Origin of the sequence: Rhizobium phaseoli, from assembly GCF_003985125.1 — a bacterium.
GTDB lineage: Bacteria > Pseudomonadota > Alphaproteobacteria > Rhizobiales > Rhizobiaceae > Rhizobium > Rhizobium phaseoli.
The window spans coordinates 56,497-112,234 of the sequence record NZ_ML133567.1 but is presented as its reverse complement, the minus strand read 5'-3'; the positions used below and the strand labels follow the sequence as shown (position 1 = coordinate 112,234).

Genomic DNA, 55,738 nt, shown 5'->3' with positions numbered 1-55,738 from the left:
TTGCTCAGACGTGGTTGCGTCGACAAAAAAACCGCCCTTGCGGGCGGTTTTCACGATCCGAAGCATTGGGCCGATTTACGCCGCCAGTTCGTCCGTCTCATTTTCCTTGAACATCTTGGAGAGGTTCAGGAAGCAGATCATGCCGTTTTCCGACGCGATGATGCCTTCGCAATAAGCGCGGTCGAAGGAGGCGGTCACTTCAGGCACCGGCTGGACCTGGCCGGACGAAATGGTCAGAATATCCGAGACGCGGTCGACGAGCATGCCAATGACCATGCTGTGAACTTCGGCGACGACGATGGCGCTGCGTTCGTTGGCGACGGTGCTCTTCATGCCGAGCTTGTAAGCAAGGTCGATGATCGGGATCACCGAGCCGCGCAGGTTCATGACGCCGATGACATCGGCCGGCGCGTGCGGGATCGGCGTGGACGGCGCCCAGCCACGGATTTCGCGGATGGTCGTGGTCTTGACGCAGAATTCCTGATCATGCAGGCGGAAGGCAATGATCTCGAGCGTGTCGCCGCTGAAGCTAGTGGAATTGATCGTGGCCATTAGAATTCTTCCCAAATGTCATAAGCCAAAGCAGAAGCGAGTGCGCCCCCATTGGCGCTGACGCGCTTTGCCTTCACCCCACGCGATGGCTTTGCGTTCGGCGAAGCATCGTTACGGTTACGACGACATTAGCGAAAGAGTGTTGCCCAAATCTAAATCGGAAACCGGGTTGACCAGGTTTTCAGTCTCGATTTGCGATCACCCGATCGTCTTTTCGATCTGCGAGACCGCCCAGTCGACCTGTTCTCTTGAGATGATCAATGGCGGGGCGAGGCGGATCGTATGGTCGTGAGTGTCCTTGGCGAGAAGACCGCGCTCCTTCAGCGCATGGCAATATTGGCGTGCCCCGCCGGCTTCGGGCTCCAGCTCGACGGCCATCATCAGGCCGCGGCCGCGCACATCGCGGACGATGTTCGAGCGCATCGACTTCAGGCCTTCGAGGAAATAGTCGCCCATCGCGGCGGCGTTTTCGATCATGCCCTCTTCCGTCAACACCTTCAGCGCGGTGCGCGCCACGGCGCAGGCGAGTGGGTTGCCGCCGAAGGTCGAGCCGTGCTGGCCGGGTTTCAGCACCCCCAGCACCTCGGAATTCGAAAGGACCGCAGATACCGGATAGAAGCCGCCGGAGAGCGCCTTGCCGATCAGCGTCACGTCGGCCTCGATGCCTTCATGTTCCTCGGCCAGCAGCTTGCCGGTGCGGCCGAGGCCGGTCTGGATTTCGTCGAGAATGAGGGTGACGTTGTTTGTCGTGCAGAGCTCGCGGATGCGGGTGAAATAACCGGCCGGCGGAATGATGACGCCTGCTTCCCCCTGGATCGGCTCGATCAGCGCCGCCACCGTATTGACGTTGATGGCGGCGGCGAAAGCCTCGGCATCGCCGAAGGGAATGATGCGGAAGCCCGGCGTGTAGGGGCCGAAGCCGGTGCGGGCGTCGGGATCGGTGGAGAAGCTGATGATGCTCAGCGTCCGCCCATGGAAATTGTCGGCGCAGACGATGATCTCCGCCTGGCCCTCCGGCACACCCTTGACCTCGTATCCCCATTTGCGCACCGCCTTGATGGCGGTCTCCACGGCTTCAGCGCCGGAATTCATCGGCAGGATCTTGTGCGAGCCGGTGAGAGCGGCGAGCTCTTCGTAGAGATAGGCGAGCTGGTCGTTGCGGAAGGCGCGGGAGGTGAGGGTGAGCCGGCCCGCCTGCTCGATCATGGCGGCGAGGATCTTCGGATGGCAATGGCCCTGGTTGACCGCGGAATAGGCCGAGAGGCAATCAAGATAGCGGTTGCCGTCGGTATCCCAGACATAAACACCTTCGCCGCGCGTCAGCACAACGTCGAGCGGCTTGTAATTGTTGGCGCCGAGCCGCTGTTCCGTGGCGATCAATTTTTCCGAAGTGGTCATGGCGCTTTTCCCTCTGAGCCTTGTTTACGGCGCGTGCCTTCTATGCGGCACGGGTTGGACGATCGAAAATGCGGCGGCCGAAGAGACTTGCCGTCAGTTCCACCAATATCCGGGCGCTCTTGCCACGATCGTCGAGAAACGGATTGAGCTCGACGAGATCGAGCGAGGACACGAGACCGCTGTCGGACAGCATTTCCATGACCAGATGGGCCTCGCGGAAGGTCGCGCCACCGGGCACCGTCGTGCCGACGCCGGGGGCAATATCGGGATCGAGGAAATCCAGATCGAGGCTGACATGCAGCAGGCCGTTAGCCTTGGCGACGACATCGAGAATATACCGCATGATGGCGGCGATGCCCTGTTCGTCGATCGCGCGCATATCGAAGACGTTGACACCGTGTTCGTGGATTTCTTCGCGCTCGCGCGCATCGACCGAGCGGATGCCGACCTGGAAGACATGTTTCGGATCGACGAAGGGACGGTCCTTCGGCAGGATCTCGGCGAACTCCGCCTCGCCGCAGAAGAAGGCGACGGGCATGCCGTGAATATTGCCGGAGGGGGAGGTGGCCGGAGAATTGAAATCGGCATGGGCATCGAGCCAGAGCACGAAGAGCGGGCGACCCTTGTCGGCGGCATAACGGGCCATGCCGGAGACGCTGCCCATGGAAAGGCTGTGGTCGCCGCCGAGAATGAGCGGAAAGCGGCCGGAGGCGGCGACATCATAGACGCTGCTTTCGAGAGCGCGAGTGAAAGCGCCAACGGTTCTCAGATTATGGGCCTTGGGATGATTCGGCAGGTCCATCGCCGGTACGATCCTGAGATCGCCGTTATCCGCGACATCGTGGCCGAGATCGATCAGCGTCTGGTCGACGCCGGCGATGCGCAGCGCCGCGGGGCCCATGGCAGCACCTCTACGGCCGGAGCCCTCCTCCAATGGTGCGCCGATGAGGGTGACAGATCGCGATTGGATATTCATGCGAGGGCTCCGTGTTGAGGCCTGTTTCGGCCGATAGTGGGATAAAGGGCTGCCGGCAAAAAGGTGGAAAAGTGGCAGAAATGGATTATGATTGCGCAAATTGATAAAGCTATTTTGACAAAGTGATCAGCGTGGACGATCTCGACACCGAACTTCTGAGCGCCCTTCGCCACAATGCCCGGATTTCCGTTTCCTCGCTTGCGGCGATGACCGGCGCATCGCGGGCAACGGTGGCCGCCCGCATCGACCGGCTAGTCGCCAGCGGCACCATTGTCGGCTTCACCATTCGCACCAGCCATGAGACGCGCTCCGCCGGCGTACGCGCCATCGTCATGATCGAGGTGCTTGGCAAACTGGCCGACAGGGTGGCCGATCAATTGCGGGGGCTGCCGCAGGTCCGCGCCCTCCACAGCACCAATGGCAAATGGGACTTCGTCGCCGAACTCGAAGATCGCGACCTTGCCTCCTTCGACGAGACGCTGCGCCGCATTCGGCTGATCAACGGTATCAACTCGACCGAGACCAATATTCTTCTCAAGACGAGCAAGACCGGCTTCTAGAGCTTCCCAGGAAAAGTGCGAAGCGGTTTTCCGTTCCTGGATAGCAAGGGTTAAGCCGGCTCAGTACTCCCGCTCATAAACGATGCCGGCTTCGCCGGCGCCGTTGCCGCCGGCGGCGCCGCGCAGTTTGACGCCGCGGCCGACATCGAGATTGATGATCGCTTTGGCGCCGGCCGCGCCGCCCTGCTGCAGTTCGAAATAGGTGCGGTCGTTGAGGTAGCGGCCGACGCTGACGCTGGTCTGGCCCTTGGCGTCGGTGCTGACGTCGAAGTCGTCGACGCCGAGCTGGTTGCGCAGGCCTTCGAAAAGCGAGGTGGAGCGGTTGCCGGCGAGCTGGCTGACGGCATCGGCGAGCTGGGCGATCTGCACCGGCGACAGCTTCGACATCGACTGGCCGAAGATCAGCTGCGCCAGCACCTCGTCCTGCGGCAGCTGCGGCGAGGAGGAAAAGGTGATCGAAGGATCGGTGGCGAGGCCGGCCACATCGACCGTCAGGGTCGTCGTGCCGGAGGTGGAGGTGGCTTCCATATCGAGCGCCGGCGTCAGATCGCCGGCAAAGGTGATCCTGCTCTTGTCGGAGAAATCCAGACGGCGGTTGAGAATGGTCAGCCGGCCGCGGCGCATGGTGAAGCCGCCGGTGACGACGGGTACCGCGGCCGTGCCGCGGATGGTCACGCGGCCGCCGAGCTCGGCATCGATGCCGCGACCGCGCACGAAAATATGCGAGGGCGCGTCGATGTCGAGATCGAGGGTGATGACGGAGGATTTCTCACCGGTTTTCCGCTCGCCTTCATCCCTGAGCTGCGCGAGCACCGCGCGAGGCGCGTTCTTATGCCGTATGTCGATTTCGCGGAGCGAGGTCGGCAATTTTTCCGGGACGGTGATCGAGGTCTTGTCCAACCGCAATTTGCCGCTCAGCGTCGCGCTCATGATCGGCCCGCGCAAGCCCACTGTGCCGTTGACGGTCGAGACGACCAGGGTTCCGTCGACATAGACCGCCTTGTCGAGCTTGATCGAAATGTCGGCGGGAAAGCCGCCGGCCGGTTGAATGCCGATGGTGCCGCTCGCCGAAATCGTGCCGCCGCCGCCGAGATTGCCGCTGAGGCGCGATATCACCGCCTGGGTGCCGTTGAAGGTCACGGTGGCTGCGAGATTGTTGACGGCAAGATTGCGTCTGACGTCGACGAGCTTGGCACCATTGGTCGAGACCGTACCGTTGATGACGGGTGCTGCCGCCGTTCCGCCGATCGCGAGATTAACGTTTGCGATCCCGTCGGCGACCAGGCCCTGCTGCGCAAGCGGGGTGCCGAGCACCGCGAAAGGAACATTGCCGTTGAAGTGCAAGTCGAGAGCTCGATTGCCTGATATCACGACACTGCCGCCGCCCTTGAGCGACATGCCGGCGTCGCCGGCAAGACTGGTGTCGACGGTCAGCTTGCTGCCGGCCAGCTTTCCGGATGCCCCGATGCTGAGCGGCGACAGACCGGCGCCTTTCGTCTGGCTCGTCGCGGCGTTCTTCCAATCGATCTTGAAATCGACAGCGGGCGAGGACAGCGTACCGGCCGCCTTGGCGGTCGCCGAGATCGTGCCGTCGGCGCCGATTCCAGGAACAAAGCCGTTGGCGATGGCAGCCGGAACATTGGCAGCGTTTGCCGTGACGTCAATCGATCGGATCGATGTGCCCGCGATGGAAAGATTGCCGGCGGCTTTCAGCGCAATGCCGCCGCTGCCGCTGAGGTTGGCATCGAAGTCCAGCCGGTCACCGGCGTATTTTCCCGTTGCGGCCAGCGCAAGACGGGAGAGGCCGGCAGCCTTGGTATGGCTGGTCGCGGCATCCTTCCAGTCAAGCTTGAAATCGACGACCGGATTGGCCGGCGTTCCCGATGTCACGGCGCTTGCGGAAAGCATGCCTTCGGCCCCGAGACCGGGAACAAAGGCATTGGCGATATTTGCCGGCAGGGCGGGAATATCGGCATTGACCGAAAGGTCACGGATGGCCGTTCCGGCAATCGTGACGCCGCCGGTCGCCTTGGCCAGCACGCCGTCCTTGCCGGCGAGGTTGGCATCGAAATCGACCCTGTCATTGGCGAATTTGCCGGATGCCGCGGCGCTGAGACCGGAAAGACCGCTGCTTCTGGTCTGGGCGGTGGCGGCGTTCTTCCAGTCCAGCCTGAAGTCGACGGCGGGCTTGGGAAGTGCGCCCGAGGCGGATGCCGTTCCCGACACCGTGCCCTCCGCCGCAAGGCCGGGAACGAAGCCGTTGGCAAGGCCGGCGGGCAGATTGGCGAGATCGGCCTTGACGTCAAGGTTGCGGACCGAGGCGCCCGATATCGCGACACTGCCCGCAGCCTTCAGCGAGAGGCCGTCCTTGCCGCCGAGATCGGCGTTGAAATCAAGCTTGTTGTCGGCGAGGTGCCCCGATGCCGCAAGCGCGAGACCGGAAAGATGGGCCGTCCTGGTGTGGCTGGTTGCGGCATCCGTCCAGTCGAGCTTGAAATCGGCCTTCGGTGCGGCGGGTGTGCCGGCCGCGGACACGGTGCCGGATATCGTGCCGCCGGCCGCCAGTTCGGGAACGAAGGCATTGGCGAGAGCAGCGGGGACCTTGGCGATCTCGGCATCGACCTTCACGCTGTCGATTGCCGTGCCAGCGAGGGCGACATTGCCCACGGCCTTCAGTGAGAGGCCTTGATCGCCGAGGGCGGCTGCGTTGAAATCCAGTTTATTCTCGGCAAATTTTCCCGAAGTGGTAATCCCCAAAGCGGCAAGCCCGGCACGCTTGGTATGGCTCGTTGCAGCGTCTTTCCAGTTGAGGTCAAAATTGGCGGTTGGCGCCGATAGTGAGCCTGCCGCCGAGATCTTTCCCGAGACGGAGCCTTCGGCAGCGAGATCGGCGACGAAGCTGTTTGCAATGCCGGCCGGGATATTTGCCAGCGTCGCATCGACCTTGGCGGCGCCGACCGTCTTGCCGGTGACGGCGACATTGCCATTTGCCTTGAGCGAGAGGCCGCCGGCGCCGCTGACCGCAGCGTCGAAATCGAGATTATTGTCGGCGAATTTGCCGGATGCCGTCACGCCGAGACCGGCAAGGCCGGCGCGTTTCGTGTGGCTCGTGGCGGCATTTTGCCAATGCAGATCGAAATCGGCGGTCGGGGCGGCAAGCGATCCGCTCGCCGAGACCGTTCCGGAGACAAGGCCTGCCGCTGCGAGATCTGGGACGAATCCGTTTGCAACAGCTGCAGGGATATTGGCCAGTGTTGCGTCGATCCTGACGCCACTGATCGTCGCCCCTGTCATGCCGACATTGCCGTTCGCCTTAAGGGATAGGCGGTCGGCGCCGCTGACCGCGGCAGCGAAATCGAGCGCGTTGTCGGCGAATTTGCCGGACGCGGTCACATCAAGACCGGCAAGGCCACCGCGCCTGGTGTGGCTCGTCGCCGCACTCTTCCAGGCGAGAGCGAAATTGGCGGTCGGAGTCTTGAGGGAGCCGGCAGCGCTTAGCTTTCCCGAGATCGCGCCTTCGGCGGCGAGATCGGGAACAAACCCATTGGCGACACGGGCGGGCAGGTTGAGGAGATCAGCGTCGATATCGAGCACCGGCGCCGCCGGATCGGCGAGGCCGATATTGCCGGCAGCCTTGAGCGAGAGGCCGTCGGCGCTGCCGATCGTCATGTCGAAATCGAGCTTCTTGTCGGCAAATTTGCCGCCGGCGGTGATGCCGAAGGGCGCCAGCCCGGCCCCCTTGGTTGGGCCCGTCGTCGCATCCTTCCAGTCAAGCTTGAAGTCGGCGATGGGCGCGGCCGGTGTTCCCGTCACGGCGATTGTCCCGGAGATCGTGCCGCCAGCCGAAAGGTTGGGCACGAAACGGTTGGCGAGTGCTGCCGGCAGCTCCTTGATGACGGCATCGAGCTTCAGCGTCTCGCCGGCGGACCCGGTGACACTCACCGAGCCGGTGCCGGTTTTCAGCGTCAGTCCGTTCAGACTGGCGGCGCCACCGGCGATTTTGACCTGCGTCGCTGCGTCAAGTTCGATCGGGATGTTACGAGGGCTTGCCGAGAAACGATCGAGGTTCACGTCGATTGTGCCATCCGCGGTCTGGATATTGCCAGCCGCCAGCACCGGGTTGCCATCATAGGCGGCGTTGAGATCGAAGTCGGTCTGATTCTGCTGCTTGGCGAAAGCCAGCAACAGGCCGGAAAGCCTGTTTGCGCCGGCATTCACCCCCTCGGCCCGGACTGTGCCGTTGGCCGCAAGGGCGCCGAGATCGCTGACCGTGACGTCGATCTCGGGTTTGACGATGGCGAAGGTGTCGCGGCGAAGCGAAGCGCCGGTCGCCTGCAGCGTCAGGGCAATCCTGTCGCCGTCGCTTGTGATGCCGAGCGATCCCTTGAGATCGCCTTCGGCTTTCTGTCCGCCGAGGGCGGCCAACAGGCCGATATTGGGAAAATCGAAAGTGAATGCGCCCGAGGGCGTCAGGGCGGGCGAAAATTCGAGATTGCCGGTCAGCCGGTTGCCGCCGATGTCGGCGGTCAGTGCCGGAACGATCATCCTGCCGTTCTCCGAGCGGATATCGCCGTTGACGCCGATCGGCTGGCCGTCGATCGTGCCAGTCGCGGCAATCCTGCCCTGCGGCGCCTTGGGATCGGCGACGCCGGTGAGATCGACATTGAGGTTGGCGAGCATGCGATCGGCCATTTGCAGGCTGGCAGCCTTGATATTGGCTGACACGGAGAGGGCCGGCAGTTCGCCCCCGACTCTCAACGCGTAAGCTGCGCCGCCGCTGGCACCCGCCATGAGCTTGCCGACATCGGGCAGCAGGCCCGAGAGATCGGCGTTCAAAGTCGAGCCGTCGAGCGCGACGTTGCCGGCGGCTTCGAGCGTTCCGGATTTGACGACGAGGTTGGTCAGCGCCAATTTCGACGGGACGGTGCCCGCCACCTGGCTTTCGAGCGAGATTGGTCCGTCAAACCTGCTCGTTGCCGCAGCCGGCAAGGCCGCCGGTTCGACGGTCAGCTTGACATTGCCGGTCAGAGCGCGGTCTGTCAGCCGGTAGGAGCCGTTGAGGCTGCCGTTGATATTGGCGCTTTCGACGGTGGTGCCATTGAAACCAATGCTGCCGGCCGCCATCTGCAGCGGCGCGGCGATGGTAACAGGACCTTTGACCGCACGGTTGAGGTTCGGCTCGGCAAAAGTCGCGTCGCCGGCGACCAGGCGCAGCTGGATGCTGCCGGAGCGGGCGGCAAGATTGAAGGCGTCGCTCTTTGCCGTCAGCTTGACGTTGCCGATATTGGCCTGCGGCAGGGTCGCGCTGTCGAGCGAACCGCTGACGCTCAGTCGCGCCGCCTGCGCGTCGCCGGTCAGCGCCAGATTGAGGCCGGATATCTGGAAGCGAGCTTCGCCTTCGGCGAGCGGCCAGCGGAAATCGACAGGCCCGGAGGGGCCGAGCAGGTTGGCATTGAGGCTGTTGTTGCCGGCCGGATCAAGTGTGCCCGATGCGGCAATGACGACGCTGCCAGTGGCGACATTGCCCGTCTGGATATCGATCTTGCCATGATCGTTGAAGGTTGCAGCAAGATCGATATTGGTCTGGCCGGCGAAAAGCGGCCGGAATGCTGACGGCAGCAGCGAGCTCAGGTCACCGCCGCCCTTGAGGTCGAGATGGTGCAGCCCGTCGGCGGTGATCGCATGCCGGCCTTCGATTGAGGCCCGCTGTTGTCCGTCGAGCGCCGCCTGCAATTTGCCTTTCCAGTCGGATATCGGTCCTTGGCCGTCGAGGTCGATATTGACGGCAGGACTATCCGGCAGACCGAGGAAGCCTGCCAGCAGCCCGCCCTTCGGCTCGGCAAGCTGTGCCTTCAGTCGCAGCCGGTTTTCGGCCGGCGCATAAGAGATATCGGCGGTAAGCCGCGCATCCGGGACCGCGTGGCGGCTGACATTGACGATCGCTTCCCCGCCGTCGCCATTTGCGGAGAGGCTGCCTTCGGCGGCGAGCGCAAAGGCGCGCCCGGCAAAGGCTTCGGCAAGCTTGATATTGGGCAGCGTAACCTGGTCGACGTCGATCTTGATCGGCAGAGAGAAGCCGCCGGAATTTTCGGCGCCGGGCCGGGAGGGCAGAGTGCGCACCGGCTTGCGCAGCACGTCGATCGCTTCGATCTCGAAGCGCTTGGCGTGGAAGGTTCCGGTCAGCAGCGCCAGCGGATTCCAGTCGATGGCCACGCCGTGGATCTCAGCAAAAACGCCCCGCGTGTCGGACAGGGAGATTTCGGCGGCGCGAAGCCCGCCGGTCAACAGCCCTTCCGGTTCGCGCACCTCGATCGTCATGTCGCGATTGGAAAGCGTGGAGGCAATTTTTTCGGTGACGATGCGGGCGCCAAAGGAGGTGAAGCCGAAGATCGCAAGCGCTGCGACAGCGAGAATCAAGCTGGCGCCCACGACATAGCCGGTGAGCCGTATGATCCAGTTGACGATTTTTGCCAGCGTTTGCATCGGCGCGGACACTACCCCCGTTTTCATGACGGCTCACGGACCGGACATAACAGCGGAATCGCAGTCCTAAAAGGACTGACCGATGCCGGCGTAAATTCCATAATCTGTGCCATCTTCGTACTTGTTCAGTGGCACGGCAAAATCAAGCCGCAGCGGGCCGAAAGGTGTGGCATATCGTATCCCGGCGCCGGCGCCGGCGCGGATATCGGAAAAACCAGGGAAGGTGCTGTCCGATACCGTGCCGACATCGACGAAGGGAACGAAGCCGATCGTATCGGTAATTTTGATGCGGGCTTCCAGCGATGCCGTGACATAGGAGCGGCCGCCGGTGGGGTCGCCATTGTCGTTGTAAGGCGAGATTTCCTGAAAGCTGTATCCGCGCACCGAACCGCCGCCACCGGCAAAGAAGCGTTGCGTGGCGGGAATGTCCTCGATCCCGCCGCCGCCGATCAGCACGCCGGCGGCGAGCTTGCCGGCCATAACCAGGCGGTCCTCGGCGCCGAACGGCAGATAGCCGGAGATCGAGCCCTCGAATGCCGCATAGGGCGTGGCGTTGAAGATCTCGTAACCGGGCTTTGCCGAAACTGTCGCGCGATAGCCTTCCGTCGGGTTGAACTTGTCGTCGCGGGCGTCGCGATCATATTGGATCGGCAAGGTGAAGGTCAGATAGTCATTCGTGCCGAAGGCGTCGTCGTCGCGTTCCCAGCTGACTTCGCCGCTGGCCGAGATCGTGTCCTTGTCGGTCAATTCATAGGAAAGGCCGAGCGAGGCGGTGACGAGCGTCGCGTTGTAAGCGTCCGGATTCTGGGTCTTGGCGACGATGCCGGCCTTCAGGGTGGCGGCCGGGAAGAAGGCACCTGGCTTGGTGAAGAGGATGCCGGCAGAATAGTCGAGGTCGCCGACATCGGTGGTCTCGCCGAGCCGCGAGACCGATCCCTCGATCCTCAGCGTCTCGGCTTCGCCGAACAGGTTGCGGTGGCCCCAATAGCCCTGGATGCCGAGGCCGTCGGTGGTAGAATATTGCGCTCCGACGCCGAAATAGCGCCGCTTGCCTTCGGAAACCTCGATCGTCATCGGCAAGGTGCCGTCCGGCGCCAGGGCATCGCCTTCGTGAATGGTGACGCTTGAAAAAACCCCGAGGGCGCGCAGGCGTTCGCCGGCTTTCTTCAGCGCTTCCGGGGAATAGGCCTCGCCTTTGTTCAGTCGGGAGTAACGCTGGATGAAATCCGGCTTGACGGTTTTCTCACCGGTGACGCCGACATCGCCGATCGGGGCGACAGGCCCGCCCTCGGCGGAAAGCACGATGTCGACCGTATCGCTTCTGTGGTCGGCGACGACCTTGCGTTCGGTCAATTTGGCGAAGGGGCGGCCTTCGCTTTTCAACTGCTCGACGATCTTGTCGCCGGCCTTGATGATGGCGAGCGAACCGGCCTCAGCCCCCGGGGCGAGGTCGTAATCGGCGGGATTGCGGTCTGCAGCGTCGCCGCCGAATTGCACTTCCCTGACCCTGAAGACGGGGCCCGGGGTTATATCGACGGTGACGGGAATCGGCCCGGAGCGGTCGAAGGTCGGATTGGGCGGCAGATCGTCGATGTTCTGGCCGTCGATGGTAATCGTCACCACGCCGCCGTAGCGGGCCTTTTCATACAAGGCGGCAATCAGTCGCTCACGGTCGTCACGTGCCTTGACGACGACGCCGAGGTCGCCCGAAACGGGCTGCTTCTGGTCGCTGACGAGGCGGGAGCTGTTCTCCAGTGCTTCCCTGAGATCCGGATCGGCGGTGTCGGCCTTCAGTTCGACCTGATAGCGCACAGGATCGGGCACCTGTTCGCCTTCGTCTTCCTCCTTGCCGAAGATGGTGATGCCGAAAAGCTTGAAGGCGTAAGCGTCGCCGATCAGGACCGGTGAGAAAGCAGCTGCCGCTGCGACCACCATCATGGTGCCTGTTCGCCGATACGCAGTACCTGTTTTCGGGCCTGTCCCTCTGATTCGCATCCGCTGCTTTTGGTTAGGTCTTCAATGAAGCTTCGTTGCCCAGCCGTGAACAGCTTAGCGGCAAAATCGCGCGGGGTGTACCATTTTAAATTGCCAACGCGCTAATTTAGCACAAAAAATCCCGGAACTGTGTCCGGGATTTCCTGATTTGGCCGGTGTGCAAGCACCCTCAGCGCGGGCAGGCGTCGATGTAGCGGCGGCCGTAGCGGTCGCGATAGTAGCACTGGCCGGGCTGTTCGGCGACGCTGCCGATGAGGGCGCCGGACACGCCGCCGATAGCGGCGCCGACCGCCGCGCCACGAACGTTGCCGGTGACCGCACCGCCAATGACGGCACCGGATGCAGCGCCGATGCCGGCACCCTGCTGGGTCGGCGTACAGCTTGCGATCGACAGGCCGATCAATGCGAGTATGACAGCTTTCTTCATCACTTTTCTCCTGGGTTGTCGCCCAATGGGCATAGGCCGTCCCTAGTCTTTTTTTGCCACGCTAGTCCGAAAACTATGTCGGAAGAAAGGGTTGTCCACTCTAGTCCCGATTTTTTTGCAATATGGACGTTGTCGCCGGCGGCGGTTTTCGCGAATTCCATGGTGTCTGTGCGGCATCAATTCATTGCTTCGCGCTTGCGTATTTTTTTATCTGGAATCATTCAAAAAACTGGGCCTTTTGCCGCAGTTGATGGTAAAGCAAAGGGTAAGCATTGACGCGCGGACGTCCGGTCGGCAAGAACGGCCGCGTGATACTGGAGCATATGATGGATTTCGAAGCGTTTTTCAAAAACGAGCTGGACGGGCTTCATGCCGAGGGCCGTTACCGCGTTTTTGCCGATCTCGAGCGTCAGCGCGGCCACTTTCCGCGCGCCACGCGCCATACGGCCGATGGCGAAAAGGACGTCACGGTCTGGTGCTCCAACGACTATCTCGGCATGGGCCAGAACCCGAAGGTGATCGCGGCGATGAAGGCCGCCATCGACCACTGTGGCGCGGGTGCGGGAGGCACCCGGAATATTTCTGGCACCAACCACTACCACGTCCTGCTCGAGCGTGAGCTCGCCGACCTGCACGGCAAGGAATCGGCACTGATCTTCACCTCCGGCTATGTCTCCAACTGGGCAGCGCTCGGCACGCTCGGCGCCAAGATCCCCGGCCTGATCATCTTCTCCGATGCGCTCAACCATGCCTCGATGATCGAGGGCATCCGTTATGCCAAGTGCGACAAGGTGATCTGGAAACACAATGACATCGCCGATCTCGAAGCCAAGCTGAATGCCGCCGATCCGAAGGCGCCGAAGCTGATCGCCTTCGAAAGCGTCTATTCGATGGATGGCGATATCGCCCCGATCAAGGAGATCTGCGACCTCGCCGACCAATACGGGGCGATGACCTATCTCGACGAAGTGCATGGCGTCGGCATGTACGGCCCGCGCGGCGGCGGCATTGCCGAGCGCGAGGGGCTGATGGAGCGGCTGACGGTCATCGAGGGCACACTCGGCAAGGCCTTCGGGGTGATGGGCGGCTATATCACCGCATCGGCCGCCCTTTGCGACTTCATCCGCTCGTTTGCCTCCGGCTTCATCTTCACCACGGCGCTGCCGCCGGCGCTGGCCGCCGGTGCGGTCGCCTCGATCCAGCATCTGAAGGTCAGCCAGTTCGAGCGCGCCCGCCATCAGGACCGGGTGCGCAAGCTCCGGGCCATGCTCGACCAGCGCGGCATTCCGCATATGCACAATCCCAGCCATATCGTGCCGGTGATGGTCGGCGATGCCGCCAAGTGCAAATGGATCTCCGACCTGCTGCTCGACAATTGCGGCGTCTACGTCCAGCCGATCAACTATCCCACCGTGCCGAAGAAGACCGAGCGGCTGCGCATCACCCCGACGCCGCTGCATTCCGACGCCGATATCGCCCATCTTGTCGACGCCCTGCATTCGCTCTGGTCGCGCTGCGCGCTGGCCCGGCACGTCGCCTGATTTTTCGATGATCGCTTCGGTTCAAACTGCCAATCAGGATCTCCGCCGGAGGTTCTGATTGCGCGGTTTTGCGCGCGCACGTTCCCGTCACAATTCCGCTATCGTCCGACAAAAGCATCGGGCACCGTCGCTTTGAGAGGCCGCGCCGGTCCGGGCGATCGATCCACGTGGCACCCGGTTCGGGCGCATCGATTTTTTTCTGTGCCTTCCCCGCAGTAACCCGCCTCTCCTCCGCTGCCTCGCGAATTGTATGAGAAAACCTTTTCCCACTTGACAGTGGAGGTGGTAAAAGCTTTTCTCAAGTCACTTCAAAAGGAGGAAGCTCTGAATCTAACGGGAGGAAAAAGAGGCAGGATCACCATCCATGAGGTGGCGTCGGCGGCCGGGGTGAGCATTTCGACCGCCTCGAAGGCGCTCAACGACACCGGCCGGATGGGAGCGGAAACGCGCGAGCGGATAAAGCGGATCGCCGGCGAAATAGGATATCGGCCGAATGCGCTGGCGCGAGGTCTGCTCAGCAAGCGCAGCTTCACCGTCGGGCTGCTGACGAACGACACGTATGGCCGTTTTACGCTGCCCGTCATGGCGGGTATTTCGGACGCGCTGGTCGATCATGGCGTTTCGGTATTTCTATGCGCCATAGAGGACGATCCGGCACTCGCCCAGACCCATGTCGATGCGATGCTGGACAAGCAGGTCGACGGCATCATTGCGACCGGCAAGCGGCTGGACCGGCGCCTGCCCGTCGATCTGTCGAATTTGCATGTGCCTGTCGTCTACGCCTTCACGGAGGGAACGCAGGACAGCGTTACGTTTCGTTCGGATGATGAACAGGGTGCGAGACTGGCGGTCGAATGGCTTCTCAAGGCCGGGCGGCGGCGGATCGCGCATATCACCGGACCGGAGGAGTTTTTTTCGGTGCGGGAGCGTGCCGGCGCCTATCACCAGGTGGCGGGCCATCGCGAGCCGGTGCTTTACGGGGTCTGGTCGGAAAGCTGGGGCCATGAGGCGATCGGGCAGCTTTGGAAGCGGTCCGGGGAAAAACCGGATGCGCTTTTCTGCGGCAACGACCAGATCGCTCGCGGTGCGGTCGATGCGTTGCGCGAGCGCGGCATCAAGGTGCCGCAGGACGTCTCGGTCATTGGCTTCGACAATTGGGAGATTGTCGCGGCCCAGACGCGGCCGCCGCTGACAACGGTGGACATGGAACTGAAGGAGCTCGGGCGGCAGGCCGGATTGACGGTGCTGGCGCTTGCGGAAGGACGGCCCGTCGAGCCGGGTGTCCGGAAATTGCCGTGCCGGCTGATCGTCCGGCAATCATGCGGGGGTAATGCCCCCAAGGAATGAGAATCAGGAAATGAGCAAAGGCGCAGGGAGATGCGCCATATCGGGAGGAGTATCATGATCAAGCGTCTATTGGCGGCGACCAGCATCGCTACCTTGTGCCTATTTTCGGCCGCGTCGGCCGCCGAGAATGTCGAAATGTGGGTTCGCACGGGGATCGGCGACTCCTTCAAAAAGGTGGTCGAAGCCTATAATGCCGGCCACGACACCAAGGTCGTGGTGACCGAGGTGCCGTTCTCCGAGCTCGTGCAGAAATATGCGACGGCAATTGCCGGCGGGCAGGCGCCGGACGCCCTGTCGATGGACTTGATCTACAACCCCGCCTTTGCCGCGGCCGGCCAGCTGGAGGACCTGACGGACTGGGCGAAGTCGCTGCCCTATTTCAACTCGCTTTCGCCGTCGCATGTGCGCCTCGGCACTTATCAGGACCGGGTCTACGGTCTGCCGCTTTCGGTCGAAACCTCGGTCTTCGCCTGGAACAAGGATCTCTACAAGAAAGCCGGTCTCGATCCCGAGAAGGCGCCGGCGAGCTGGGACGAAATTACCGCCAATGCGGAGAAGATCCGCGCATTGGGTGACGACACCTACGGTTTCTATTTCTCGGGCGGCGGCTGCGGCGGCTGCATGATCTTCACCTTCACGCCGCTCGTCTGGGGTGCCGGCGCCGATATCCTGTCGGCCGACAGCAAGAAAGCGACGCTCGATACGCCTCAAATGCGCAAGGCCGTCGATATCTACCGCAACATGGTCAAGAAGGACCTGGTGCCGGCGGGTGCGGCCAGCGACAACGGCGCCAACTTCCTGACGTTTACCAACGGCAAGATCGGCCAGCAGAGCCTCGGCGCCTTTGCGATCGGCACGCTGGTGACCCAGCATCCCGACATCAACTTCGGCGTCACCCTCATTCCCGGCGTCGACGGCAAGCCGTCGTCCTTTGCTGGCGGCGACAATTTCGTCATCACCAAGGGCACCAAGAAGATCGACGCGGTGAAGGAGTTCCTCGAATATATCTATTCGATGGACGGCCAGAAGATCATGGCGAAATATGGCAGCCTGCCGACCCGCGGCGATATCGCCGACAAGGTGCTGGAAGGCCTCGATCCGCGCATGCAGGTCGGTCTCAAGGCGATCAGCGTGGCCAAGACGCCCTATACGCTGCAGTTCAACGACCTGATCAACAGCGCCAACGGCCCGTGGGCAACGTTTACCAACGCCGCGATCTTCGGCGACGATGTCGACGGTGCGTTCTCCAGCGCCCAGTCGGAAATGCAATCGATCATCGATAGCGGCCAATAACTCTCCCAAGGCCGCGGCCGGGGAGCGGTGGCAGCTTCCCGGCCAATTTCAATTGACAGATGCGGAGCGTTTGATGACCGGTTCCGGTTCAGAGACCCTATTGCCTAGGCGCAGGCGACGGCGCAGATCGAACTGGCGCGGCCTTGCCTATATCGCGCCGGCGATGGCGCTGGTCATCGTTTTCTTCGTCATGCCGGTTGTCTTCACCGGATGGATGAGCCTGCACAACTGGCCGCTGATGGGGGCGTCGCGCTGGATCGGCTTCAACAATTATTATCGCATGGTCAACGACACCCGTTTCATGACGGCGCTGAGTTTCACGGCCTATTATACCGTGATCGTCACCATCGCGATTTTCGCCGTCGCCTTCCCGCTGGCGATCTTCGTCGAAAAGGAACGGCAGTTCGTCAGCGCCTACCGCACGATTATCTTCCTGCCTGTCGTCGTCGGCCTTGCCACAGCCTCGCTGCTTTGGGTCTGGCTTGCCAATGTCGACAGCGGCTTCATCGGCCCGGCCCTGAAGGCGCTCGGTGTCGTCGAAAAGAGCCCCAATCTGCTTGCGACCTTCGACACCGCCTTCCTGACCGTGGTGGTGATGGTCGTCTGGAAGATCGCCGGCTTCACCATGATCATTCTTTTGACCGGGCTGCAGGCCATTCCATCCGAGCTGACGGAGGCGGCGCGCATCGACGGCGCCGGCCGCTGGCAGCGTTTCCGGCATCTGACGCTGCCGCTGATGCGCAAGACGATTGCGCTGGCGCTCATCGTCTCGGTCACCGGCTCGATCCTCGCCTTCGACCAGTTCTATATCATGACGGCGGGCGGACCGCAGAACAAGATGATCTCGGTGGTCTATTACATCTTCAACCAGTCCTTCGTGTCGTTCAATCTCGGTTATGGCGCGGCACTGTCGATCGTGCTTCTCGCCATCCTGATGGCCATCAGCATCGTGCAGCTCTGGCTGCTGCGCGTCGGGGAGGAGCGCCCATGAGCACCTCAAGGCAACGCCGCGCCCGCAAGGCGCTCCGCGTGAAGTCGGCCTATCATCTCACCGGCATCGCCATCTCGATCTTCTTTCTCGCGCCCTTCGCGATCACGCTGCTCGCCTCCTTCCGGCCGGGTGCGGAGGCCAGCCTGCCGCCTCTGCCGCCATGGCCGAGCTCTGGCGTCAGCTTCGATGCCTATGCGCTGCTCGATACGTTCGGCGCCGGCATCTGGCGGCACATGATCAATTCGCTGTTCGTTTCGGTCGCTACCGTGGTGCTGACCGTTACCGTCAGCCTGCTCGCCGGCTACGGCTTCTCGCGCTACCGCTTCCCGATGAAGAATGCGCTCTTCGTACTGATCATCGCCACGCTGATGATCCCGTTCCAGTCGATCCTGACGCCGCTCTTCATCATCCTGGCAAAACTCGGCCTCAACAATTCGCTCATCGGGCTGACGCTCGTCTATGTGACGCTGCAACTGCCCTTCTCGGTCTTCATGATGCGCAACGCCTTCGATGCGGTGCCGAAGGAGATCGAGGAAGCCGCGCGCATCGACGGCGCGCGCGACCTCAAGCTGCTCGCGCGCGTTCTGCTGCCGCTGGTGCTTCCGGGCGTGGCGACGGTGGCGATCTTTGCCTTCCTCAATGCCTGGAACGAGTTTCTGGCCGCCCTCGTGCTGCTCTCCAGCAACGAGAAATACACTTTGCCGGTGCTGATGACGGCGGTTCGCGCCGGACGGCTCGGCGCCATCAACTGGGGAGCGGTGCAGGCCGGTGTCGTCGTCATGACGATCCCCTGCCTGATCGTCTTCCTGCTCCTGCAACGCTACTACATGCGCGGGCTGATGGCCGGCGCGGTGAAATGATCCCAAGAACAGGATGATTTTAGGCCGTCGGCCTAAAATCTGAATCCTGTTCTAAATTAAAGAGTTAGAGCATGATGTCGTCCGAAAAACGCTCACACTTTTCGGCATCATGCTCAAGGTAGAGCCCATGACCAAATCAAGCAACGACCGCCAGTTTCGTCCCGTCGCCGTTCCCGATGTCGAGCTCGGCGGCTTCTGGGGCAAATGGCAGGACGCCGTCTGCAATTCCACCGCCGAAACCCTGCTCGACCGCTGCGTCGAGGCCGGCATGCTGAAGGCGATCGATGTCGACCAGCCGAGCCCCGGCGTCGTCATTCCCATCCAGCCCTGGGGCGGCACGACGCAGATGTTCTGGGATTCCGACCTCGGCAAGTCGATCGAGACCATCGCCTATTCGCTCTATCGCCGGCCGAACCCGAAGCTGGAGGCACGTGCCGACGAAATCATCGACATGTACGAGAAGCTGCAGGATAAGGACGGTTATCTCAATGCCTGGTTCCAGCGCGTCGAGCCAAGCCGCCGCTGGACCAACCTGCGCGATCATCATGAACTCTATTGCGCCGGCCATCTGATGGAGGCTGCGGTCGCCTATTACCAGGCGACCGGCAAGCGCAAGCTGCTCGATATCATGTGCCGCTTTGCCGATTACATGATCAAGATCTTCGGCCATGGCGAAGGCCAGATACCCGGCTATTGCGGCCATGAGGAAATCGAGCTGGCGCTGGTCAAGCTCGCCCGCGTCACCGGCGAGAAGAAATATCTCGATCTGTCGAAATACTTCATCGACGAGCGCGGCACCGAGCCGCACTTCTTCACGGCGGAAGCCGCTCGCGACGGCCGGAGCGCTGCCGACTTCCATCAGAAGACCTATGAATATGGCCAGGCGCACCAGCCGGTGCGCGAGCAGACGAAGGTCGTCGGCCACGCGGTGCGGGCCATGTACCTCTATTCCGGCATGGCCGATATCGCCACCGAGTATAAGGACGACAGCCTGACGGCGGCGCTGGAAACACTCTGGGATGATCTGACGACCAAACAGATGTATATCACCGGCGGCATCGGCCCGGCGGCGTCCAACGAAGGTTTCACCGACTATTACGATCTGCCCAATGATACGGCCTATGCGGAAACCTGCGCCTCCGTCGGCCTGGTCTTCTGGGCAAGCCGCATGCTCGGGCGCGGGCCTGACCGGCGCTACGCCGACATCATGGAGCAGGCGCTCTATAACGGCGCGCTGCCCGGCCTTTCCACCGACGGCAAGACCTTCTTCTACGACAATCCGCTCGAAAGTGCCGGCAAGCACCACCGCTGGAAATGGCATCATTGCCCCTGCTGCCCGCCCAATATCGCCCGGCTGGTGACCTCGATCGGCTCCTATATGTATGCCGTTGCCGACGACGAAATCGCCGTGCATCTCTATGGCGAGAGCACGACACGGCTGAAGCTTGCCAACGGCGCTGCGGTCGAACTCCAGCAGGCGACCAACTATCCGTGGGAAGGTGCGGTTGCCTTCACCACCAGGCTGGAGAAGCCGGCAAAATTCGCCCTGTCGCTGCGCATTCCCGATTGGGCGGATGGCGCCACCCTCAGCGTCAATGGAGAAAAGCTCGATCTCGGCGCCGCTACCCGTGACGGATATGCCAGGATCGATCGGCAATGGGTCGACGGCGATCGTGTCGATCTTTTCCTGCCGCTTTCGCTTCGCCCGCAATATGCCAATCCGAAGGTGCGCCAGGATGCCGGCCGCGTCGCCTTGATGAGGGGCCCGCTGGTCTATTGCGTCGAGACGACGGACAATGGCCAGGATCTCAACGCCATCGTCCTGCCGCGCGAACTGTCGGCTGCCGAAACCGTCGTGCTGAAGGATCTCAACGATGCCGTCGCCCTCGATCTCAAGGTCGAGCGCGAGGAAACGTCGAACTGGGGAGCGCCGCTCTACCGCAGGGCGCCGGCCGAAAGGCGGGTCGTCACGGCGCGTTTCGTGCCCTATCATCTCTGGGATAACCGCGCGCCCGGAGAGATGCTCGTCTGGGTCCAGTCGGACAAGTAGGTCGTTTGGGGATGACGAACGGTATGGCTAACAAGAGCGTCGTGCTCCAGGACGTGCGAAAAAGCTATGGTAATCTGCAGGTGGTCCACGGCATCGACCTGACGATCGAAGAAGGGGAATTCGTCGTCTTCGTCGGCCCGTCCGGCTGCGGAAAATCGACGCTGCTTCGTATGATCGCTGGCCTCGAGGACATCACCGACGGCGAGATCGAGATCAAGGGACGTGTTGTCACCGATCTCGATCCATCCGAGCGCGGCATTGCGATGGTCTTTCAGTCCTACGCGCTCTACCCGCATATGAGCGTGCGGGACAATCTCGCCTTCGGCTTGAAGATGGCGCGCACGAGCGCGCCCGAGATCGAGATGCGCGTCAAGGCCGCTTCTGCGATCCTGAAGATCGACCACCTTCTCGACCGGCGGCCCGGACAGCTTTCCGGCGGCCAGCGCCAGCGCGTGGCGATCGGCAGGGCGATCGTGCGCAAGCCCGATGTCTTCCTGTTCGACGAACCGCTGTCCAATCTCGATGCCGAGCTGCGCATTTCCATGCGCATCGAGATCGCTCGCCTGCACCGCGAACTCGGCAACACGATGATTTATGTCACCCACGATCAGACCGAGGCGATGACGCTTGCCGACAAGATCGTCGTGCTGCGCGACGGCCAGGTCGAGCAGGCCGGAACGCCGCGGCAGATCTACGAAGATCCTGCCAATACCTTCGTGGCGGGCTTCATCGGTTCGCCGAGGATGAACCTGCTGAACGCCCGCTCTGCCGAGCAGGGTCTGGTCGAGGTGGCCGGCGTCCGCATCGAAACCGCCTTGTCCTGCACCGGCCGGCCAGCCGGCGGCGCCGTGACGCTCGGTCTGCGGCCGGAGCATCTGAAGGTGGCGCCCGATCGGTCGGGCAGGCTGGTCGCCACCGTCGATTTCTCGGAATATCTCGGGGGAACGCAATATCTCTACTGTCAGCTCGGCGATGGCCAATCGCTGACCGTCGAGCATCGTTCGCCGGTCAGCATCGCGGCCGGCGACGAGATCGGCCTGCTTTTTGAGCCGGCCGATTGCCGGCTGTTCGACGAGGGCGGCAACCGGCTGCGGTAATTGCAGCCGCTATAGCGCTCAAGGAATTATGCAGTAGGTCTCAGCCGACGAGATCCAGTTTCATCAATTGCGAAGCCCGCTGCCGGGCTTGGCTGTCGGCGCTGAAAACATCATCCATCTCGGCAGCCGGCGGCAGGTGGGCCAGATCGTCCATGACCCTCTCGGTGATGTCGGCCATGGCGAGGAAGGACAGGCGCCCTGCGATGAAGGCTTCCAGCGCCACTTCCTTGGCGCCGTTCAGCACAGCGCCCTGGACACCGCCGCGGGTCATCGCAAGACGCGCCAGCCGCAACGCCGGGAACCGCACCTCATCGGGCGCCTCGAAATCGAGCCTCGCGAGCCTGGCGAAATCCAAGCGCTCGATCGGCAGGTTCGGCCGGCGCGGAAAGGACAGGGCATAACCGATGGCGGTGCGCATATCGGGCGCGCCGAGCTGGGCCAGCACAGAGCCATCTGTATAGCCGACCATCGAATGAATGATCGATTGCGGGTGGAGGATGACCTCGATCTGATCGGGTGTCAGGCCGAACAAGTGCCGGGCTTCGATCATCTCAAGCGCCTTGTTGAACATCGAAGCACTATCGATCGAAATCTTCAGGCCCATCGACCAGTTCGGATGGGCGCGGGCGGTTTCCACCGTCACATCGGCCATTTCCTTGAGCGAGGCGGTGCGGAAGGGGCCGCCCGAGGCCGTCAGGACGACACGTTCGACCGCGTGGCGCTGGTTTTCTTCCAGCACCTGGAAAATCGCATTGTGCTCGCTGTCGACGGGAAGCAGCCTGCCGCCGCCTTCACGGATCGATGTGAGGAAGAGATCGCCGGCCGAGACCAGGCATTCCTTGTTGGCAAGGGCGATATCGGCGCCGCGGCGTGCGGCGGCCAGTGTCGGCGCGAGACCCGCCGTGCCGACGATTGCCGCCATCACCCAGTCGGCTTCGCAAGCGGCGGCTTCCATAAGGCCCGATTTTCCCGACGCGACCGCGATGCCGCTGCCGGAAAGCGCGCTCTTCAGCGAATCGTAATGCCGGTCGCTCGCCGTCACCGCCAGTCGCGCGCCCGATGCTTTTGCCTGCCGGGCCAGCAATTCGACATTGCCGTTGCCCGTCAGCACGGAAATTTCGAAGTTGTCCCGTCCGCCCAGGTGTTCGACGACATTGAGCGTGTTGCGGCCGATCGAGCCGGTCGAACCGAAGATGCTGAGGCGCCGCGGCGCGGTTTTGCCGGTCGTCATGTGGAATTTCGCGAAAATTTATCTCGTAGGGTCAGGCTCTACTAGGGTTTGGAGGGTGCGGCAAGTGTGCGGTGCAGCAGATTTCGGCCCTAAAGGGGTTTACAGAGCGGCGGCGAGATGTGAGTCTGGCGACATTCCTGCGGGAATCGTGAATCCCAGGCAGCCGCTGATGGCCGCCCGGATATCCAAGGGCGCTGCGGCGTCCATTGAACAGGCACTTGGCTGCCACCGGCCGTTTCGGCCACACATTGAGATCGAGGATGACGTTGGGATGGACGGCTTTGCCGCGCTGCTCCCTTGCGGGTTCGCTGTGCGCATTTTGCCGCGGCATCCCTCCTTGAAAGACGAATTGGTCACATGACGATAGTCAGAATAGCCTGCATTCTTTTCACCGTGCTGCCTTCTCTCACCGCGGCTGCAAAAGCGGACGACCTGCTGATCTGGTCGCCCGCCAAGCTTTCGGAGCGGTCGTACAAGGCGACGATGGGCTTTCGTCTGCCGGCGGAATGGGAAACGAGCGCCGGCGCCGACATAGCACTGGCGGCGACGAAAAGCGGCGCGCCGCTGCCCGATTCCGAACAGGCGATGCTCTGGGGCAGAATCGTGAGAACGAACGTCACTCCGGCCGGCCAGTCACAGCGGGGTGTGAAGGTGAGCGTCGATACGCTGCGCGGCAGCGGCGCGCTGACGCTCAGCCGTTCGCGCAGCTGGATCCTGTCGGATTCGCTCGACATGCAATCGAGCCGCTCCGTCAGCGTCGGCTACGATCCGATCGATGCCCGGCAGGCCTCAGTCACGGCGTCGCAGGCGCTGAAACTCATCCATCCCTGGACGGGAACCTCGCTCTCGGCCGGCGCCGGCCTCAGCAATGTCAGCGGCGACTTCTCCAGTTCGGTGGCCGTCAGTCAAACGATCCTGCCGAACCTCAATCTCGATGCGTCGATGACCAACCCGTTTTCGGAGGACGAGGCCGGCAGCGTCAATCTGCGCTATCGCCTCAACTGGTAACAGGTTGAAACCAAAACCAACCGGCAGGCGTTTCCTTTCAAGATTTAACAGAGGAACAGGTCATGGTTTTCAAGGAGCAGACATTTCACGGGCTCGAGCCTGAAATGGAAGCGGAAATCGCCAATCGTGCGTCGGTCGAGGCGGCCGTCGCCAATGCGCTGGCGATTGCCGGCGGCATCGATGCGTCCGATGTCGAGGTGACGATGGAAAAAGACGAGATCGTGCTCAGCGGCACGGTCGGCACAGTCGGGGAGATCGAACGGGCGACCGCGGTCGCCAGGGCGGTTGAGGGCGTGCAGAGCGTTCAGAACCGGATCCTCCTTGGCGGATTCTCCCTGGACGGCACGCATTGATGGTCAGGGGGCTCCATCGCATCGGCAGGAGCGCAGGCAGATATGTTGTGCTGCCGTGGCTCGATGGCGAGCCGCGCTGACTTATTTGCCGGCCTTTCTGGGGCCGGCGTTCAGCTGATCAACCGGCGAAACGCTCGACGAGAAAAGACGAGCCGGCCGGCCGATCGGTCTTCGCCGTGGTCACCGGTCCCTGCAATTGATAGGCGATGGTGAGAAGCAGAGCGCAGACCGCCACATAGGCGATTGCCAGAACAGTCATCTTGATAAGCATGGCGAATACTCCCATTTCGCCCTAAACGCGGCGGGATTTGCGAAGTTCCTTGCCGGGGAGACCAGATGAAAAGCCCGGCCGAAAGAATCGGCCGGGCTTTGCCTTATCGGCAGATTCGGGTTTCCTTGATGACCGTATGACCGTGGCGGCGGATCCTTTCCGTCTTGGTGAAGCAGTCGCTGGAAACGTAACGCCGCCGCATATCGTAGCGATAATAGGGACTGTGGTGGCGGTAATAGGGGCGTTCCGAATCACGGTAATAATGGGGGCGCGCATCGTCCGTGGAGATGGTCACACTTGCCGCCTGGGACGGCACGGCGGATAAAACGGACGCTGCGGCGAGCGTGCAGGCGAGGATGAACTGTTTCATGACGAGCCTCTCTTTCTCAGTTGCTCACGGCGAGCAACTCGGTTGTCATGGGGTCAACTCGCCGGAAGTGTCGTCGGTTCAATCACATAGCGTTACCGATTGTGTCGAAGGCAGAAACCTTAGCGGCCGCGGATCGTTAGCGTAGGGAACAGCCGGAGGCCTCGATCATGGGACCGATTGCAAGGATCATCGCCATCGTCGCCGGGCTTGCCGGCGGCACGGTGTTTTCGCAGGCGCCGGAATTTGCCCAACAGTACCGCCAGCGGATTGGCGGAGCGATCGACGAATTGCGGGTCATCGTCGAGGATTTCAACAGGCAGGCGGCCGAGCACCACCTCGATCGCCAGCAGGCGCTGAATACCTATGCGCAATCTTCCGACGATTTCCTGCGCGACCGCGGCGTCTCGATGCAAAGCACGATCGCACGCTACGAGACGCTGCAGTCGCAGCAGCTGAAACTCGGCACCGCCGCCCCGGTCGCCAAGCCGTTCGTGCTCATCGGGGAGCCGGATGATGTCGTTTTCGCAAATACCTGGCGGGATTTCGTACCCGGCGTGCCGGTCAGCTTCGCAGGCCTTGTCTGGGGTGCGATTGGTTTTGTCAGTGCTTGGGTCGTTGCGGCGCTGCTCGGATTTGGCGTGCGGCGGGTTGTGCGCGGCCGGCGAGCCTCTCCCCAGATGCGATGAATCGATATGGGAAGCAATGCGGTCGGCGCTGATTTGCAAGACGAGATCGATCAGTCTAACTAACCCCGCAGCACGCAAGGAAGGCCAAAGAGAATGCAGACCATCTGGAAGAAGCCGGTGACGATCGCCCTTGAAGGTCCGGATCAATGGGTGGTGATACAAACCACGCAGGCTGCGACATGGGCGCTGATCGAAGACTGGCCGACAGACGAGGGCCCCGCCTTGGATCGGGCCTGTGCCGTATGCGCCGATGTCATCTCCGGAAAGCGAAGCCGGGAGGAGGCGCGACAGGCTTTCATCGAGGCCGCGATCGAGGCAGGGATTCCGATCAAGGTGTGAGGCGATGCGCTATCTGGTGCAGCGCTTCAAGAATGGTGATCCCGGCGCGATTCGACCGCGCGCCCCCAGATTAGGAAACTGTTGCTATAGCAAGACACGGGATGTCAGTGCCCGACGTGCCTGAGCCCAACCAGTTGTTTTTCCAATCATAATGGAGCATTGTCTGCTTTCAGCTGCTACTGACATTGATATTAGCTGCCAATGTTTTTTATTAACCTAGCATTACCCCAATGGCCAAATCGCTCACAGTCAAGCAGATCGAAGCTTTGAAAATCCCGCCTAAGCGTCTCGAGATGCCGATGGCATCACGGTTGAGTGATATCTCATGGTTCAGCCTACGATGCAGGAACGATGAGGCCTGTGTCCAACGAGTCACAATCCGCTAGGACCTGTTGCAGCCGCTGACGCAGTGACACCTGCCGCCCAAAAAACAAGATCAACTATGACAACAGAGGTTCTAATGAAAAAAGCATTTATTCTGCCGGTAGCCGCGATGTGGGTCGGTGCAGTTTTAGCTGGTTGCACGACCACTGGTCCCGATGGCTTGAAGCGATATCAAAAAAACATCACCGTGGCGAGCGGCGAGCGCACCAGACTGGGTGCCGCCTTCAGCCTCAATCCAGATTGCAGCGCCAAAGCAGTACCAGAGGTCCGCATTCGCGAGGCCCCGAAGCATGGCAAGGTGGAAAGCCTGCGCGAGCTGACGTTCCCCAATAGTAAGGGCGAATATAAGAAGTGCACCAGCACAAAAGTACCCGCCACGGTAGGGTACTACACGCCTGACAAGGGCTTTGTCGGCAAGGACAGAGTTGTTGTTCGCACGTCTTATAAAAACGGCGTTGTCGATGAAGGTGTCATCAATATTACCGTTGTCGAATAGTCCGCTGCGATGGCGGCCAGCATCGCGATCTTCCGATGCCGCCTGCCCAAGCCCTACTCAATACCATGAGAATCCCTATGAATATGCGATACCGACTTCTTTATTCGGCGGTCCTTCTTCTCGCTAGTGAACATGCCCAAGCTCAGGAGATCACAAAGGAGAGTACTTCTGCTACGGTCATCTCAGGCGGTCGAACCGTCATTTATCAATCGTCGTTTGTCCGCCCTGATTGCACCGCGGCTGCCGTGCCGCGTCTAAAGATTCTCGACGGCGGCAAACATGGAAAGGTTGAAATCGTTCGCGAAAAGGTGTTTCCGAACTTTGAGCGAAGCAATCCCCGCTTCAAATGCAATGGCCGCAAGGTCGATGGAGCCGTTGTCTACTATACGGCCGGCGCCAAGTTCACCGGATCCGACAAAGTAAGGCTGCGAGAGTCGAGCGAGTCCGAGGCCGGCGTTTGGGAGATCACAGCCCGCATAACGGTCGTTGACTAATGGAGCTTGGCGAGCTTTGTCAGGCGGGGGGCCTTATCCTTCGGTGACCGCCGTCGAAAAACGGTTCGGCCCGATGATCCGATCCGAGGCCACTGGCGCCTTCCATATCGCAAGCGCTAATTTCCCGATGCGTGGCGAGAGTGCGCCGATGCTGCTGACGTTCCGAAGTCGGTCTGGAACGGTGACAGCCGCGCCGGCAGCATCACCGAAGGCTCAGATGCCAGCGCAGATCTCGAACATCTGAGGTATTACGCCAACCACAAAAACGCGGCAACGAACCAACGCTATAACCGCAGACGCTCGAAAAAGCGCAAAAGGTGGCGCATGCGGGTCGTTCACCGAAGCGCCGGGAACGCACCGGAAGCCGACGCGTAGGAACGTTGTCGGAATGTTAAGCAGCAGGCCGATAGACTAACAGATTGTAATCATTGGTGGATTTTTGGTGATCCCGGCGCGATTCGAACGCGCGACCCCCAGATTAGGAATCTGGTGCTCTATCCTGCTGAGCTACGGGACCACTTGCACGCCATGCATACAAAAGGCTTGGCGTGAAGCCAAGCCTTAATTCTTGTCAAAGACCCAGGCGCTGTTCGGCGAGGCGGACCCAATAGGAGATGCCGTGGGCGATGGCTTCGTCGTTGAAGTCGTAGGCCGGGTTGTGCAGGCCGGCGCTGTCGCCGTTGCCGATGAAGATGAAGGCGCCGGGGCGGGCGTTCAGCATGTAGGAAAAATCCTCGCCGCCCATCATCGGATCGATTTCGGCGTTAACGTTGCCCTCGCCGGCAATGGCGCTGGCGGTGGCAACCGCATGCTCGGTCTCATCAGGATGATTGACGGTGACGGGATAGTTGCGGTTGAAGCTGATCTCGGCTTCGGCACCGTGGGCAGCAACCACACCCTCGACGATCTGCCGGAAGCGCGTCTCGGCGAGCGTGCGCACGTCCGGGTCGAGGGTGCGCACCGTCCCGGCGAACGTCGCATCGTTCGGGATGACGTTATGGGCAAAACCGGCATTGAATTTGGTGACCGAAACGACGACCGAGCTGATCGGATCGGCGGTGCGCGAAGCAATCATCTGCAGGTTGGTGACGATCTGCGCGCCGATAGCGATCGGATCGATCGTCCGGTGCGGCTGGGCGGCGTGGCCGCCGCGGCCCTTGATGGTGACGGTGAATTCGTCGGTCGCCGCCATGATCGCGCCCTTGCGGGTGGCGAACTGGCCGACGGGCAGGCCCGGCAGATTGTGCATGCCGTAGACCTCTTCGATCTCGAAGCGCTCCATCATGCCGTCCTTGACCATCAGGTTGCCGCCGCCGCCGCCTTCTTCGGCGGGCTGGAAGATGACGGCGACATTGCCGTTGAAATTGCGGGTCTCGGCCAGATATTTCGCGGCGCCGAGCAACATGGCGGTATGGCCGTCATGGCCGCAGGCATGCATCTTGCCCGGCGTCTTCGAGGCCCAGGGTTTTCCCGTGATCTCCGTCAGCGGCAGGGCGTCCATGTCGGCGCGTAGGCCGATGGTGCGGCGGCCCTCGCCCTTGCCTTTGATCAGCCCGACGACGCCGGTGCGGCCGATGCCGGTGACGATCTCGTCGACACCGAATTCCTTGAGTTTTTCGGCGACGAAGGCGGCCGTGTTTTCCACCGCAAAGAGCAACTCGGGCCGGGCATGAATGTGGCGGCGCCATCCGGCGACTTCGTCCTGCAATTCGGCGGCTCTGTTCAAAATCGGCATGTTGGCGTTCCTGTTATCAATCCCGGCAGTCGTTCTTCGCTTCACAAGGGTGTGAGGCTTTGCAAATTACTTCGTCAATGACCTTTGCCATGTCATAGCCATATAGGCTAGATAGATGAAGGTTTCGAGATTTCCTGATATCTGAAGGATGAGCCGTGTCGACGAGCCACTTCCGTTTGTTTGCCGCCATGCGGCCGTTGCGTTTCACAGTCGCCGCGACTGCCGCTTTTCTCGCCTCCGTTTCGCTCGCCCAGGCCAATCCGCATATTCTCGTCGATGTCCAGACCGGCCGCGTGCTCGAGCACGAGGAAGCCTTCCGCAAGTGGTATCCAGCCTCGCTTACCAAGCTGATGACGGTCTATACCGTGTTCGATGCGATCCGCGCCGGCCAGATCAGCCTTGATACGCCCATTGTCATGAGCAAGCGCGCCGCCGCGCAGCCGGCCGCCAAGATGTATTTCAAGCCGGGCCAGAAGCTGACGCTCGACAGCGCGCTAAAGATTCTGATGGTGAAATCGGCCAACGACATCGCCGTCGCTGTCGCCGAAGCCGTCGGCGGTACGCAGGAAGGCTTTGTGACGCGAATGAACGGCGAGGCGCTGAAGCTCGGCATGACGGACTCGCATTTCGTCAATCCGAACGGCCTGCCGGGCAAAGGACAATATACGACGGCGCGCGACCTGGCGGTGCTGACGGTGGCGCTTCGCCGCGACTTTCCGCAATATGCCGGATATTTCTCGCTGGAGGGTTTTACCAACGGCCAGCAGAACGTGCCGAACCTCAACATGCTGATCGGCCGCTTTGCCGGCGCGGACGGCATGAAGACCGGTTTCATCTGCGCCTCGGGCTTCAACCAGATCGGTTCAGCGACACGCAACGGCCGCACCCTCGTCTCGGTCGTGCTCGGCACCGACAGTCTGGCGGCGCGTGCCGATGCGACGGCGAACCTTCTGCAGAAGGGCTTCACCACGCAATTTCCCGGCAACGACACGCTCGGTTCGCTGAAGCCTTACGGTCAGGGGCAGGACCAGGTGACCGATATCACCGCCGATATCTGCAGCGCCAAGGGCGCCAAGATACGCAGCGAAACGCGCGACGAGGTCGGCCGGATGAAGGTGCACTCGCCCTATATTCTGGAAATGGACCACGACCCGCAATTCGTCTTTGCCGGCCTCATTCCGGGGCAGGATCCGCAGCCGGCGCAGCAGCCGGAAAAGGTCGCGACCGGCGACACGGCGGGAGGCATCGCCAACGTGCCGGTGCCCATGCCGCGTCCGACCTCGTTCTAAGATTAGATCGTTTTCAAGGTAAAATGAGATGAGCGCGCTCAACGACAGGATTCCGGTCACCATCCTGACCGGCTTTCTCGGCGCCGGCAAATCGACGCTGCTCAACCGCATCCTCAAAGACCCTGCGATGAAGGATGCGGCCGTCATCATCAACGAGTTCGGCGATGTCGGCATCGATCATCTGCTGGTCGAAAGCTCCGGCGATTCGATCATCGAGCTCTCCGACGGCTGCCTGTGCTGCACCGTGCGCGGCGAGCTTGTCGATACGCTGGCGAATCTGATGGATGCCGTGCAGACCGGCCGCGTCAAGCCGGTGAAACGCGTCGTCATCGAAACGACCGGCCTTGCCGATCCGGCGCCGGTCATGCAGGCGATCATGGGCAATCCTGTCATTGCCGCGAATTTCGAGCTCGACGGCGTCGTGACCGTCGTCGATGCGGTCAACGGGCTGCAGACGCTCGACAATCACGAGGAAGCGCGCAAACAGGCGGCCGTCGCCGACCGGTTGATCATCTCAAAGACATCGATGGCCGGCGCAACGGCCGGGCTGGAATTGCGCCTACGGGCACTCAATCCGCGCGCGGCGATGGTGGATGCCGACAGCGCTGACGCCGGCAGCGCCGCGGTGCTGGTGAACGGGCTCTACGATCCGGCGACGAAGATTGCCGATGTCGGCCGCTGGCTGCGGGATGAGGATGCGCACGAGGCGCATCACAGCCACGACCACACCCATGATGACGATCACCATCATGATCACGATCATCATCACGATGGCGGTCACCACGACCATAACCATCGTCATCACACGAACCAGCACGCCCACGACGTCAATCGGCACGATGCCTCGATCCGGTCCTTCTCGATCGTCGAGGAAAAGCCGATCGATCCGATGGCGCTCGAGATGTTCATCGATCTCCTGCGCTCGGCGCATGGCGAGAAGCTGCTGCGGATGAAGGCGATCGTTTCGGTCTCCGACCGGCCGGAACGGCCGTTGGTGCTGCACGGCGTCCAGAGCATCTTCCATCCGCCGCTGCGGCTTGCCGCCTGGCCGGATCCCAGCGACCGGCGCACGCGCATGGTGCTGATCACCAGGGATTTGCCGGAAGCCTTCGTCAAGGATCTGTTCGACGCCTTCCTCGGCAAGCCGCGCATCGACACGCCGGATCGCACCGCGCTGTCCGACAATCCGCTCGCCATTCCGGGTTTAAGAATTTGAAGCATGTCGCGCCAAGTGTGCAGCGGTTTTCCCAGGCAAAGAGCGAAGCGCTTTTGCCGCAACGACATGCGTGAGAACAAAAACCTAAGGCGCCAGGAGCGAATCTGAAAGATCGCGACGCGCTTTAGCGCCTGCGGATCAGGAAGCGGTGGCCGGTTTCGGTCTTTTCCGTTTCGACCAGTTCGTGACCGTCCTCATTGCAGAAATGCGGCATGTCGATCACCGCCAGCGGATCGCTGGTATCGACAAGGATCAGCGCGCCGCTGGCCATGGCGGCGAGCTTCCTGCGTGTCTTCATCACCGGGAGTGGGCATTTCAGGCCGCGAAGATCGTAGAGAACGGGGTTCAAGCCGTTCAGTTCCGCGCCCAGAATTTCCAGAACGGCTTCTTTGCCGCGGCTTCCGCCGTCTCCTGCGGTTCGGGCGCCGTAAAGGCCAGCGGGTTCTGCGTCGGCACCGGCACGACCGCCGGGGTGGCGGCAGCGACGGCCACTGCCTGCGGCTGGGTAGGGGCTGCGGGGATCGCGCCTGTGGCGGTTTGAGTGGTCACGCTCTGGGCGGTGCGCTTGGCCATCAGGTCTTCGAGTTCGGCGACCTTGACCATGCGGCCGGCTTCCAGCGAGGTGCCGGTCGGGGCGAAGGCCAGCTCGCGGCCCTTGCGCAGCTTGGCGACCACCGCCTTGCGCTCGGCCTCCGACGGGTCGTACCAGGCCATGCCGTCATATTTGCTCATCGCCTTGGCATAGTCGGCATCATAGGTCTTGCCGTAGGACGCAAGCGCGGCCGCCAGCGCCGGCGGCGTCGACATGGCAGGGCATTTGCCAGCGGCATTGAAAGCGCCGCCATCGGTTACCTGCTGGTTGAAGACATATTTCTTCTCGCAGACGGCCACCTCGGGCGGGCGCTTCGTCACTTCGAAATTGTCGTAGCCGACCTTCAGCATTTTCCAGAAGTCGTAATTGCTGTCGAGGCGATGCTTGACCATGTTTTCCGCCGTCATGCGGAAGGGGAAGGCCTGCAGCTGCACGGTCGCCTGGCCGCCCTTGAAGGCGTCGCGGGCGAAGGCATAGATCTCCAGCACCTGCTGGTCGGTCATCGAATAGCAGCCGGAGGACGAGCAGGCGCCATGGATCATCAAATCGGAGCCGGTGCGGCCGTTCGCCGCGTCGTAGCGGTTCGGGAAGCCGGTGTTGATCGCCAGATAATATTTCGAGTTGGGGTTCAGGTTGGCGCGCGTCAGGTCGTAGAAACCTTCCGGCGCCTGCCGGTCGCCGGTCTTTACCTTCGGGCCGAGGCGGCCCGACCACGCGCAGATCTTGTAGTCGGCAATCTTGTCGAAGCGGTTGTCGGTCTTCGCCTTCCAGATCTCCATGGCACCTTCTTCCTTGAAGATGCGGATCATGATCGGCGAATTGCGGTCCATGCCCTTGGCGGACATGGCGGCGAGGATATGCGGAGGAAGCGGCTGCTCGACCTTGTTCTTGACCTTGGAAAGATCGACCTGCGCGGTTTCCAACGCGTCATTGCAGCCGGTCAGAGCCAGCGCGATGAGGGAAACATAGGCAAAATGACGTATGCGCATCCAAACTAGCCCATAAAGAAGTGCGACCCGGTCGCCTAAGGAGTCCTGGCACGAGGCAGAATCATAAGCGGCTTATACTTCACAAATCCTTACCAGCCTATGACGTGTGAGGAACGCCCCCGCAAGCGCAAATGTTAGAGATAACATCAATGTGGCCAAGGTTTGGCCTCAATCCGCAAGGAACGGCAGTAGAGCTTACAGATTCCGCCCCATGTTGAGGAATTTCTGGCGCCGTTCGTTGCGCAATTGTTCGCCGGAGCGGGACGACATTTCGGCCAGCGCATTGGCGATCACGTCGCCGGTTGCGGCAATGACGCTGTCGGGATCGCGGTGGGCGCCGCCGAGCGGCTCGGAAATGATACCATCGATGACGCCGAGCGCTTTCAGGTCTTCGGCGGTGATCTTCATGTTGGTCGCCGCTTCGCGGGCGCGGGTCGAATCGCGCCAGAGAATGGATGCAGCGCCCTCCGGCGAGATGACGCTGTAGATCGAGTGCTCGAGCATGTAGACCCGGTTGCCGGTGGCGATCGCGATCGCGCCGCCCGAGCCGCCTTCACCGATGACGACGGAAACGAGGGGAACCTTGACGCCGAGGCACATTTCCGTCGAGCGGGCGATCGCCTCGGCCTGGCCGCGCTCTTCGGCGCCGACGCCGGGATAGGCGCCAGCCGTATCCACCAGCGAAATCACCGGCAGGCCGAAACGATCGGCCATTTCAAGGATGCGGATCGCCTTGCGGTAGCCTTCCGGGCGGGGGCTGCCGAAATTGTGTTTCAGGCGGGACTTGGTGTCGTTGCCCTTTTCCTGGCCGATGACGGCGACGGGCTGGCCGCGGAAGCGGGCAAGACCGGCCTGGATCGCGGCATCCTCGGAAAACTTGCGGTCGCCGGCCAGCGGCGTGAATTCCTGGAACAGCGTCTTGGCGTAATCGACGAAATGCGGGCGCTGCGGGTGGCGGGCGACCTGCGTCTTCTGCCAGGCGTTGAGCTTGGAGTAGATTTCGAGGATTGCCTCACGGACGCGAACCTCCAGCCGGCCGATTTCATCGGTGGTGTCGATGCTCTCGTCTTCCGTAGCGAGCTTCTTCAGCTCGATGATCTTGCCTTCGAGGTCGGAGATCGGCTTTTCGAAGTCGAGATAATTGTGCATGAGGTGCGTTTCCGTTCCTTGTGCCCGGGGCGTTTTCCTGGCTCCGCCCCTTGTCGCCGGTCCTATTCGTGCTTTTTCGCCTGTTTGGCAAGGGGGTGATGCGTCTGGACGAGCTGCTGCAGCCTCTCTTCGAGCACATGTGTGTAGATCTGTGTGGTCGAAATGTCCGAATGACCGAGGAGTTCCTGCACGACGCGCAGATCGGCGCCGTTGGCGAGCAGGTGGCTGGCAAAGGCGTGGCGCATGACGTGCGGCGAGATCAGTGACGGCGTCAGGCCGGCGCGGATCGCGAGGTTCTTCAGGTCTCGCGCAAAAACCTGGCGCGGCAGGTAGCCCTCCTTGGAGGCGGCCGGAAACAGAAAGGGGCTTTCCTGCGGCTCCTTCGCCGCGGCATTTTCGGCCGCCAGCAGCCGCCCATAGGATTTCAGGGCCTTGATCGCCGATTGCGACAACGGCACCAGCCGCTCCTTGTTGCCCTTGCCGCGGATCATCAGGAAGCGGCCCTCCTGGTCGAGGACGCGGGCGGGAAGCGAGACGAGTTCGCTGACGCGCATGCCGGTGGCATAAAGCAGCTCCAAGAGCGCCAGCATGCGCAGGCGCTGCAACTGGCCCGGAGCCGGATCGTCGGCCTCGGTCTGCGCCTGCGACAGCAGCCTGCCGACCTCCTCGACCCCCATCGTCTTCGGCAGCGGCCGGCCTTTCTTCGGCGCGTCGAGCACGCCGGTCGGGTCGTCGGTGCGAATGCCTTCGGCGTAGAGGAACTTGTAGAACTGCCGCATGGCCGCAAGCCGGCGCGCCTGCGAGGAGGGCTTGAAACCCTGGTTGGCGAGCGAGGCGAGATAGGCGGAAAGGTCGGCGGAGGCGGCTTCGGTCAACCTTATGCTGCGGCCGTTCAGGAAGGACCTGATGTCATCGAGGTCGCGCTCATAGGATTGCAGCGTGTTGGCGGCGGCACCGCGTTCGGCGCTCATCATCTCCAGGAAGGATTCCACATGGACGCGGCCGAGATCCCTCATGTCGCTCACTTCCCGGTGGTATTGATCGTGCCCGTCGCCGGCGGATTGACCCGCTCGGACGGAATGCGGATCGTCACGTCGCGCGGCTCGGGCTCCACGAAGGTCGCAAGCGCCCACATCGCTCCGTAAACCGTCCCGGCGAGGATCGCGCAGACGAACAGAAAACGGAACAGGGTCGGCATCCGGCAACTCCTTCATGCTCTGCTTCTGTTATAAGAAGCGTGTCTGCAAGTGCAAGAAGCGGTATTCAGGCGATGATTCCCTTGTCCGCGACTTGACGCTCCACCTGCATTTGTCGATACGGTTTGCAAACAAAGTGTGAATGGGCCGATGAGTGAACCACTGCTGACCCTTGCTGACAGCCTGAAAGACAGAGCTCGCGCCGCGCTCGGTTCACGCAATCTGATCCTGGTCGGCCTGATGGGCGCGGGAAAATCCTCGGTCGGGCGCATTGTCGCCAGCCAGCTCGGCATTCCCTTCATCGACAGTGACCACGAAATCGAGCGGGTGTCGCGCATGACGATCGCCGAACTTTTCGCCGCCTATGGCGAGGACGAGTTCCGGGCGCTGGAAACGCGGGTGATCAAGCGTCTGTTGAAGAGCGGGCCGCGTGTCGTCTCCACCGGCGGCGGCGCCTTCGTCAACGAGCGGACGCGCAGGCATATCAAGCGGGGCGGCCTTTCGGTCTGGCTGAAGGCGGATCTCGATGTGCTCTGGGAACGGGTCAACAAACGCGACACGCGGCCGCTGCTGAAGACCGAAAATCCAAAGCAGACGCTCGAAAACCTGATGAATGCACGGTATCCGATCTACGCCCAGGCTGATCTCACCGTGCTCTCGCGCGATGTGCGCAAGGAAATCATGGCCGACGAGGTGCTGACGGCGGTGATCGAATTTCAGAAAGAAAGTCCAGCGTCATGAATGCGATAACCTCCGCTCCCGCCGCCCAAACCGTGCATGTGCCGCTCGGCGAGCGCGCCTACGATATCCTGATCGGGCCGGGGCTGATTGTGCGGGCCGGCTCCGAGATCGCGTCGCGCCTCAAGGGCCGCAAGGCGGCTGTGATCACCGACGAAAATGTCGCGCCGCTCTATCTCGACGCCCTCGTTGCCAGCCTCGATGAGGCAGGCATCGCCTCGGCTGCGGTCGTGCTGCCGGCCGGCGAGAAGACGAAGAGTTTCGAGCATCTGATGACGGCCTGCGACAAGGTGCTGGAAGCTCGCGTCGAGCGCAACGACTGCGTCATCGCGCTTGGCGGCGGTGTCATCGGCGATCTTTCAGGATTTGCGGCCGGCATCATTCGCCGCGGCGTGCGCTTCGTGCAGGTGCCGACCTCGCTGCTGGCGCAGGTCGATTCTTCCGTCGGCGGCAAGACCGGCATCAATTCCCGCCACGGCAAAAACCTGATCGGCGTTTTTCACCAGCCGGATCTGGTTCTGGCCGACACCGATGTGCTGAATACGTTGAGCGAACGGGAATTCCGCGCCGGTTACGCCGAGGTGGCGAAATACGGTCTGATCGACAAGCCGGATTTCTTTGCCTGGCTGGAAGCGAACTGGAAGGCGGTTTTTACAGGTGGTGCGGCGCGCATCGAAGCGATCGCCACAAGCTGCCAGGCAAAAGCCGATGTCGTCGTTGCCGACGAGCGGGAGAATGGCCAGCGGGCATTGCTCAATCTCGGCCACACCTTCGGCCATGCGCTGGAAGCGGCGACCGCCTATGACAGCCGCCGCCTTGTGCACGGCGAGGGCGTTTCGATCGGCATGGTGCTGGCGCATGAATTCTCCGCGCGGATGAACCTTGCCAGCCCCGACGATGCGCGACGCGTCGAGCGGCATCTGCAGGCGGTCGGCCTGCCGACCCGGATGGCCGAAATTCCGGGCGAGCTGCCGCCGGCCGAGGTGCTGATGGATGCGATCGCGCAGGACAAGAAGGTCAAGGGCGGCAAGCTCACCTTCATCCTGACGCGCGGCATCGGCCAATCCTTCGTCGCCGACGACGTTCCGGCCTCCGAGGTGATCAGCTTTCTCCGGGAAAAACACCCCTGATGACGGTCGAAGGCGCTCTGGCATTTCTCGCGACATATTGGCCGGAGATCCTTTCGATCACGGCCCTCGTGCTGACATCCGCCTTTTTTTCCGGCTCGGAAACCGCGCTGACCGCGGTGTCGCGCAGTCGCATCCATACGCTGGAGGTCAACGGCGACGAGCGCGCCGGGCTCGTGCGCCAGCTGATCGAGCGGCGCGACCGGCTGATCGGCGCGCTGCTGATCGGCAACAATCTCGCCAATATCCTGTCGTCGTCGATCGCCACCAGCCTGTTCCTCGGGCTGTTCGGCAGTTCCGGCGTGGCGCTGGCGACGCTGGCGATGACCGTTATCCTGGTCATTTTCGCGGAAGTGCTGCCGAAGAGCTGGGCGATCTCGACGCCAGACCGCTTCGCGCTTGCCGTCGCACTGCCGGCCAAGCTCTTCGTCACCATCGTCGGACCGGTCTCATCCTTCGTCAATGCGATCGTTCGGCGGATCCTGGCACTGTTCGGCATCAATCTTTCGCGGGAAATATCGATGCTGACGGCGCATGAGGAGCTGCGCGGCGCCGTCGACCTGCTGCATCGCGAGGGATCGGTGGTGAAGGCCGACCGCGACCGCCTCGGCGGCGTGCTCGATCTCGGCGAGCTGGAACTGTCCGATATCATGGTTCACCGCACCAAGATGCGGGCGATCAATGCCGACGATCCGCCGGAGGCGGTGGTGCGCGCCATCCTCGAAAGCCCCTATACGCGCATGCCGCTGTGGCGCGGCACGATCGACAACATCATCGGCGTCGTTCACGCCAAGGATCTGCTGCGCGCGCTTGCCGAGCCGAACATGGAGCCGCAGAACCTCGATATCGTCAAGATCGCGCAGAAGCCGTGGTTCGTGCCCGACAGCACCAACCTCGAGGATCAGCTCAATGCCTTCCTGCGCCGCAAGCAGCATTTCGCCGTCGTCGTCGACGAATATGGCGAGGTGCAGGGCATCGTCACGCTCGAGGATATTCTTGAGGAAATCGTCGGCGACATTTCCGACGAGCACGACATCGAGATTCAGGGCGTGCGCCAGGAGGCGGATGGTTCGGTCGTCGTCGACGGCGGCGTGCCGATCCGCGACCTGAACCGTGCGCTCGACTGGAACCTGCCCGACGAGGAGGCGACGACGATCGCCGGCCTCGTCATCCATGAATCGATGACCATTCCGGAAGAGCGCCAGGCCTTCACTTTTTACGGCAAACGTTTCGTCGTCATGAAGCGGGAGAAGAACCGCATCACCAAGCTGCGCATCCGTCCGGCCGGGGAAGACGGTGCCAAGCCGACCTGATCGGCTTGGCGCGAAGGCAATCGGTTCCTATATGAGCTGCGGTCCTACCATCGCGTCGCCTCGCCGGGTGCCGCAGGTTCGACGGCCAGCGCATGCAGGCCGGCATCGAGTTCCGGTTTCAGCAGGTCGGTGATGGCGCGGTGGCGGGCCAGCCGCGACAGGCCGGCAAATTTCGCCGAAACGATCCTCACCCGCATGTGGGTTTCGCCGGTGCCTGTGATATCAGGCTGATGGCCGGCATGCAGGTGGCTCTCGTCGATGACGCTCAGGCGTTCGGGCGCGAAGGCTTCGACAAGTTTTTCTTCGATACGGGTCCTGAGGGTCATCATCCGGTCTTGCTGTTGCGCGAAAGGGGTTCCCACCAAGCCAGCAACATTCCCATTTGTCAATTCTTGTTGTCGCCTTCCGACAGCCCCATAATTAGCGCCGCCATGAGACTTGATTCCAAATATTTCGATCGCATCCGAACACGCCGCAAACGCGAGCAGGAGGCAGAGCAGGCACCGCCTACCTGTCAGTGGGACGGCTGCGACAAGAAAGGTTCGCATCGCGCGCCCGTCGGACGCAATGCGGAAGGCCAGTTCTTTTTGTTCTGTTTCGAGCACGTCAAGGAATACAACAAGGGCTACAATTATTTCTCCGGTCTTTCGGATGGCGAGATCGCGCGATACCAGAAAGAGGCGATCACCGGCCACCGGCCGACATGGACCGTCGGCGTCAACAAATCGGCGAAGGACAGTCCGCTGCATTCGGAAGTCCGCTCCGGCGCCTATACGCGCGTTCGCGATCCCTTCGGCTTCGTCAAGGAGGGCGGCAAGGGCAGCGGACCGCGTTTTCCCCAGGCGCGCAAGCTGAAATCGCTGGAAAGCAAGGCCTTCGACACCATGGGGCTGCATGCCAACGCGACCTCGGCAGAGATCAAGAGCCGCTACAAGGAACTGGTCAAGAAGCACCATCCGGATGCCAATGGCGGCGACCGCGGCTCGGAGGAGCGTTTCCGCGCCGTCATCCAGGCCTATCAATTGTTGAAGCAGAACGGTTTTTGTTAATTCCCGTCCTTGCTCTTAGGCTTCAATCGGGTATGGTCCAAATCGGCTGAGGCCGCAGGCAAACGCGGCTCCTATCTGCGTGTTTACCGATCGCCTCCGCCGACCTTCCGGACGCGGCGTTTCTTGTCCGGGACTCTTTCAAGAATGCTCGCAAGCGGTCATTATCCCGCCGAGGTTTCGTTTCAGTCCCGGAGAAGTATCGCCGACGTTCCGACCTGACGGGCGCGGATAAATCGCGGCGTCACGGTTGCGACATGGCCTGAGACAGTATGGCCGGGTGGCATCACCCGCCTTGGAGACATGATGAGCAAGATCGACCTGGATATATCTGAACTGCCCGACACCACCGTTTCGGTTCGCGAGACCTTCGGCATCGATTCGGACATCCGCGTTCCCGCCTACAGCAAGGGCGACGCCTATGTGCCGGACCTCGATCCCGACTATCTGTTCGACCGCGACACGACGCTCGCCATTCTCGCAGGCTTTGCCCATAACCGGCGCGTGATGATCTCCGGCTATCACGGCACCGGCAAGTCCTCGCATATCGAACAGGTGGCGGCACGGCTCAACTGGCCCTGCGTGCGCATCAACCTCGACAGCCATGTCAGCCGTATCGATCTCGTCGGCAAGGACGCGATCGTCGTCAAGGACGGGCTGCAGGTCACCGAATTCAAGGACGGCATCCTGCCCTGGGCCTATCAGCACAATGTCGCGCTCGTCTTCGACGAATACGACGCGGGCAGACCCGACGTCATGTTCGTCATCCAGCGCGTGCTCGAATCCTCCGGCCGCCTGACGCTGCTCGACCAGAGCCGCGTCATCCGGCCGCACCCGGCTTTCCGCCTGTTTGCGACCGCCAATACGATCGGCCTCGGTGACACCACCGGCCTCTATCACGGCACGCAGCAGATCAACCAGGCGCAGATGGACCGCTGGTCGATCGTCACGACGCTGAACTATCTGCCGCATGATCACGAAGTGAATATCGTCGCCGCCAAGGTGAAGAGCTTCGGCAAGGACAGGGAAGGCCGCGAGACCGTGTCGAAGATGGTGCGGGTTGCCGACCTGACGCGCGCCGCCTTCATGAACGGCGATCTCTCCACCGTCATGAGCCCGCGCACGGTCATTACCTGGGCTGAAAACGCCGAGATCTTCGGCGATCTCGCCTTCGCCTTCCGCACCACCTTCCTCAACAAGTGCGACGAGCTGGAGCGGCCGCTGGTCGCCGAGCACTATCAGCGCGCCTTCGGCGTCGAGCTGAAGGAAAGTGCCGCCAACATCGTTCTCGGAGCCTGAGACCGACCGATCATGGCAGCTCGCGGTGACAATTCGAAAGCAAAGCCCGGCGCGCCCGTCGATGTCGAGCCGTTGCGCCGGGCGATATCCGGCTGCGTGCGCTCGGTCGCCGGCGACGGCGATGTCGAGGTGACCTTCGCCAATGAACGGCCGGGCATGACCGGCGAGCGCATCCGCCTGCCGGAGCTTTCCAAGCGGCCGACGGCGCATGAGCTGGCGGTCACCCGCGGGCTCGGCGATTCCATGGCGCTGCGGCTTGCCTGCCATGACGAGAAAGTGCATGCGACGATGGCGCCGCAGGGCTCGGACGCCCGGGTGATCTTCGACGCGGTCGAGCAGGCGCGCGTCGAATCGATTGGCGCGCTGCGCATGGAGGGCATGGCGTCGAACCTGCGCTCCATGACCGAGGAGAAATATTCCAAGGCGAATTTCACCGGCATCGAACGCCAGGAAGACGCACCGATCGGCGAAGCCGTCGCGATGATGGTGCGCGAGAAACTGACCGGCCTGCGCCCGCCTGAAACCGCCGGCAAGGTGCTCGACCTTTGGCGCGGCTTCATCGAGGACAAGGCGGGCAGCGAGCTCGACAACCTGTCGGGCGCGATCAACGACCAGCATGCCTTCGCCAAGGTGATCCGCAACATGCTGTCGGCCATGGAGATGGCCGAGGAATACGGCGACGACGACAGCCAGGCCGACAACGACGATCAGTCGGAGCAGGAAGACCAGCCGAGCGGCGACGAGCAGGATCAGGACGAGGTCGACGAGGATGCCGGCACCGACGCCGCCCCGGTCGAGGACAGTGAAGTCGCCGACGAACAGATGGAGGACGGCGAGACCGAAGGCGCCGAAATCTCCGACGACGACATGATGGAAGAGGGCGAGGACGATTCGGAAACGCCGGGCGAGACCCGCCGTCCAAACACGCCCTTTGCCGATTTCAACGAGAAGGTCGATTATCACGTCTATACCGAAGAGTTCGACGAGATCATCACCGCCGAAGAGCTCTGCGACGCCGCTGAGCTGGAGCGCCTGCGCGCCTTTCTCGACAAGCAGCTGGCGCATCTGCAGGGCGCCGTCGGCCGCCTCGCCAACCGGCTGCAGCGCCGCCTGATGGCGCAGCAAAACCGCTCCTGGGATTTCGACCTGGAGGAAGGTTATCTCGATCCGGCCCGGCTGCAGCGCATAATCATCGATCCGATGCAGGCGCTCTCCTTCAAGATGGAGCGCGACACTCAGTTCCGCGACACGGTCGTCACCCTGCTCATCGACAATTCCGGCTCGATGCGCGGTCGGCCGATCACGGTTGCCGCCACCTGCGCCGACATTCTTGCCCGCACGCTGGAACGCTGCGGCGTCAAGGTCGAGATCCTCGGCTTCACGACAAAGGCCTGGAAGGGCGGGCAGGCGCGGGAAAGCTGGCTTGCCGGCGGCAAGCCGCAGACACCGGGCCGGCTCAACGACCTGCGCCACATCATCTACAAATCGGCCGATGCGCCGTGGCGGCGGGCCCGCGCCAATCTCGGGCTGATGATGCGCGAGGGCCTGCTCAAGGAAAATATCGACGGCGAGGCGCTGATCTGGGCGCATAACCGCCTGCTGGCGCGCCGCGAACAGCGCCGCATCCTGATGATGATCTCGGACGGGGCGCCGGTGGACGATTCGACGCTGTCGGTCAATCCCGGCAATTATCTGGAGCGGCATTTGCGCGCCGTCATCGAACGGATCGAGACCCGTTCGCCGGTGGAATTGCTGGCGATCGGTATCGGTCACGACGTGACACGCTACTACCGTCGGGCGGTGACGATCGTCGATGCCGACGAGCTTGCCGGCGCGATGACCGAACAGCTTGCCTCGCTTTTCGAAGATCAATCCGTCCAGCCGCGCGGCGGCCGGCTTCGCCGTGCCGGCTGACGCCGTCTCAGGGAAATGTCCGGAATGACAGGCAAGCGCCTTTGCCATGCGGCGTTGATCGCTCTTTGCATCGCAACCGGCGCCTGGCCCTCATGGGCGGCCGGCGGTGAAGTGCCGGTCATTAGCCGGCAGATATCAGATTTCAGGATCGGCTCTTCCGAGACGAAATTCGGATCGCTGGAATTTCTCGGCGGGCTGGAGATGGTTTCCAGCAGGGCCCTGTTCGGCTCGCTTTCCTCCATCCGTTTCCGGCAAGACCAGAAGCATTTTGTGGCTGTGCTCGATACCGGCCAGTGGCTGACCGGCAGCATCGAGCGTGATGCCAAAGACAAGCTTTCGGGCCTTTCGGATGTCGAGATCACCCCGATGAAGAACCGCGCCGGGCGCAGCCTCGAGGGTAAGGCGTATATGGATGCCGAGGGGCTGGCGTTCGACGGCGATCGGATCCTGGTCTCCTTCGAGCAGCTTCATCGCGTCGATGTCTATCCCGATCCCGGCTTTGCCGACTCGCGGGCGATCGGCACCCTGCCGCTCCTCATCCCGCCAAAGTTTCTGAGGGACAATCGCGGCATCGAGACGATCACGGTGGCGCCCGCATCGAGCCCGCTCAAGGGCGGCGTTGTGATTGTCTCCGAACGCGGCCTCGACAGCGACGGCAACCGGGCGGCGGCGATTCTCAGCGGGCCATTGAAGGGACGTTTCTCGGTCGCACGGGACGGCAGTTTCGACGTCACCGACGGCGCCTTCCTGCCGAACGGCGATCTGCTGCTGCTCGAACGCCGCTTCAACATGGCCGAAGGCATCGGCATGCGCCTTCGGCGCATCAAGGGCGCCGATATCAGGCCGGGGGCCGTGGTCGAGGGCGAATTGCTGCTCGAAGGCAATTTCAATTCGCAGATCGACAATATGGAAGGTCTCGATGCTTTTCAGGCGGCCGACGGCACGACCCATATCATCATGGTGTCGGACGACAACCATTCCATTCTGCAGCGCAATCTGATGCTGGAATTCCGGCTTTACGAAGAGCCCCAATTGCTCGGATCGTCAGATTGACGTCACATGCCTCGGTTATCCCGCCGGCGGTATCGCAAGCGGCGATTTTCGGAGGAAGTCATGGTGCATATTCATGTCATGGGTGCGTCCGGTTCCGGCACCACGTCGCTCGGCCGGGCGCTTGCGGACCGGCTGGATATCGCCCATCTCGACACCGACGATTTCTTCTGGCTGCCGACCGATCCGCCGTTCACGACACCGCGGGACTCAGACGAACGCATGAGGCTGCTGCTTGAGGCGACGCGGCGGCCCGGCGGCTGGATTGTTTCCGGATCGGCGCTGAAATGGGGAAGGCTGCTGGAGCCGCTCTACGATCTGATCGTGTTCCTCAGGATCGAGCCGGAGCTTCGCATGGCGCGGATCCGCGCGCGCGAGGCGGCCCGATACGGACAGAGGATCGGGCCTGGCGGCGACATGGAAGTGAAAAGCGGAGAATTCCTGGCATGGGCGGCAAGCTACGATACGGCCGGCCCCGAGCGCCGCAGCCTCGCGGCGCATGAGCAATGGCTGGAAACGCAGACTGCGCCGGTGCTGCGGCTCGATTCGTCGCGCGATATCGACGATCTGCTCGCAGAGGTTCTTCTGCACCCCGCGATCGCCGCCGGCACGGTCCGGCGACGGCGGTGACGTCTCCGGCCTGATCAGCCGGCGCGGGCGGGCTGCATCGGCCGCAGCACATTCATCAGCGCGCCGTAAGGCAGCAGCATGACGAGGCCGACGAGCATCTTGACGGCGAAATCGCCGATCGCCCAGGAAATCCAGCGCGGCGCCTGCGCAGCGAAAACGCCAAGGATGGGAGCCGCCTCCAGCGCGAAGGGCTCGTTCGGGCCGAGGAAGACGAAGAACGCGGCAAAGGACAGCGAGAAGAACATCAACGTGTCGAGCGCCGAGCCGATCAGCGAGCCGACGAGCGGCGCGCGCCACCAGGCCTGGCGGCGAAGCCGATTGAAGACGGCGATATCCAGCAGCTGGCCGGCGAGATAGGCCGAGCCCGACGCGATGGCAATGCGCGGTGCCGAGGTGAAGAAGGACAAGGTCACGCCGACGACGAAGCCGGCAAAGACCACCTTGCGGGCTGCCTGCGGGCCGAACTGGCGATTGGTCAGATCGGTGATCAGGAAGGCGACCGGGTAGGAAAAGGCGCCCCAGGTCAGAATATCGGCGAGGTTGATACCGGCGACTTCGGCGTTCAGCGGAAACTGGACGAGAAAGTTGGAGGCGACGACGATCAGCGTCATCAATGCGACATAGGCAAGCGTATAGCGCGTCTTCAGCATTTTTTTATCCTGGGAGATGCCACCAGTTGGAGAGACGGACCGGCAAAACAAAAGGCTTGACCGGAGGTCATCCGTGCAAGCCTTTCGAAGCCGTGTGAAAGAAGAGCAGAAGCTTAGGCAGCAACAGCCGCTTCGGCGGTCTTCTTGACGATCTGGCGGCGCAGCAGACGTGCGCGCATCGACAGTTCGTTTTCGCTGGCCTTCAGCAGGAAGGCATCGAGGCCGCCACGATGCTCGACGGAACGCAGAGCAGCAGCCGAAACGCGAAGACGATAACGCTGGTTGAGAGCGTCGGAAATCAGCGTTACCTGGCACAGGTTCGGCAGGAACCGGCGCTTGGTCTTGTTGTTGGCATGGCTGACATTGTTACCAGTCAGGACGGCCTTGCCGGTCAATTCGCACACGCGGGACATGGAACACCTATTCTTGTTTTTCTCGGGCCATCGAATTGCCATCCCCGGCAAAACCGGGCTCGCAATCCAACAGGCATGATTGGAAAGTTGCGGTTCTATAGTCAGAGAGCCTGCTCGCGTCAAGCCAAACCTTGGCCTTTCCCGCAATTCTGTCAAAAAGCTGCTGTTTTCTTACCGGCATGGCAGGAGTATAGAGCATTTCGGCAAGGGCTGCCGCGCGCGGCAAGACAAGGCTTAACACATGGCTCATTCGGGCAGACGCATTTTGATTTCGGCTATCGCCGCGCTTTTTGCCATACCGGCATCGGCGGCCGAGATCCAGCACCGGACGGTATACCGGGTGACGCTTGCCGGCCTGCCAATCGCGCGCGCCGCATTCCTGACGCAGATCGAGGATGATCATTCCTACAAGATCGCCGGCGATATCAAATCGGCCGGCCTTGCCGATCTCGTCAAGACGATCTCGGCAACGACCAGCGTCACCGGCGTTGTCCGCAATGATCGGCTGCAGGCGCTGAAATATTCGCTCTATTACAAAAGCGGCAAGAAGGCCCGTGTTTACGAGGTCAATTACCGCAACGGCGATATCATTTCGGCGACGACGACCCCGCCGCCGAAACGGCCGAAGAACTGGATCGACGTTACCCCCCGCGACATGCGTTCGGTGCTCGATCCGATCTCCGGCCTGGTCTTCACCGGCGACACCAAGATTTGCTCGCAGACGCTGCCGATCTTCGATGGTGAAACGCGCATGGATCTGGTGCTCTCGCCGAAGGGCGACGAGGATTTTTCCACCGACGGCTTCAAGGGCAAGGCGATTGTCTGCGGCGTGCGCTTCGTGCCGCGCTCGGGCTACAAGAAGGGCCGCAAGGATATCGATTATCTGAGCAAGAGCGACCGCATGGAAATCTGGTTTGCCAAGTCGGACGCGGCAAATGTATATGCTCCTGTTTATGTGCGCATTCCAACCGAATATGGAATGGTGACGATCACTGCCGTCAAATATGGCAGCGTCAGCTGACGGAGATTTCGCCTCCGTGAAGGAGGACAGGTGAAACTTCGCGCGACGCTGATCGGTTTTACGGCCATCCTGATGTGGTCGTTCCTGGCGCTGTTTACGGCTGCCTCAGGCAAGATGCCGCCGTTCCAGCTTTCGGCCATCTGCTTTGCGATCGGCAGCGTTCCCGGCCTCCTGGTGCTCTTCTTCAACCCTTCGCGGCTGACGCTGCTGAAGCAGCCGGCCAAGGTCTGGCTGACCGGCATTGCCGGGCTCTTCGGTTATCATTTTCTCTATTTCACCGCGCTCAGGAATGCGCCGGCGGTGGAGGCGGGGCTGATCGCCTATCTCTGGCCGCTGCTGATCGTCGTCGGTTCGGCGTTGCTGCCGGGCGAACGGCTGCGCTGGTATCACGTGGCGGGCGCGCTTGCCGGGCTTTGCGGCACCTTCCTGATCGTCGCCCGCAACGGCATCGAATTCGACGGCGCCTATGCCGTCGGCTACGGCGCCGCCTTCCTCTGCGCCTTCACCTGGTCAGGCTATTCGCTGTTGACGCGGCGCTTCGAGGCCGTCTCCACCGACGTCGTCACCGGCTTCTGCCTTGCGACGTCAATCCTGTCGTTCTTCTGCCATCTCGGCCTCGAGGCGACCGTGTGGCCGGCAACGGGCTTCGAGTGGATCGCCGTCATCGGCCTCGGGCTTTTGCCCGTCGGCGCCGCCTTCTATGCCTGGGATTACGGCGTCAAGAACGGCGATATCCAGATCCTCGGCGCGGCAAGTTATGCAGCACCGCTGCTTTCGACGCTCATCCTGACGCTGTTCGGATTTGCCGATGCAAGCTGGCGGATTGCGCTCGCCTGCCTGCTCGTCACCGGCGGGGCGGTGCTGGCCGCCCGCGACATGTTCCGTCGCAAGGCTCAGTTGCAGCCGGCTGAGGTCTAAGCACCGGGCTTCCAGCCGGGGGGAGCCATTTCGAAGCTTGAAAATACGAAGCCAGGCGAAACGGTGCAGCCGACCAGGGTGAAATCGCCAAGGCTTTCGGCCGATTGCCACCAATTGGCGGGAATGATCGCCTGCGGCCGCGCGCCTGCGATCAGGTTCGGTCCGAGCGTCAGGGTCTCGCTTGCCGCTCCGTCCGGCGAGCGGTGCAGCGCCAGCGGCGCGCCGGCGTAGTAGTGCCAGATCTCGGCGGCATCGTGGACTCGATGCCAGTGCGAGCGTCGTCCGCTGGTCAGGAGATAATAGATCGCCGTCGAATGGCCGCGTTCTCCGCCTGCTGTATCGCGGAATGTCTCAGCATACCAGCCGCCCTCGGGATGCGGCTGCATGGCGAGTTCGCGGATGATGTCCTCGGGCGACATCAGAAATTGTCCTTGCGTTTGCGGATTTCGGCGAAGACTTCCTCGTTCGTCTTGCCTTCCATGATCAGGTTGCGGCGGATGATGGGATCGCCGGCGCGCAGGAACGGATTGGTTTCCTTTTCCAGTCCCAGCGTCGTCGGGATGGTGAATTTGCCCTCGGCGCGCAAAGCCTCGATCTCGGCGGCACGGCTCTTCAGGCGTTCGTTGTCGGGATCGATCGTCAGCGCGAAGCGGGCGTTGGAGAGCGTATATTCGTGGCCGAAATAGACGGCGGTCTCATCCGGCAGTACAGCAAGCTTTTGCAGGGAGTGCCACATGTCAGCGGCCGGGCGCTCGAACAGGCGTCCGCAGCCGAGCGCAAACAGCGTATCCGCGGCAAAAAGCAGTTTGTCGTCGACGAAGTGATAGCAGATGTGGCCGGCGGTGTGGCCCGGCGTCTCGATCACGTGGACCGTGTGCTGGCCGAAGAGGAACCTGTCGCCATCCGCCATTGTCCGGTCGAGGCCGGGAATGGCGACGGCCTCGTTGATCGGGCCGATGATTTCGCAGCCGAACTGCTCCTTCAGCGCCAGGTTGGCGGCGACGTGATCTGTGTGGTGATGGGTGGTGAAGATATGGGTGATCTTCCAGCCGCGCCGTGTCGCCGCTTCCAGGATCGGGGCTTCCTCCGGAGCGTCGATTGCCGCGGTAAAACCGGTCTCCGGATCGTGCACGAGAACGCCGAAATTGTCGGTGCGGCAGAGAAAAACGTCTAATTCCAAAGGTTTCATCGTTCAATAATCCTTTGTCCTGCGAGTCTCGCGGGAATGTAGAGGTTCCGGCCTTGAAGTCCAACCGCCCGCTGATAACATTTATCGCAATGCACGCCGATATCGTCGACCTACGTCAGTTCTATCATTCCGACCTCGGGCGTTTTGCCGAGCAGTCGATCGCCATGGCGCTGGCCTCGCTCTGGGTGCGCCTGCCGCAGGAGCGTTTGGTCGGCCTCGGTTATGCCGTGCCCTTCCTCGATCGGTTCCAGGCCGATACCGAGCGTACCTTCGCCTTCATGCCGGCCGGGCAGGGCGCGGTGAACTGGCCGATGGGCTCGCTGTCGTCGACGACGCTGATTTTCGATGAGGAACTGCCGTTGCCGGATTCCTCGATCGACCGGGTGCTGATGGTGCATTCGCTCGAATTCGCCGAAAGCCCGCGCGAGACGCTGAAGGAACTCTGGCGGGTGCTGGCGCCGGGCGGACGGCTGGTCATCGTCGTGCCGAACCGGCGCGGCGTCTGGGCGCGCATGGAGCATACGCCCTTCGGTTCGGGCCGGCCCTATTCGCGCGGTCAGCTGACGCATCTGCTGCGCGAGACGAATTTCACGCCCGGCGCGACGGCCGAAGCGCTTTTCTTTCCGCCCTCCAAGCTCAGGGGCATCCTGCGGCTTCGCCGCGCCTTCGAGCGGATCGGCCGGACGCTGTGGCCAGCTTTTTCGGGCGTCATCATCGTCGAGGCGCAGAAGCGGCTCTATCAGGGCCTGCCGGTGGCGGCACGCGCCTCCCGCCGCGTCTTCGTGCCGGTTCTCGCACCCCATGGCGTGCCGACGACACGCAACCGCTGAGCCCGTTCCCGGCTCTCGACAAGAACCGCATTCCGCTTTAATGCCACTTGGTCATTTTCCGGAAAATCCAAGGTCGACCCATGAGCGTTGAGATCAGCAAGCCCGTTCCGCGTCCCGGTATTCTCGATATTGCCTCCTATGTGCCGGGCAAGGAACATGCGCCGGGGGTTGCCCGCTTCTACAAGCTCTCCTCCAACGAAACGCCGCTCGGCGCCAGCCCGAAAGCGATCGAGGCCGTCAAGGCCGCTGCCGATAATCTCGGCCGTTATCCGGACGGGCAGGCGATCGAACTGCGCGAGGCGATCGCCGCCGTGCACGGCCTCAATCCGGCAAACATTCTCTGCGGCAACGGTTCGGACGAACTGCTCGGCCTGCTCTGCCATGTCTATCTCGGCGCCGGCGACGAGGGCATCATCACCGAGCACGGGTTCCTGGTCTACAAGATCCAGATCATGGGCACGGGTGCGACGCCCGTCGTCGTGAGGGAAAAAGACTATACCGTCGATGTCGACGCGATCCTTGCCGCGGTGACGGAGAGGACGAAGATCGTCTTCATCGCCAATCCCGGCAATCCCACCGGCACCTATGTTCCGGTCAGCGAAATCCGCCGCTTGCAGGCCGGCCTGCCGAAACACGTCGTCCTCGTGCTCGATGCGGCTTACGCCGAATATGTGCGTCGCAACGATTACGAAGCTGGGATCGAGGTCGTGTCTTCCAACTCCAACGTGGTGATGACCCGCACCTTTTCGAAGGCCTACGGTCTGGCGGCGTTGCGCGTCGGCTGGATGTATGCGCCGGCTGAGATCGTCGACGCGGTGAACCGCGTCCGTGCGCCGTTCAACCTGAATGCGGCGGCGATCGCTGCCGGTGCCGCGGCCATCCGCGACCAGGCTTTCGTCCAGCAGGCCGTTTCTTTCAATCAGATGTGGGTGGAAACGCTCACGGAGGCCCTGGAAGCGATCGGGCTGAAGGTGACGCCGTCGGTCGCCAATTTCGTCCTCATCCATTTCCCTGACATCGACGGCAAGCGCGCCGCCGATGCCGACGAGCTGCTGACGAGCCGCGGTTACATCCTGCGCGCCGTGCGCAGCTACGGCTTTTCCAATGCGCTGCGCATGAGCATCGGTCCCGAAGAGGCCAATCGCGGCGTCATTGCAGCACTCCGCGAATTCATGGGACGTGAGGCATGAGCGTGCTGTTTGACCGAATCGCGCTGATCGGCATCGGCCTGATCGGATCTTCGCTCGCCCACGACATTCGCCGGCTCGGGCTTACGAAAGAGATCGTCGTCGCCACGCGCAGCGCCGATACGCTGAAGCGTGCCGAAGAGCTTGGCCTCGGCGATCGCTATACGACCTCCTCGGCCGAGGCCGCCAAGCATGCCGACCTCATCATCGTTTCGGTGCCGGTCGGGGCTTCGGAAAGTGTCGCGAAGGAAATCGCCGGCAATCTGCAGCCCGGCGCAATCGTCACCGATGTCGGCTCCACCAAGGCTTCCGTCATCGCGCAGATGCAGCCGCATATGCCTGAGAACGTGCATTTCATTCCCGGCCATCCGCTGGCCGGGACGGAAAAATCCGGCCCCGATGCCGGCTTCCCCGGCCTCTTCGAAGGCCGCTGGTGCATCTTCACGCCGGTTGCTGGCACTGACGAGACGGCCTTGAAGCGGCTGCGCGCCTTTTGGGAGGCGCTCGGCTCGAAGGTCGACGAGATGGATGCGGAACATCATGACAAGGTGCTCGCGATCGTCTCGCACCTGCCGCATATCATCGCCTACAACATCGTCGGCACGGCCGACGATCTGGAGACGGTGACGGAATCGGAAGTCATCAAATATTCGGCTTCCGGCTTCCGCGACTTCACCCGTCTCGCCGCCTCCGATCCGACGATGTGGCGCGACGTCTGCCTGCACAATCGCGATGCGATCCTCGAAATGCTGGCGCGCTTCTCGGAGGATCTCGCCTATCTGCAGCGGGCGATCCGCTGGGGCGAAGGCGACAAGATTTTCGAACTTTTCACCCGCACGCGCGCCATTCGCCGTTCGATCGTCCAGGCTGGTCAGGACGTCGATGCCCCCGATTTCGGCCGCCCCCACCTGCTGGACAAGAAGTAGCCGCGCGGTGGTGGAGGTGACGAGCGCGAGCCAGGGGGACATCGATTGGCTGGTGCGCGAAGATACCAATGCCGGCAAGGCATGGATATCGCGATGCGTGGCGCTCGGCGAATATCTTGTGGCCAGGGAGGCCGGCGAGATCGTCGGCTTCCTGCGCTTCTCCCGTTTCTGGGGCAGGGTTCCCTATATGGAGATGATCCGGATCCAGCCCGCCTATCGCCGGTCGGGCGTCGGCACGGCGCTATTTCTTGCCTGGGAAGCGGCGATGCACGCCGAAGGCGCCCGCATGCTGATGACCTCGAGCGAATGCGATGAGAGCCGGCCGCAGGACTGGCATCGCCGCAACGGATTTACGGAAACCGGCGCCATCGAGCTCCCGGGTCTGCAATCGGTGCCCGAGGTTTTCTTCATCAAGCACATGGCCTGAGAAACAGGCTGCTCAGATCGGCGGGATCCGGCCGAGCGGGATGAAACCGCTGACGGTGGCGTTGCCATGATCGACAACGAGATCGACCGACACCTTGTCCTTGCCGCCGGCAAGCGATTTCAAGAGCTTGGTCGCCGTGTTGACGGTCGAGGCGATGTCCGGGAAGGTCTGTTTCAGGCTGTCGCCCCAGGGTCCGAGCCGTTCGATCTCCAACTTGAATTGTCCCGAGAGGAAACCGTGTTCGTCGAAGGAGAAGGGGCCGGTCAGGGTCATCACCTTGCCGTCGCCGATGTCGGCGACGATGCGACGCAGCTCGCCGGCAGAACCGTTGAGGCCATTCGGGTCGCTGCCGTCGATCAGGCCGGCCTTGCCGGCAACGGTCAGATCGATGCTGGCGGAGAGTTTCGGGAAGACCTGGGGCCAGTCGGTGATGGCCGTATTCGCATCCTGCACGGAGATCGCACCGTCGAGGTCGGCGCCGTTCTGGCGCAGATGAATTTCCGTGCGGGCGGCATCGAAGTTCACCGTCTGGCCGGTGAACGAAGAAACCGCCGTCGCCTTCAGGCCCTCGATGACCGTCGAGCTGCGGTCGATGCCTTTCAGCCTGGTTGCGAGGCTCGCCTCAAGGTTCGTCCATTGCGCCGAGATCGTCAGGCCGTTGGTGGTGCGGATCTCGGCCGGCGAATCGAGTTCCCAGACGATATTGCCGGGCGCATAAACCTGGGCTGCCGAGCGCAGCGCGCCGAAGGTGGCGGAGACGCCGTTGACGCTGTCGTCGACATCGACCTTGGAGCAGAACAGGCCGATGCGGAAGGGATAGCCGCGGAACTCGATATCGGAGCATTCGCCGCTGACGCCCGCCTGATCACGCGGCGCGATCGCTTTCAAGACTGTCGTCTTCAGCGCCGACGCCGCATAAAACCAGCCGCCGGTGTAAAGCGCGATCACCAGGAGGATGCCTCCGCCCAGCAACCAGAATTTCTTGCCACTGCTGGATTGACCGCTGCCGGATCGGCTTGACGCTGCCATGATGTTCTCCAATGGTGAGTCGCAAATGTGATTCCGGTCTGGCGTGCGATATGGACGAATTTTGGGTATTTGGCTACGGCTCACTGATGTGGAATCCGGGCTTCGAGTTTTTGGAACGCGCGGAAGCTCTGGTGCGTGGCTACAGGCGTTCGCTCTGCGTTCGTTCCTTCGTCCATCGCGGCACGCGCGACAATCCCGGCCTCGTTCTCGGCCTCGACAGGGGCGGCGCCTGCCGCGGCATGGCGTTCCGGATTTCGCCGAAAAATTGGGACGAGGTGATCGATTATCTCCGTGCCCGCGAACTCGTCACCAACGTCTATCTGGAGCGCCGCGTCCGGTTGCAATTTGCTGGCGGCCGCAGGGCGGAGGCGGTAACCTACGTTGCCGATCGCGATCATGAGCAATATGCCGGTACGCTCGATGCGCTTGCGGCGGCGCGGGTGGTCAACGAGGCCGAGGGGCAGTCCGGTCCGAACGACGCTTATGTCTTCAACACGCTCGCGCATCTGAAGCAGATGGGCATCCGAGACCATTGGCTGGAGCAGGTCGTCAACGAGGTGGAACGGTTGCGCGCCGCCTGATCAGGCCGTAGCCGCCTTCAGTTTGCGCAGCTCCGTCAGTCTTTCAAGCGCAGTCGGCGGCAGCGGCAGATGCGGATTGCGTTCGACGGTGTCGATGAGGAGCTCGTCGCTTGCCCGTTCCGTCACCTCGATCAGATGGGCGAAGAAGGCGTCCGGATCCATTCCCGGCATGATCGGCGGCAGGATCCTCACCTTGAAATGGCCGGGATAGCGGCGAAAACTCCGCCGCGGCCAGAAGAGGCCGGGATGCATGGCGACGGGCACGACGGGAATGCCGAGGTCGCGGTACATTCGGGCGATACCGTATTTGTAGACCGGTTCGGCGCCCGGCGGGCGGCGGGTGCCCTCCGGATAGATGATGAGCTGGCGGCCGGTCGAAAGCTCTTCCTTCGTGCGTTTCAACACTTCCACCATCACCTTGCCGCGGGCGCCGCGATCGACCGGGATCATGCGCTGCTTTTTCGCATACCAGCCGAAGAGCGGAATCCACATCAGTTCGCGCTTCAGGATGTAGACCGGATCCTTGAGCCTCGGCAGAAGCGCGTAGGTATCCCAGAAGGACTGGTGCTTCGGCGCCAGGATATAGCTGCCGTCAGGCAGGTTCTCCAGCCCCTCGATCTCAAAGGTCGTGCCGATGATCATGCGCATCAGCCAGTGGTTGGAGCACGCCCAGTTCTTCGGGATCGCATAGGCGGTAAGCCGCGGCACCGCGAAATAATAGGGAGAGAGAACGATCATCCGGATGATGAGGTTGGCGTAGAAGATCGTGTTGAAGAGGACGGAACGCAGGGCGATCATGAAATTTTCCCGAGGCAGGCTCACGCGACCGGCCTACACGATATTGGTCGTCATAAAAAGCGTTTGATGCCGCCCCAGAACAGGATTCAGATTTCATGCCCAGCCTGAAATCTGAATCCTGTTCTAAATTAAAAGAGTTGGAGCATGATGTCGTCCGAAAACCGCTCACACTTTTCGGCATCATGCTCTGGCAAAACCTAGTCCGAGGCGGACGCGCTGGCCGAGCGCAATCCTGTATGACGGCCGAAGCCGGTGATGTTGCGGGCACCGGCCAAGAGCACCTTCGCATATTCGGCCAGCATGACGCGCATCGCATTCGGATCGGTGAACCAGTTGCGGGTTTTCAGATCCGAGTTGACGACGGGATACGGGATGAACTCGATGTCGGGGTCGACATAGGAGAGTTCGGCGAGGCTGCGCGGCATATGATAATTGTTGGTGACGACGAGCACGCTTCTGTATCCCTTGGCATGGATCCAGTTGGAGGTCTCCTCGGCATTGCCGATCGTGTCTAACGCGTCATGCCCGATATCGACGCAGCAGGAGAAGAGATTGGCCGAGCCCTGTGTCATCTTGCGGATCTGGGCCGGCGTCGTCGTCGGGTGGACGCCGGAGATCAGGAGCCGCTTGCCGGCACCCTTCTGCAACAGTTCCACGGCCTGGTCGATGCGCTGGTAGCCGCCTGTCAGCACGACGATCGCGTCCGCCTTCGGCTCGACCGGGGGCTTCAGCGTCGTCACGGAATCGGCAAAGCGCAGGAAGCCGCCGAACAGCAGGGCGATCGCCAGAACACATCCAAAGCCGCCCCAGCGCAGCAGGCGCCGGATCAGCCCTCGCCGCGGCGGCAGGCCTGCCGGGCGATCAAGCTCCGGATTCCGCCGAATCGGGTTGCGTGTCGTATGGCCCATGGTCATGAATCGTGATTATACGCTGATTGCGGCGTGGAACAGACGCTTTAATGACAAAACCACATGGCCACGATCAACTTGCGATGCCATCGGTGCGCGTCGGGTCCGAGCGCAATGTATCGATTTCATAGATCGTCCGCATGACGGTCAACCGGGCGGTGACAGTCGTCAGCAGTGCGATGACGATCATGGTCGCGAAGATGCCGGCATAACCGAGGACGCCGACGGAAAAGGTGCCGAACAGCGCGGTTGCCTGATCCGTTTCCGGCGTCGCCAGGGTGCGGCTTTGCCAGAAGCCGGCGGTGGCGAAGAAAAGAGCGGCAAGCGCGCTGCCGATCGCCGAGCCCTTGAGGCTGATCTTCAGGAAATGCTTCTG

General features: G+C 62.1%; 55 protein-coding genes and 1 tRNA gene (1 of these 56 cut by a window edge). 31 read left to right on the top strand and 25 right to left on the bottom strand.

Translation table 11 applies throughout. The annotated features are described in order from the left end of the window. Positions 1–75 precede the first annotated feature (75 nt). The 3 genes from EFD56_RS06125 to rocF form a co-directional block, all read right to left on the bottom strand. Complete coding sequence (locus tag EFD56_RS06125) at positions 76–552, bottom strand: chemotaxis protein CheW (RefSeq protein ID WP_010020519.1); 477 nt, start codon at positions 550–552, stop codon at positions 76–78. Positions 553–750: 198 nt separating this feature from the next. Then, positions 751–1,950 (bottom strand): ornithine--oxo-acid transaminase, encoded by a 1,200-nt coding sequence (gene rocD / locus EFD56_RS06120; protein ID WP_037118010.1) that lies wholly within the window; start codon positions 1,948–1,950, stop codon positions 751–753. A 40-nt stretch (positions 1,951–1,990) separates the two neighbouring features. Then, positions 1,991–2,926: an arginase gene (gene rocF, locus EFD56_RS06115; protein ID WP_016736403.1), complete on the bottom strand. Its 936-nt coding sequence runs from the start codon at positions 2,924–2,926 to the stop codon at positions 1,991–1,993. A 122-nt stretch (positions 2,927–3,048) separates the two neighbouring features. Here rocF and EFD56_RS06110 point away from each other — a divergent pair, with 122 nt between their 5' ends. Next, on the top strand, positions 3,049–3,486 hold the full coding sequence (locus tag EFD56_RS06110) for an Lrp/AsnC family transcriptional regulator (RefSeq protein WP_170960055.1): 438 nt from the start codon (positions 3,049–3,051) through the stop codon (positions 3,484–3,486). 60 nt (positions 3,487–3,546) lie between these two features. Here the strand turns inward: EFD56_RS06110 and EFD56_RS06105 are convergent, their stop codons facing one another. The 3 genes from EFD56_RS06105 to EFD56_RS06095 form a co-directional block, all read right to left on the bottom strand. After that, positions 3,547–9,969: a translocation/assembly module TamB domain-containing protein gene (locus EFD56_RS06105; protein WP_126905031.1), complete on the bottom strand. Its 6,423-nt coding sequence runs from the start codon at positions 9,967–9,969 to the stop codon at positions 3,547–3,549. Between the two features lie 66 nt (positions 9,970–10,035). Continuing rightward, positions 10,036–11,964, bottom strand: a complete 1,929-nt coding sequence (locus tag EFD56_RS06100; RefSeq protein ID WP_012485443.1) for an autotransporter assembly complex protein TamA — start codon at positions 11,962–11,964, stop codon at positions 10,036–10,038. Between the two features lie 169 nt (positions 11,965–12,133). Then, on the bottom strand, positions 12,134–12,391 hold the full coding sequence (locus EFD56_RS06095; RefSeq protein WP_004679653.1) for a YMGG-like glycine zipper-containing protein: 258 nt from the start codon (positions 12,389–12,391) through the stop codon (positions 12,134–12,136). A gap of 326 nt (positions 12,392–12,717) precedes the next feature. On the opposite strand from EFD56_RS06095, the gene hemA reads away from it, so the two are divergent. The 7 genes from hemA (at position 12,718) to EFD56_RS06060 (ending at position 21,570) form a co-directional block, all read left to right on the top strand. After that, on the top strand, positions 12,718–13,932 hold the full coding sequence (gene hemA / locus EFD56_RS06090; protein ID WP_126905030.1) for a 5-aminolevulinate synthase: 1,215 nt from the start codon (positions 12,718–12,720) through the stop codon (positions 13,930–13,932). 270 nt (positions 13,933–14,202) lie between these two features. Beyond that, a complete protein-coding gene (locus EFD56_RS06085; RefSeq protein ID WP_085743412.1) occupies positions 14,203–15,279 on the top strand; it encodes a LacI family DNA-binding transcriptional regulator in 1,077 nt (358 codons plus the stop codon). Between the two features lie 54 nt (positions 15,280–15,333). Next, positions 15,334–16,572, top strand: coding sequence for an ABC transporter substrate-binding protein (locus EFD56_RS06080; protein WP_085743411.1), 1,239 nt, complete (start codon positions 15,334–15,336; stop codon positions 16,570–16,572). 73 nt (positions 16,573–16,645) lie between these two features. Further along, complete coding sequence (locus tag EFD56_RS06075; RefSeq protein WP_126904940.1) at positions 16,646–17,563, top strand: carbohydrate ABC transporter permease; 918 nt, start codon at positions 16,646–16,648, stop codon at positions 17,561–17,563. Continuing rightward, positions 17,560–18,423 carry a carbohydrate ABC transporter permease gene (locus tag EFD56_RS06070; RefSeq protein ID WP_010021086.1) on the top strand — a complete coding sequence of 288 codons (864 nt, stop codon included), beginning with the start codon at positions 17,560–17,562 and terminating at the stop codon, positions 18,421–18,423. Before EFD56_RS06075 ends, EFD56_RS06070 begins: the two co-directional genes overlap by 4 nt. A 127-nt stretch (positions 18,424–18,550) precedes the next feature. Further along, a complete protein-coding gene (locus EFD56_RS06065) occupies positions 18,551–20,473 on the top strand; it encodes a glycoside hydrolase family 127 protein (RefSeq protein WP_126904939.1) in 1,923 nt (640 codons plus the stop codon). 11 nt (positions 20,474–20,484) lie between these two features. Continuing rightward, positions 20,485–21,570, top strand: a complete 1,086-nt coding sequence (locus EFD56_RS06060; RefSeq protein ID WP_126904938.1) for an ABC transporter ATP-binding protein — start codon at positions 20,485–20,487, stop codon at positions 21,568–21,570. A gap of 40 nt (positions 21,571–21,610) precedes the next feature. On the opposite strand, the gene dxr is transcribed toward EFD56_RS06060, so the two are convergent. Beyond that, positions 21,611–22,801, bottom strand: a complete 1,191-nt coding sequence (gene dxr, locus EFD56_RS06055; protein ID WP_126904937.1) for a 1-deoxy-D-xylulose-5-phosphate reductoisomerase — start codon at positions 22,799–22,801, stop codon at positions 21,611–21,613. A gap of 357 nt (positions 22,802–23,158) precedes the next feature. On the opposite strand from dxr, the gene EFD56_RS06050 reads away from it, so the two are divergent. After that, on the top strand, positions 23,159–23,809 hold the full coding sequence (locus tag EFD56_RS06050) for a hypothetical protein (protein WP_126904936.1): 651 nt from the start codon (positions 23,159–23,161) through the stop codon (positions 23,807–23,809). Between the two features lie 62 nt (positions 23,810–23,871). Continuing rightward, entirely contained in the window at positions 23,872–24,162 is a 291-nt protein-coding gene (locus tag EFD56_RS06045; protein WP_126904935.1) for a BON domain-containing protein, read from the top strand. Positions 24,163–24,280: 118 nt separating this feature from the next. Here EFD56_RS06045 and EFD56_RS32550 read toward each other — a convergent pair whose 3' ends face one another. Together EFD56_RS32550 and EFD56_RS06040 are read right to left on the bottom strand one after the other, a co-directional pair. Beyond that, positions 24,281–24,433: a hypothetical protein gene (locus EFD56_RS32550; protein WP_010023044.1), complete on the bottom strand. Its 153-nt coding sequence runs from the start codon at positions 24,431–24,433 to the stop codon at positions 24,281–24,283. Positions 24,434–24,536: 103 nt separating this feature from the next. Continuing rightward, complete coding sequence (locus tag EFD56_RS06040; protein ID WP_126904934.1) at positions 24,537–24,803, bottom strand: hypothetical protein; 267 nt, start codon at positions 24,801–24,803, stop codon at positions 24,537–24,539. 167 nt (positions 24,804–24,970) lie between these two features. On the opposite strand from EFD56_RS06040, the gene EFD56_RS06035 reads away from it, so the two are divergent. The 4 genes from EFD56_RS06035 (at position 24,971) to EFD56_RS06020 (ending at position 27,202) form a co-directional block, all read left to right on the top strand. After that, the gene (locus tag EFD56_RS06035) at positions 24,971–25,489 is read left to right on the top strand and encodes a DUF2937 family protein (RefSeq protein ID WP_097603254.1); all 519 of its coding nucleotides are present in this window, start codon (positions 24,971–24,973) and stop codon (positions 25,487–25,489) included. 93 nt (positions 25,490–25,582) lie between these two features. After that, the gene (locus EFD56_RS06030; protein WP_004679623.1) at positions 25,583–25,828 is read left to right on the top strand and encodes a DUF982 domain-containing protein; all 246 of its coding nucleotides are present in this window, start codon (positions 25,583–25,585) and stop codon (positions 25,826–25,828) included. 460 nt (positions 25,829–26,288) lie between these two features. Next, complete coding sequence (locus tag EFD56_RS06025) at positions 26,289–26,708, top strand: hypothetical protein (protein ID WP_037142026.1); 420 nt, start codon at positions 26,289–26,291, stop codon at positions 26,706–26,708. Between the two features lie 77 nt (positions 26,709–26,785). After that, positions 26,786–27,202: a hypothetical protein gene (locus tag EFD56_RS06020; RefSeq protein WP_037142024.1), complete on the top strand. Its 417-nt coding sequence runs from the start codon at positions 26,786–26,788 to the stop codon at positions 27,200–27,202. A gap of 440 nt (positions 27,203–27,642) precedes the next feature. Here EFD56_RS06020 and EFD56_RS06015 read toward each other — a convergent pair. Together EFD56_RS06015 and EFD56_RS06010 are read right to left on the bottom strand one after the other, a co-directional pair. Then, positions 27,643–27,719: transfer RNA gene (locus EFD56_RS06015), tRNA-Arg, on the bottom strand. A gap of 54 nt (positions 27,720–27,773) precedes the next feature. Then, positions 27,774–28,937, bottom strand: a complete 1,164-nt coding sequence (locus EFD56_RS06010) for a M20 aminoacylase family protein (RefSeq protein WP_126904933.1) — start codon at positions 28,935–28,937, stop codon at positions 27,774–27,776. A 155-nt stretch (positions 28,938–29,092) separates the two neighbouring features. Between EFD56_RS06010 and EFD56_RS06005 the strand changes: the two genes are divergently transcribed. After that, a complete protein-coding gene (locus EFD56_RS06005; protein WP_126904932.1) occupies positions 29,093–30,226 on the top strand; it encodes a D-alanyl-D-alanine carboxypeptidase family protein in 1,134 nt (377 codons plus the stop codon). A gap of 28 nt (positions 30,227–30,254) precedes the next feature. Continuing rightward, complete coding sequence (locus tag EFD56_RS06000) at positions 30,255–31,442, top strand: CobW family GTP-binding protein (protein WP_126904931.1); 1,188 nt, start codon at positions 30,255–30,257, stop codon at positions 31,440–31,442. Between the two features lie 124 nt (positions 31,443–31,566). Here the strand turns inward: EFD56_RS06000 and EFD56_RS05995 are convergent, their stop codons facing one another. The 5 genes from EFD56_RS05995 to EFD56_RS32545 all read right to left on the bottom strand — a co-directional run bounded on the left by EFD56_RS05995 (position 31,567) and on the right by EFD56_RS32545 (position 35,370). Next, positions 31,567–31,791 carry a sulfurtransferase TusA family protein gene (locus tag EFD56_RS05995; protein ID WP_064819137.1) on the bottom strand — a complete coding sequence of 75 codons (225 nt, stop codon included), beginning with the start codon at positions 31,789–31,791 and terminating at the stop codon, positions 31,567–31,569. A 5-nt stretch (positions 31,792–31,796) separates the two neighbouring features. Next, positions 31,797–33,023 (bottom strand): L,D-transpeptidase family protein, encoded by a 1,227-nt coding sequence (locus tag EFD56_RS05990; RefSeq protein ID WP_126904930.1) that lies wholly within the window; start codon positions 33,021–33,023, stop codon positions 31,797–31,799. A 195-nt stretch (positions 33,024–33,218) separates the two neighbouring features. Then, entirely contained in the window at positions 33,219–34,172 is a 954-nt protein-coding gene (locus EFD56_RS05985) for an acetyl-CoA carboxylase carboxyltransferase subunit alpha (RefSeq protein WP_126904929.1), read from the bottom strand. Positions 34,173–34,234: 62 nt separating this feature from the next. Next, entirely contained in the window at positions 34,235–35,188 is a 954-nt protein-coding gene (xerD, locus tag EFD56_RS05980) for a site-specific tyrosine recombinase XerD (RefSeq protein ID WP_126904928.1), read from the bottom strand. A 5-nt stretch (positions 35,189–35,193) separates the two neighbouring features. Next, positions 35,194–35,370, bottom strand: a complete 177-nt coding sequence (locus EFD56_RS32545; protein ID WP_004679604.1) for a hypothetical protein — start codon at positions 35,368–35,370, stop codon at positions 35,194–35,196. A 148-nt stretch (positions 35,371–35,518) separates the two neighbouring features. Here EFD56_RS32545 and EFD56_RS05975 point away from each other — a divergent pair, with 148 nt between their 5' ends. The 3 genes from EFD56_RS05975 to EFD56_RS05965 are packed head-to-tail and all read left to right on the top strand — an operon-like array spanning position 35,519 to position 38,546. Next, positions 35,519–36,109 carry a shikimate kinase gene (locus EFD56_RS05975; RefSeq protein ID WP_085743365.1) on the top strand — a complete coding sequence of 197 codons (591 nt, stop codon included), beginning with the start codon at positions 35,519–35,521 and terminating at the stop codon, positions 36,107–36,109. After that, positions 36,106–37,236: a 3-dehydroquinate synthase gene (aroB, locus tag EFD56_RS05970; protein WP_085743364.1), complete on the top strand. Its 1,131-nt coding sequence runs from the start codon at positions 36,106–36,108 to the stop codon at positions 37,234–37,236. Before EFD56_RS05975 ends, aroB begins: the two co-directional genes overlap by 4 nt. Further along, complete coding sequence (locus EFD56_RS05965; protein ID WP_085743363.1) at positions 37,236–38,546, top strand: HlyC/CorC family transporter; 1,311 nt, start codon at positions 37,236–37,238, stop codon at positions 38,544–38,546. Before aroB ends, EFD56_RS05965 begins: the two co-directional genes overlap by 1 nt. 44 nt (positions 38,547–38,590) lie before the next feature. Here EFD56_RS05965 and EFD56_RS05960 read toward each other — a convergent pair whose 3' ends face one another. Continuing rightward, entirely contained in the window at positions 38,591–38,875 is a 285-nt protein-coding gene (locus EFD56_RS05960) for a BolA family protein (protein WP_170961494.1), read from the bottom strand. A gap of 102 nt (positions 38,876–38,977) precedes the next feature. On the opposite strand from EFD56_RS05960, the gene EFD56_RS05955 reads away from it, so the two are divergent. The 5 genes from EFD56_RS05955 to EFD56_RS05935 all read left to right on the top strand — a co-directional run bounded on the left by EFD56_RS05955 (position 38,978) and on the right by EFD56_RS05935 (position 44,485). Continuing rightward, a complete protein-coding gene (locus tag EFD56_RS05955) occupies positions 38,978–39,595 on the top strand; it encodes a J domain-containing protein (RefSeq protein ID WP_004679597.1) in 618 nt (205 codons plus the stop codon). Between the two features lie 303 nt (positions 39,596–39,898). After that, on the top strand, positions 39,899–40,891 hold the full coding sequence (gene cobS, locus EFD56_RS05950; protein ID WP_004679595.1) for a cobaltochelatase subunit CobS: 993 nt from the start codon (positions 39,899–39,901) through the stop codon (positions 40,889–40,891). Positions 40,892–40,903: 12 nt separating this feature from the next. Then, a complete protein-coding gene (cobT, locus tag EFD56_RS05945; RefSeq protein ID WP_085743362.1) occupies positions 40,904–42,805 on the top strand; it encodes a cobaltochelatase subunit CobT in 1,902 nt (633 codons plus the stop codon). Between the two features lie 24 nt (positions 42,806–42,829). Then, complete coding sequence (locus EFD56_RS05940) at positions 42,830–43,858, top strand: esterase-like activity of phytase family protein (protein ID WP_085743361.1); 1,029 nt, start codon at positions 42,830–42,832, stop codon at positions 43,856–43,858. Between the two features lie 60 nt (positions 43,859–43,918). Further along, positions 43,919–44,485 (top strand): ATP-binding protein, encoded by a 567-nt coding sequence (locus tag EFD56_RS05935; RefSeq protein ID WP_010007681.1) that lies wholly within the window; start codon positions 43,919–43,921, stop codon positions 44,483–44,485. A gap of 14 nt (positions 44,486–44,499) precedes the next feature. Here the strand turns inward: EFD56_RS05935 and EFD56_RS05930 are convergent, their stop codons facing one another. Beyond that, the gene (locus EFD56_RS05930) at positions 44,500–45,135 is read right to left on the bottom strand and encodes a VUT family protein (protein ID WP_085743360.1); all 636 of its coding nucleotides are present in this window, start codon (positions 45,133–45,135) and stop codon (positions 44,500–44,502) included. 113 nt (positions 45,136–45,248) lie between these two features. Then, complete coding sequence (gene rpmB / locus EFD56_RS05925) at positions 45,249–45,548, bottom strand: 50S ribosomal protein L28 (RefSeq protein WP_004679586.1); 300 nt, start codon at positions 45,546–45,548, stop codon at positions 45,249–45,251. A 241-nt stretch (positions 45,549–45,789) separates the two neighbouring features. Between rpmB and EFD56_RS05920 the strand changes: the two genes are divergently transcribed. Both EFD56_RS05920 and yddG read left to right on the top strand, forming a co-directional pair. Beyond that, a complete protein-coding gene (locus EFD56_RS05920) occupies positions 45,790–46,569 on the top strand; it encodes a DUF3108 domain-containing protein (protein ID WP_004679584.1) in 780 nt (259 codons plus the stop codon). Positions 46,570–46,599: 30 nt separating this feature from the next. Continuing rightward, positions 46,600–47,487 carry an aromatic amino acid exporter YddG gene (yddG, locus tag EFD56_RS05915; protein WP_085743359.1) on the top strand — a complete coding sequence of 296 codons (888 nt, stop codon included), beginning with the start codon at positions 46,600–46,602 and terminating at the stop codon, positions 47,485–47,487. On the opposite strand, the gene EFD56_RS05910 is transcribed toward yddG, so the two are convergent. After that, on the bottom strand, positions 47,484–47,906 hold the full coding sequence (locus EFD56_RS05910) for a cupin domain-containing protein (protein ID WP_085743358.1): 423 nt from the start codon (positions 47,904–47,906) through the stop codon (positions 47,484–47,486). The genes yddG and EFD56_RS05910 overlap by 4 nt on opposite strands. Then, complete coding sequence (gloB, locus tag EFD56_RS05905; protein ID WP_085743357.1) at positions 47,906–48,676, bottom strand: hydroxyacylglutathione hydrolase; 771 nt, start codon at positions 48,674–48,676, stop codon at positions 47,906–47,908. Before gloB ends, EFD56_RS05910 begins: the two co-directional genes overlap by 1 nt. A gap of 53 nt (positions 48,677–48,729) precedes the next feature. On the opposite strand from gloB, the gene EFD56_RS05900 reads away from it, so the two are divergent. The 4 genes from EFD56_RS05900 (at position 48,730) to EFD56_RS05885 (ending at position 52,046) form a co-directional block, all read left to right on the top strand. Continuing rightward, the gene (locus tag EFD56_RS05900; RefSeq protein ID WP_037113923.1) at positions 48,730–49,506 is read left to right on the top strand and encodes a class I SAM-dependent methyltransferase; all 777 of its coding nucleotides are present in this window, start codon (positions 48,730–48,732) and stop codon (positions 49,504–49,506) included. Between the two features lie 80 nt (positions 49,507–49,586). Further along, the gene (hisC, locus tag EFD56_RS05895; RefSeq protein WP_085743356.1) at positions 49,587–50,696 is read left to right on the top strand and encodes a histidinol-phosphate transaminase; all 1,110 of its coding nucleotides are present in this window, start codon (positions 49,587–49,589) and stop codon (positions 50,694–50,696) included. Further along, positions 50,693–51,619, top strand: coding sequence for a prephenate/arogenate dehydrogenase family protein (locus tag EFD56_RS05890; RefSeq protein WP_085743355.1), 927 nt, complete (start codon positions 50,693–50,695; stop codon positions 51,617–51,619). Before hisC ends, EFD56_RS05890 begins: the two co-directional genes overlap by 4 nt. A 7-nt stretch (positions 51,620–51,626) precedes the next feature. Next, the gene (locus EFD56_RS05885; protein ID WP_085743354.1) at positions 51,627–52,046 is read left to right on the top strand and encodes a GNAT family N-acetyltransferase; all 420 of its coding nucleotides are present in this window, start codon (positions 51,627–51,629) and stop codon (positions 52,044–52,046) included. A 12-nt stretch (positions 52,047–52,058) separates the two neighbouring features. Here EFD56_RS05885 and EFD56_RS05880 read toward each other — a convergent pair whose 3' ends face one another. Further along, positions 52,059–53,075 (bottom strand): DUF2125 domain-containing protein, encoded by a 1,017-nt coding sequence (locus tag EFD56_RS05880; RefSeq protein ID WP_085743353.1) that lies wholly within the window; start codon positions 53,073–53,075, stop codon positions 52,059–52,061. A gap of 50 nt (positions 53,076–53,125) precedes the next feature. Between EFD56_RS05880 and EFD56_RS05875 the strand changes: the two genes are divergently transcribed. Then, positions 53,126–53,656, top strand: coding sequence for a gamma-glutamylcyclotransferase (locus tag EFD56_RS05875; RefSeq protein ID WP_085743352.1), 531 nt, complete (start codon positions 53,126–53,128; stop codon positions 53,654–53,656). Here EFD56_RS05875 and EFD56_RS05870 read toward each other — a convergent pair whose 3' ends face one another. The 3 genes from EFD56_RS05870 to EFD56_RS05860 form a co-directional block, all read right to left on the bottom strand. Further along, positions 53,657–54,454, bottom strand: a complete 798-nt coding sequence (locus EFD56_RS05870; RefSeq protein ID WP_064828551.1) for a lysophospholipid acyltransferase family protein — start codon at positions 54,452–54,454, stop codon at positions 53,657–53,659. Between the two features lie 197 nt (positions 54,455–54,651). Beyond that, entirely contained in the window at positions 54,652–55,368 is a 717-nt protein-coding gene (locus EFD56_RS05865) for a YdcF family protein (RefSeq protein ID WP_183820355.1), read from the bottom strand. Positions 55,369–55,435: 67 nt separating this feature from the next. Beyond that, positions 55,436–55,738, bottom strand: the 3' end of a protein-coding gene (locus EFD56_RS05860) for a cell division protein FtsX (RefSeq protein WP_085743351.1). 705 nt of this gene lie beyond the right edge of the window; only the last 303 of its 1,008 coding nucleotides appear in the window; its start codon lies beyond the right edge, outside the window — the gene reads right to left on this strand; its stop codon occupies positions 55,436–55,438.

Excerpts from the sequence above, each read along its gene's own strand:
- EFD56_RS06040 (WP_126904934.1), bottom strand. The coding sequence starts at position 24,803 with ATGAAACAGTTCATCCTCGCCTGCACGCTCGCCGCAGCGTCCGTTTTA.
- EFD56_RS06125 (WP_010020519.1), bottom strand. The coding sequence starts at position 552 with ATGGCCACGATCAATTCCACTAGCTTCAGCGGCGACACGCTCGAGATC.
- EFD56_RS05865 (WP_183820355.1), bottom strand. The coding sequence starts at position 55,368 with ATGACCATGGGCCATACGACACGCAACCCGATTCGGCGGAATCCGGAG.
- EFD56_RS06060 (WP_126904938.1), top strand. The coding sequence starts at position 20,485 with ATGACGAACGGTATGGCTAACAAGAGCGTCGTGCTCCAGGACGTGCGA.
- EFD56_RS05935 (WP_010007681.1), top strand. The coding sequence starts at position 43,919 with ATGGTGCATATTCATGTCATGGGTGCGTCCGGTTCCGGCACCACGTCG.
- aroB (WP_085743364.1), top strand. The coding sequence starts at position 36,106 with ATGAATGCGATAACCTCCGCTCCCGCCGCCCAAACCGTGCATGTGCCG.
- EFD56_RS05985 (WP_126904929.1), bottom strand. The coding sequence starts at position 34,172 with ATGCACAATTATCTCGACTTCGAAAAGCCGATCTCCGACCTCGAAGGC.
- EFD56_RS06105 (WP_126905031.1), bottom strand. The coding sequence starts at position 9,969 with ATGCAAACGCTGGCAAAAATCGTCAACTGGATCATACGGCTCACCGGC.
- rocD (WP_037118010.1), bottom strand. The coding sequence starts at position 1,950 with ATGACCACTTCGGAAAAATTGATCGCCACGGAACAGCGGCTCGGCGCC.
- EFD56_RS05875 (WP_085743352.1), top strand. The coding sequence starts at position 53,126 with ATGGACGAATTTTGGGTATTTGGCTACGGCTCACTGATGTGGAATCCG.
- EFD56_RS06035 (WP_097603254.1), top strand. The coding sequence starts at position 24,971 with ATGGGACCGATTGCAAGGATCATCGCCATCGTCGCCGGGCTTGCCGGC.
- EFD56_RS05940 (WP_085743361.1), top strand. The coding sequence starts at position 42,830 with ATGACAGGCAAGCGCCTTTGCCATGCGGCGTTGATCGCTCTTTGCATC.
- EFD56_RS06080 (WP_085743411.1), top strand. The coding sequence starts at position 15,334 with ATGATCAAGCGTCTATTGGCGGCGACCAGCATCGCTACCTTGTGCCTA.
- EFD56_RS05955 (WP_004679597.1), top strand. The coding sequence starts at position 38,978 with ATGAGACTTGATTCCAAATATTTCGATCGCATCCGAACACGCCGCAAA.
- EFD56_RS05910 (WP_085743358.1), bottom strand. The coding sequence starts at position 47,906 with ATGTCGCCCGAGGACATCATCCGCGAACTCGCCATGCAGCCGCATCCC.
- EFD56_RS06095 (WP_004679653.1), bottom strand. The coding sequence starts at position 12,391 with ATGAAGAAAGCTGTCATACTCGCATTGATCGGCCTGTCGATCGCAAGC.
- EFD56_RS06075 (WP_126904940.1), top strand. The coding sequence starts at position 16,646 with ATGACCGGTTCCGGTTCAGAGACCCTATTGCCTAGGCGCAGGCGACGG.
- EFD56_RS05930 (WP_085743360.1), bottom strand. The coding sequence starts at position 45,135 with ATGCTGAAGACGCGCTATACGCTTGCCTATGTCGCATTGATGACGCTG.
- EFD56_RS06010 (WP_126904933.1), bottom strand. The coding sequence starts at position 28,937 with ATGCCGATTTTGAACAGAGCCGCCGAATTGCAGGACGAAGTCGCCGGA.
- EFD56_RS06100 (WP_012485443.1), bottom strand. The coding sequence starts at position 11,964 with ATGCGAATCAGAGGGACAGGCCCGAAAACAGGTACTGCGTATCGGCGA.
- EFD56_RS06065 (WP_126904939.1), top strand. The coding sequence starts at position 18,551 with ATGACCAAATCAAGCAACGACCGCCAGTTTCGTCCCGTCGCCGTTCCC.
- cobS (WP_004679595.1), top strand. The coding sequence starts at position 39,899 with ATGAGCAAGATCGACCTGGATATATCTGAACTGCCCGACACCACCGTT.
- hemA (WP_126905030.1), top strand. The coding sequence starts at position 12,718 with ATGGATTTCGAAGCGTTTTTCAAAAACGAGCTGGACGGGCTTCATGCC.
- EFD56_RS32545 (WP_004679604.1), bottom strand. The coding sequence starts at position 35,370 with ATGCCGACCCTGTTCCGTTTTCTGTTCGTCTGCGCGATCCTCGCCGGG.
- EFD56_RS06030 (WP_004679623.1), top strand. The coding sequence starts at position 25,583 with ATGCAGACCATCTGGAAGAAGCCGGTGACGATCGCCCTTGAAGGTCCG.
- EFD56_RS05880 (WP_085743353.1), bottom strand. The coding sequence starts at position 53,075 with ATGGCAGCGTCAAGCCGATCCGGCAGCGGTCAATCCAGCAGTGGCAAG.
- EFD56_RS05960 (WP_170961494.1), bottom strand. The coding sequence starts at position 38,875 with ATGATGACCCTCAGGACCCGTATCGAAGAAAAACTTGTCGAAGCCTTC.
- hisC (WP_085743356.1), top strand. The coding sequence starts at position 49,587 with ATGAGCGTTGAGATCAGCAAGCCCGTTCCGCGTCCCGGTATTCTCGAT.
- rpmB (WP_004679586.1), bottom strand. The coding sequence starts at position 45,548 with ATGTCCCGCGTGTGCGAATTGACCGGCAAGGCCGTCCTGACTGGTAAC.
- EFD56_RS32550 (WP_010023044.1), bottom strand. The coding sequence starts at position 24,433 with ATGCTTATCAAGATGACTGTTCTGGCAATCGCCTATGTGGCGGTCTGC.
- cobT (WP_085743362.1), top strand. The coding sequence starts at position 40,904 with ATGGCAGCTCGCGGTGACAATTCGAAAGCAAAGCCCGGCGCGCCCGTC.
- EFD56_RS05990 (WP_126904930.1), bottom strand. The coding sequence starts at position 33,023 with ATGCGCATACGTCATTTTGCCTATGTTTCCCTCATCGCGCTGGCTCTG.
- EFD56_RS06020 (WP_037142024.1), top strand. The coding sequence starts at position 26,786 with ATGAATATGCGATACCGACTTCTTTATTCGGCGGTCCTTCTTCTCGCT.
- EFD56_RS05965 (WP_085743363.1), top strand. The coding sequence starts at position 37,236 with ATGACGGTCGAAGGCGCTCTGGCATTTCTCGCGACATATTGGCCGGAG.
- EFD56_RS06000 (WP_126904931.1), top strand. The coding sequence starts at position 30,255 with ATGAGCGCGCTCAACGACAGGATTCCGGTCACCATCCTGACCGGCTTT.
- EFD56_RS06025 (WP_037142026.1), top strand. The coding sequence starts at position 26,289 with ATGAAAAAAGCATTTATTCTGCCGGTAGCCGCGATGTGGGTCGGTGCA.
- EFD56_RS06050 (WP_126904936.1), top strand. The coding sequence starts at position 23,159 with ATGACGATAGTCAGAATAGCCTGCATTCTTTTCACCGTGCTGCCTTCT.
- dxr (WP_126904937.1), bottom strand. The coding sequence starts at position 22,801 with ATGACGACCGGCAAAACCGCGCCGCGGCGCCTCAGCATCTTCGGTTCG.
- rocF (WP_016736403.1), bottom strand. The coding sequence starts at position 2,926 with ATGAATATCCAATCGCGATCTGTCACCCTCATCGGCGCACCATTGGAG.
- EFD56_RS06045 (WP_126904935.1), top strand. The coding sequence starts at position 23,872 with ATGGTTTTCAAGGAGCAGACATTTCACGGGCTCGAGCCTGAAATGGAA.
- xerD (WP_126904928.1), bottom strand. The coding sequence starts at position 35,188 with ATGAGGGATCTCGGCCGCGTCCATGTGGAATCCTTCCTGGAGATGATG.
- EFD56_RS06070 (WP_010021086.1), top strand. The coding sequence starts at position 17,560 with ATGAGCACCTCAAGGCAACGCCGCGCCCGCAAGGCGCTCCGCGTGAAG.
- EFD56_RS05975 (WP_085743365.1), top strand. The coding sequence starts at position 35,519 with ATGAGTGAACCACTGCTGACCCTTGCTGACAGCCTGAAAGACAGAGCT.
- gloB (WP_085743357.1), bottom strand. The coding sequence starts at position 48,676 with ATGAAACCTTTGGAATTAGACGTTTTTCTCTGCCGCACCGACAATTTC.
- EFD56_RS05890 (WP_085743355.1), top strand. The coding sequence starts at position 50,693 with ATGAGCGTGCTGTTTGACCGAATCGCGCTGATCGGCATCGGCCTGATC.
- EFD56_RS05870 (WP_064828551.1), bottom strand. The coding sequence starts at position 54,454 with ATGATCGCCCTGCGTTCCGTCCTCTTCAACACGATCTTCTACGCCAAC.
- EFD56_RS05920 (WP_004679584.1), top strand. The coding sequence starts at position 45,790 with ATGGCTCATTCGGGCAGACGCATTTTGATTTCGGCTATCGCCGCGCTT.